The organism is Streptomyces sp. NPDC018031 (assembly GCF_044327625.1).
Classification (GTDB): Bacteria; Actinomycetota; Actinomycetes; order Streptomycetales; family Streptomycetaceae; genus Streptomyces.
Map to the genome: position 1 here is coordinate 169443 of NZ_JBIRFT010000008.1, position 54763 is coordinate 224205.

The 54763-nt window shown below is 72.1% G+C and carries 61 protein-coding genes and 2 pseudogenes (2 of these 63 only partly in view); 49 read left to right on the forward strand and 14 right to left on the reverse strand.

What is annotated here, in order from left to right; genetic code table 11:
* The 8 genes from ACH4B3_RS20265 to ACH4B3_RS20300 form a co-directional block, all read left to right on the forward strand.
* Positions 1-180, forward strand: the 3' portion of a protein-coding gene (locus ACH4B3_RS20265; RefSeq protein WP_398464449.1) for a hypothetical protein. It extends 327 nt beyond the left edge of the window; the window shows 180 of its 507 coding nt (coding positions 328-507); its start codon lies off the left edge, out of view; its stop codon occupies positions 178-180.
* Positions 180-893 (forward strand): hypothetical protein, encoded by a 714-nt coding sequence (locus ACH4B3_RS20270; protein ID WP_398464451.1) that lies wholly within the window; start codon positions 180-182, stop codon positions 891-893. The genes ACH4B3_RS20265 and ACH4B3_RS20270 overlap by 1 nt, the downstream gene beginning before the upstream one ends.
* Positions 890-1057, forward strand: a complete 168-nt coding sequence (locus tag ACH4B3_RS20275) for a hypothetical protein (RefSeq protein ID WP_398464453.1) — start codon at positions 890-892, stop codon at positions 1055-1057. Before ACH4B3_RS20270 ends, ACH4B3_RS20275 begins: the two co-directional genes overlap by 4 nt.
* Positions 1058-1143: 86 nt before the next feature.
* Positions 1144-1275, forward strand: a complete 132-nt coding sequence (locus tag ACH4B3_RS20280) for a hypothetical protein (protein ID WP_398464455.1) — start codon at positions 1144-1146, stop codon at positions 1273-1275.
* An 81-nt stretch (positions 1276-1356) separates the two neighbouring features.
* Complete coding sequence (locus tag ACH4B3_RS20285) at positions 1357-1551, forward strand: hypothetical protein (protein WP_398464457.1); 195 nt, start codon at positions 1357-1359, stop codon at positions 1549-1551.
* A gap of 241 nt (positions 1552-1792) precedes the next feature.
* Positions 1793-2233, forward strand: coding sequence for a hypothetical protein (locus tag ACH4B3_RS20290; RefSeq protein WP_398464459.1), 441 nt, complete (start codon positions 1793-1795; stop codon positions 2231-2233).
* Between the two features lie 60 nt (positions 2234-2293).
* Positions 2294-2563, forward strand: coding sequence for a hypothetical protein (locus tag ACH4B3_RS20295; protein ID WP_398464461.1), 270 nt, complete (start codon positions 2294-2296; stop codon positions 2561-2563).
* On the forward strand, positions 2548-2934 hold the full coding sequence (locus ACH4B3_RS20300; RefSeq protein ID WP_398464463.1) for an HNH endonuclease signature motif containing protein: 387 nt from the start codon (positions 2548-2550) through the stop codon (positions 2932-2934). Before ACH4B3_RS20295 ends, ACH4B3_RS20300 begins: the two co-directional genes overlap by 16 nt.
* Here the strand turns inward: ACH4B3_RS20300 and ACH4B3_RS20305 are convergent, their stop codons facing one another.
* Positions 2935-3156: a hypothetical protein gene (locus ACH4B3_RS20305; protein ID WP_398464465.1), complete on the reverse strand. Its 222-nt coding sequence runs from the start codon at positions 3154-3156 to the stop codon at positions 2935-2937.
* Positions 3157-3403: 247 nt separating this feature from the next.
* On the opposite strand from ACH4B3_RS20305, the gene ACH4B3_RS20310 reads away from it, so the two are divergent.
* The 28 genes and pseudogenes from ACH4B3_RS20310 to ACH4B3_RS20445 all read left to right on the forward strand — a co-directional run bounded on the left by ACH4B3_RS20310 (position 3404) and on the right by ACH4B3_RS20445 (position 23890).
* Entirely contained in the window at positions 3404-3877 is a 474-nt protein-coding gene (locus ACH4B3_RS20310) for a hypothetical protein (protein ID WP_398464467.1), read from the forward strand.
* Complete coding sequence (locus tag ACH4B3_RS20315; RefSeq protein ID WP_398464469.1) at positions 3861-5486, forward strand: hypothetical protein; 1626 nt, start codon at positions 3861-3863, stop codon at positions 5484-5486. The genes ACH4B3_RS20310 and ACH4B3_RS20315 overlap by 17 nt, the downstream gene beginning before the upstream one ends.
* 18 nt (positions 5487-5504) lie before the next feature.
* Entirely contained in the window at positions 5505-6944 is a 1440-nt protein-coding gene (locus tag ACH4B3_RS20320; RefSeq protein WP_398464654.1) for a phage portal protein, read from the forward strand.
* The gene (locus tag ACH4B3_RS20325) at positions 6941-7900 is read left to right on the forward strand and encodes a hypothetical protein (protein WP_398464471.1); all 960 of its coding nucleotides are present in this window, start codon (positions 6941-6943) and stop codon (positions 7898-7900) included. The genes ACH4B3_RS20320 and ACH4B3_RS20325 overlap by 4 nt, the downstream gene beginning before the upstream one ends.
* Before the next feature lie 46 nt (positions 7901-7946).
* Positions 7947-8615 (forward strand): hypothetical protein, encoded by a 669-nt coding sequence (locus ACH4B3_RS20330; protein WP_398464473.1) that lies wholly within the window; start codon positions 7947-7949, stop codon positions 8613-8615.
* A gap of 18 nt (positions 8616-8633) precedes the next feature.
* Positions 8634-9485 (forward strand): N4-gp56 family major capsid protein, encoded by an 852-nt coding sequence (locus ACH4B3_RS20335; protein WP_398464475.1) that lies wholly within the window; start codon positions 8634-8636, stop codon positions 9483-9485.
* Positions 9485-9796, forward strand: a complete 312-nt coding sequence (locus ACH4B3_RS20340) for a hypothetical protein (RefSeq protein ID WP_398464477.1) — start codon at positions 9485-9487, stop codon at positions 9794-9796. Before ACH4B3_RS20335 ends, ACH4B3_RS20340 begins: the two co-directional genes overlap by 1 nt.
* 12 nt (positions 9797-9808) lie before the next feature.
* Positions 9809-10402: a hypothetical protein gene (locus ACH4B3_RS20345; RefSeq protein ID WP_398464479.1), complete on the forward strand. Its 594-nt coding sequence runs from the start codon at positions 9809-9811 to the stop codon at positions 10400-10402.
* A complete protein-coding gene (locus ACH4B3_RS20350; RefSeq protein ID WP_398464480.1) occupies positions 10399-10737 on the forward strand; it encodes a head-tail adaptor protein in 339 nt (112 codons plus the stop codon). Before ACH4B3_RS20345 ends, ACH4B3_RS20350 begins: the two co-directional genes overlap by 4 nt.
* 15 nt (positions 10738-10752) lie before the next feature.
* The gene (locus ACH4B3_RS20355; protein WP_398464482.1) at positions 10753-11079 is read left to right on the forward strand and encodes a hypothetical protein; all 327 of its coding nucleotides are present in this window, start codon (positions 10753-10755) and stop codon (positions 11077-11079) included.
* 12 nt (positions 11080-11091) lie between these two features.
* Complete coding sequence (locus ACH4B3_RS20360) at positions 11092-11463, forward strand: HK97-gp10 family putative phage morphogenesis protein (protein WP_398464484.1); 372 nt, start codon at positions 11092-11094, stop codon at positions 11461-11463.
* On the forward strand, positions 11460-11861 hold the full coding sequence (locus tag ACH4B3_RS20365; RefSeq protein WP_398464485.1) for a DUF3168 domain-containing protein: 402 nt from the start codon (positions 11460-11462) through the stop codon (positions 11859-11861). The genes ACH4B3_RS20360 and ACH4B3_RS20365 overlap by 4 nt, the downstream gene beginning before the upstream one ends.
* A gap of 10 nt (positions 11862-11871) precedes the next feature.
* Entirely contained in the window at positions 11872-12291 is a 420-nt protein-coding gene (locus ACH4B3_RS20370) for a phage tail tube protein (RefSeq protein ID WP_398464487.1), read from the forward strand.
* Positions 12291-12500: a hypothetical protein gene (locus ACH4B3_RS20375; RefSeq protein WP_398464489.1), complete on the forward strand. Its 210-nt coding sequence runs from the start codon at positions 12291-12293 to the stop codon at positions 12498-12500. The genes ACH4B3_RS20370 and ACH4B3_RS20375 overlap by 1 nt, the downstream gene beginning before the upstream one ends.
* Positions 12497-12868 carry a hypothetical protein gene (locus tag ACH4B3_RS20380; RefSeq protein ID WP_398464491.1) on the forward strand — a complete coding sequence of 124 codons (372 nt, stop codon included), beginning with the start codon at positions 12497-12499 and terminating at the stop codon, positions 12866-12868. The genes ACH4B3_RS20375 and ACH4B3_RS20380 overlap by 4 nt, the downstream gene beginning before the upstream one ends.
* Positions 12869-12918: 50 nt before the next feature.
* Positions 12919-13206 (forward strand): hypothetical protein, encoded by a 288-nt coding sequence (locus tag ACH4B3_RS20385; protein ID WP_398464493.1) that lies wholly within the window; start codon positions 12919-12921, stop codon positions 13204-13206.
* A gap of 49 nt (positions 13207-13255) precedes the next feature.
* On the forward strand, positions 13256-15184 hold the full coding sequence (locus ACH4B3_RS20390) for a hypothetical protein (RefSeq protein WP_398464494.1): 1929 nt from the start codon (positions 13256-13258) through the stop codon (positions 15182-15184).
* A gap of 11 nt (positions 15185-15195) precedes the next feature.
* Entirely contained in the window at positions 15196-18345 is a 3150-nt protein-coding gene (locus ACH4B3_RS20395; protein ID WP_398464496.1) for a hypothetical protein, read from the forward strand.
* 12 nt (positions 18346-18357) lie between these two features.
* Positions 18358-18897 carry a hypothetical protein gene (locus ACH4B3_RS20400; protein WP_398464498.1) on the forward strand — a complete coding sequence of 180 codons (540 nt, stop codon included), beginning with the start codon at positions 18358-18360 and terminating at the stop codon, positions 18895-18897.
* Between the two features lie 16 nt (positions 18898-18913).
* Entirely contained in the window at positions 18914-19132 is a 219-nt protein-coding gene (locus ACH4B3_RS20405) for a hypothetical protein (RefSeq protein WP_398464499.1), read from the forward strand.
* Positions 19133-19206: 74 nt separating this feature from the next.
* Positions 19207-19869, forward strand: a pseudogene (locus ACH4B3_RS20410) (N-acetylmuramoyl-L-alanine amidase); the annotation flags it as partial.
* Between the two features lie 65 nt (positions 19870-19934).
* Positions 19935-20168: a holin gene (locus ACH4B3_RS20415; RefSeq protein WP_398464501.1), complete on the forward strand. Its 234-nt coding sequence runs from the start codon at positions 19935-19937 to the stop codon at positions 20166-20168.
* A 14-nt stretch (positions 20169-20182) separates the two neighbouring features.
* On the forward strand, positions 20183-20431 hold the full coding sequence (locus tag ACH4B3_RS20420; protein WP_398464503.1) for a hypothetical protein: 249 nt from the start codon (positions 20183-20185) through the stop codon (positions 20429-20431).
* The gene (locus ACH4B3_RS20425) at positions 20428-21111 is read left to right on the forward strand and encodes a collagen-like protein (RefSeq protein ID WP_398464505.1); all 684 of its coding nucleotides are present in this window, start codon (positions 20428-20430) and stop codon (positions 21109-21111) included. The genes ACH4B3_RS20420 and ACH4B3_RS20425 overlap by 4 nt, the downstream gene beginning before the upstream one ends.
* A gap of 154 nt (positions 21112-21265) precedes the next feature.
* Complete coding sequence (locus ACH4B3_RS20430) at positions 21266-22501, forward strand: helix-turn-helix domain-containing protein (RefSeq protein WP_398464507.1); 1236 nt, start codon at positions 21266-21268, stop codon at positions 22499-22501.
* A gap of 116 nt (positions 22502-22617) precedes the next feature.
* Positions 22618-23040: a hypothetical protein gene (locus ACH4B3_RS20435; protein WP_398464509.1), complete on the forward strand. Its 423-nt coding sequence runs from the start codon at positions 22618-22620 to the stop codon at positions 23038-23040.
* Positions 23037-23234 (forward strand): hypothetical protein, encoded by a 198-nt coding sequence (locus tag ACH4B3_RS20440; RefSeq protein ID WP_398464511.1) that lies wholly within the window; start codon positions 23037-23039, stop codon positions 23232-23234. Before ACH4B3_RS20435 ends, ACH4B3_RS20440 begins: the two co-directional genes overlap by 4 nt.
* A gap of 161 nt (positions 23235-23395) precedes the next feature.
* Positions 23396-23890: a hypothetical protein gene (locus tag ACH4B3_RS20445; protein ID WP_398464513.1), complete on the forward strand. Its 495-nt coding sequence runs from the start codon at positions 23396-23398 to the stop codon at positions 23888-23890.
* Between the two features lie 440 nt (positions 23891-24330).
* Here the strand turns inward: ACH4B3_RS20445 and ACH4B3_RS20450 are convergent.
* Positions 24331-24936, reverse strand: a pseudogene (locus ACH4B3_RS20450) (ATPase, T2SS/T4P/T4SS family); the annotation flags it as partial.
* Positions 24933-26009: a septum site-determining protein Ssd gene (gene ssd / locus ACH4B3_RS20455; protein WP_398464656.1), complete on the reverse strand. Its 1077-nt coding sequence runs from the start codon at positions 26007-26009 to the stop codon at positions 24933-24935. The pseudogene ACH4B3_RS20450 and the gene ssd, both read right to left, overlap by 4 nt.
* Positions 26010-26489: 480 nt before the next feature.
* On the opposite strand from ssd, the gene ACH4B3_RS20460 reads away from it, so the two are divergent.
* A complete protein-coding gene (locus ACH4B3_RS20460; protein ID WP_398464514.1) occupies positions 26490-27326 on the forward strand; it encodes an HAD family hydrolase in 837 nt (278 codons plus the stop codon).
* A gap of 901 nt (positions 27327-28227) precedes the next feature.
* On the opposite strand, the gene ACH4B3_RS20465 is transcribed toward ACH4B3_RS20460, so the two are convergent.
* A complete protein-coding gene (locus ACH4B3_RS20465) occupies positions 28228-29052 on the reverse strand; it encodes an oxidoreductase (RefSeq protein WP_398464516.1) in 825 nt (274 codons plus the stop codon).
* 97 nt (positions 29053-29149) lie between these two features.
* Here ACH4B3_RS20465 and ACH4B3_RS20470 point away from each other — a divergent pair, with 97 nt between their 5' ends.
* Entirely contained in the window at positions 29150-30139 is a 990-nt protein-coding gene (locus ACH4B3_RS20470; RefSeq protein ID WP_398464518.1) for an ATP-binding protein, read from the forward strand.
* On the opposite strand, the gene ACH4B3_RS20475 is transcribed toward ACH4B3_RS20470, so the two are convergent.
* The gene (locus tag ACH4B3_RS20475; RefSeq protein WP_398464520.1) at positions 30120-31433 is read right to left on the reverse strand and encodes a hypothetical protein; all 1314 of its coding nucleotides are present in this window, start codon (positions 31431-31433) and stop codon (positions 30120-30122) included. The two genes, ACH4B3_RS20470 and ACH4B3_RS20475, sit on opposite strands and share 20 nt — an antisense overlap.
* A 298-nt stretch (positions 31434-31731) precedes the next feature.
* Here ACH4B3_RS20475 and ACH4B3_RS20480 point away from each other — a divergent pair, with 298 nt between their 5' ends.
* The 6 genes from ACH4B3_RS20480 (at position 31732) to ACH4B3_RS20505 (ending at position 39875) form a co-directional block, all read left to right on the forward strand.
* A complete protein-coding gene (locus ACH4B3_RS20480; protein WP_398464522.1) occupies positions 31732-33981 on the forward strand; it encodes a SulP family inorganic anion transporter in 2250 nt (749 codons plus the stop codon).
* Between the two features lie 432 nt (positions 33982-34413).
* Complete coding sequence (gene acs, locus ACH4B3_RS20485) at positions 34414-36390, forward strand: acetate--CoA ligase (RefSeq protein ID WP_398464524.1); 1977 nt, start codon at positions 34414-34416, stop codon at positions 36388-36390.
* A gap of 192 nt (positions 36391-36582) precedes the next feature.
* On the forward strand, positions 36583-37974 hold the full coding sequence (gene nhaA, locus ACH4B3_RS20490; RefSeq protein ID WP_398464526.1) for a Na+/H+ antiporter NhaA: 1392 nt from the start codon (positions 36583-36585) through the stop codon (positions 37972-37974).
* Between the two features lie 42 nt (positions 37975-38016).
* A complete protein-coding gene (locus ACH4B3_RS20495; protein ID WP_398464528.1) occupies positions 38017-38481 on the forward strand; it encodes a phage holin family protein in 465 nt (154 codons plus the stop codon).
* Positions 38478-39404, forward strand: coding sequence for an alpha/beta fold hydrolase (locus tag ACH4B3_RS20500; protein ID WP_398464530.1), 927 nt, complete (start codon positions 38478-38480; stop codon positions 39402-39404). Before ACH4B3_RS20495 ends, ACH4B3_RS20500 begins: the two co-directional genes overlap by 4 nt.
* Positions 39405-39623: 219 nt before the next feature.
* Complete coding sequence (locus ACH4B3_RS20505; RefSeq protein WP_398464532.1) at positions 39624-39875, forward strand: hypothetical protein; 252 nt, start codon at positions 39624-39626, stop codon at positions 39873-39875.
* A 359-nt stretch (positions 39876-40234) separates the two neighbouring features.
* Here ACH4B3_RS20505 and ACH4B3_RS20510 read toward each other — a convergent pair whose 3' ends face one another.
* Genes ACH4B3_RS20510 through nth form a run of 3 tightly spaced genes read right to left on the reverse strand, consistent with a single transcriptional unit; the run spans position 40235 to position 43128 of the window.
* Positions 40235-41434 (reverse strand): MarP family serine protease, encoded by a 1200-nt coding sequence (locus tag ACH4B3_RS20510; protein WP_398464534.1) that lies wholly within the window; start codon positions 41432-41434, stop codon positions 40235-40237.
* Positions 41435-41488: 54 nt separating this feature from the next.
* Positions 41489-42172 (reverse strand): NUDIX hydrolase, encoded by a 684-nt coding sequence (locus ACH4B3_RS20515; RefSeq protein WP_398464536.1) that lies wholly within the window; start codon positions 42170-42172, stop codon positions 41489-41491.
* The gene (gene nth, locus ACH4B3_RS20520) at positions 42169-43128 is read right to left on the reverse strand and encodes an endonuclease III (protein WP_398464538.1); all 960 of its coding nucleotides are present in this window, start codon (positions 43126-43128) and stop codon (positions 42169-42171) included. Before nth ends, ACH4B3_RS20515 begins: the two co-directional genes overlap by 4 nt.
* Before the next feature lie 247 nt (positions 43129-43375).
* On the opposite strand from nth, the gene ACH4B3_RS20525 reads away from it, so the two are divergent.
* Positions 43376-44050: a Crp/Fnr family transcriptional regulator gene (locus ACH4B3_RS20525; RefSeq protein WP_003981529.1), complete on the forward strand. Its 675-nt coding sequence runs from the start codon at positions 43376-43378 to the stop codon at positions 44048-44050.
* Between the two features lie 244 nt (positions 44051-44294).
* Here the strand turns inward: ACH4B3_RS20525 and ACH4B3_RS20530 are convergent, their stop codons facing one another.
* The 4 genes from ACH4B3_RS20530 to ACH4B3_RS20545 all read right to left on the reverse strand — a co-directional run bounded on the left by ACH4B3_RS20530 (position 44295) and on the right by ACH4B3_RS20545 (position 46900).
* Complete coding sequence (locus ACH4B3_RS20530; protein ID WP_398464540.1) at positions 44295-45125, reverse strand: MBL fold metallo-hydrolase; 831 nt, start codon at positions 45123-45125, stop codon at positions 44295-44297.
* A complete protein-coding gene (locus ACH4B3_RS20535; protein ID WP_398464541.1) occupies positions 45122-46105 on the reverse strand; it encodes an NUDIX hydrolase in 984 nt (327 codons plus the stop codon). Before ACH4B3_RS20535 ends, ACH4B3_RS20530 begins: the two co-directional genes overlap by 4 nt.
* Before the next feature lie 172 nt (positions 46106-46277).
* On the reverse strand, positions 46278-46742 hold the full coding sequence (locus tag ACH4B3_RS20540; protein WP_398464543.1) for a RidA family protein: 465 nt from the start codon (positions 46740-46742) through the stop codon (positions 46278-46280).
* Entirely contained in the window at positions 46739-46900 is a 162-nt protein-coding gene (locus ACH4B3_RS20545; protein WP_075033571.1) for a DUF4177 domain-containing protein, read from the reverse strand. Before ACH4B3_RS20545 ends, ACH4B3_RS20540 begins: the two co-directional genes overlap by 4 nt.
* Positions 46901-46973: 73 nt before the next feature.
* Between ACH4B3_RS20545 and ACH4B3_RS20550 the strand changes: the two genes are divergently transcribed.
* A complete protein-coding gene (locus ACH4B3_RS20550) occupies positions 46974-47951 on the forward strand; it encodes an ArsA family ATPase (RefSeq protein WP_398464545.1) in 978 nt (325 codons plus the stop codon).
* A gap of 139 nt (positions 47952-48090) precedes the next feature.
* Complete coding sequence (locus ACH4B3_RS20555) at positions 48091-49482, forward strand: ArsA family ATPase (protein WP_398464547.1); 1392 nt, start codon at positions 48091-48093, stop codon at positions 49480-49482.
* 347 nt (positions 49483-49829) lie between these two features.
* Here ACH4B3_RS20555 and ACH4B3_RS20560 read toward each other — a convergent pair whose 3' ends face one another.
* Positions 49830-50168: a WhiB family transcriptional regulator gene (locus tag ACH4B3_RS20560; RefSeq protein WP_398464549.1), complete on the reverse strand. Its 339-nt coding sequence runs from the start codon at positions 50166-50168 to the stop codon at positions 49830-49832.
* A 384-nt stretch (positions 50169-50552) separates the two neighbouring features.
* On the opposite strand from ACH4B3_RS20560, the gene ACH4B3_RS20565 reads away from it, so the two are divergent.
* Positions 50553-52826 (forward strand): transglycosylase domain-containing protein, encoded by a 2274-nt coding sequence (locus tag ACH4B3_RS20565; RefSeq protein WP_398464551.1) that lies wholly within the window; start codon positions 50553-50555, stop codon positions 52824-52826.
* A gap of 694 nt (positions 52827-53520) precedes the next feature.
* Here ACH4B3_RS20565 and ACH4B3_RS20570 read toward each other — a convergent pair.
* The gene (locus tag ACH4B3_RS20570) at positions 53521-53985 is read right to left on the reverse strand and encodes a GatB/YqeY domain-containing protein (protein ID WP_398464553.1); all 465 of its coding nucleotides are present in this window, start codon (positions 53983-53985) and stop codon (positions 53521-53523) included.
* A gap of 77 nt (positions 53986-54062) precedes the next feature.
* On the opposite strand from ACH4B3_RS20570, the gene ACH4B3_RS20575 reads away from it, so the two are divergent.
* A protein-coding gene (locus ACH4B3_RS20575; RefSeq protein WP_398464555.1) for a metallophosphoesterase crosses the window boundary here: on the forward strand, positions 54063-54763 show its 5' portion. Its footprint extends 226 nt past the window's final position; 701 of the gene's 927 nt are visible here — the first part of the coding sequence; it begins with the start codon at positions 54063-54065; its stop codon lies off the right edge, out of view.

Sequence of the window (54763 nt, forward strand, 5' to 3'; positions counted from 1 at the left end):
GTCTTCGTGGCCGCCATCGCCCTGTGGAAGCGATGGGACAAGGCCGAGCAGAAGATGATCGGCGCAGGGGCCGTCTCCGGCGCCACCCTCGGCACCTCGGCCGGCGTCGCCGGGTCCGGTGCCCTCGCCCTGGTGCCGCTCATCAACTCCATCGGCGACTCGCTGGTCACCAGCATCTGATGAACGCCCGGGACAGCGTCCGGCGGCTCGCCACCGGGTCCGCGATGCTCACGCGCCGCATCGGCCAGGCCCTCACACCCGAGGGCCGGCCGGTGCTGGCCGCCGGACTCATCACCGCCACCGTCTGCGGCACCATCACCGCCTTGAACGCCGCCCACCAAGCCCCCATCCTCGCCCCGGTCGCCGCCACGGTCTGGTGCCGCCGAGCCTGGGCCGCCGCCGGCCCCCCGCCGGACACCGGCAACGCCGCCACCGAGACGCCCGAGACCACCACCCCCACCCCGGACCCGGGCCCCGCCCGGCCGGACGACCCGCGGCGGGACCTCGCCCAGGCCGTCCTCGACATCATCGGCGACCGCCCCGGCATCCACCTCGCCGAGCTGTACCCCGCACTCCTCGCCCGGCCCGCCGCCGCCCGCCTGGACGAGACCCGACTCCGCGCCGCCCTCACCGAGGCCGGCATCACCATCACCCGATCCATGCGCGTCGGCGACGTCGAGGGCCGGTCCGGCATCAAGCGCGCCGACGTCCAGGCCCTGCTCGACCCCCCTCCCCCCGGCCAGCCCCTCTCCACCCCTCTCCACGACGGAGACGCAGGTCAGACCCCTGGAGAGCGCGGCGGAGAGCTGGCTGGAGAGCGGCCGGAGAGCACCCAGGCCACCCCTCCCGAGAGGGGTTACATGCACCACCCAACCGAAGGAGAGAGCCCGTGAACCGCTTCGACCACATGAGCAACGAGGACATCCAGGCCGAGATCACCCGCCTCACAGCGGAGATCAGCCGCAGCGGCGCCGAGACCTCCGACCCCGTCCGCCAGGCCGCCCGCGAAGCCATCAACAAGGCCCTGGACGAGCTCAACCGGCGCGCCGGCAACTAACCCGCGCCCCCGGGGCGGCCGACAGCTGCCAGGCGACCCGGCCGCCCCGGACCCCGCCCCGATCAGCGAGACGAGGGATCACCACCATGCCACTCCGCCCCATGCCCATGGGCCCCGGCACCCGGCCCGACCCGCGGCACGAGACGACGTACAGCGGCAGCCGCGGCGGCTGGGTGAGGCCCGAGCCGAAGCCTGTCCCCGGCAAGCCCAAGGGCTGACACTGGAAACGCTGGGTGTGCCCGGCCCGAGGCCCCGCCGCGTCCCCACGACGCGGCGGGGCCCTGCTGCATCATGGACGCATGCACCCCGCCCCCGTCCTGGTGGACCTGCTCGCCGCCCAGGCCGCCACCGGCATCCGCCCCGGGACCCTCCGGGTATGGCTCCACCGCGGTCACCTCACTCACCACGGACACGACCCGGCCGGCCGGACACTGGTCGACCTCGGCGAGCTGCAGCAGCACCTCGCCACCAAGGCCGCTTGCGCAGCGGCCTGACCTGCTGTAACACTGGAGCCGTGCTCAGCGTGCCCACACGCCGCTGAACACCTGCCGGGAGAAGGTCGGAACCAGGCAACTGGATCCTCCACCACCAAGGTGGCAGTGGCCCCCGGAGATACACCAACGACAGCCCCGACCACCACGGTCGGGGCTTCGTCGTTCCCACACACATGCCCCTCACCTCTCGGTACGCTGCACGCCCCCACACCACCGTGCACACCGCTCCGAGGGGAACTCCATGCGCGCCCGCTCCGCCGCGGCCATCGCCGCCCTGATCTGCCTGCCGCTCACCGCCTGCGGTGACGACTCCGATGACAAGCCGGAAGCCGGCACCCCCGCTCCGTCCGCTCCGGCCGGGAAGAACACCGACGGCAAGGGCGAGACCGCCGCGCTTGAGCAGTCCGTCCGGGAGTACACGAAGAAGCTGTTCGGCGGCGACGCTTCCGGGCACGACCTGCTGTCCAAGCGCTGCCAGGAAGAGATGCCCCGGGTCCAGTTCGCGGAGGTGGCCAAGCAAGGCCACCACGAATTCGGCGCCCAGACCATCAAGAACATCAAGGTCGAGCAGATCAGCGGACACATGGCCCGCGTCTCCTACGGGGTCGGAATCCCTCAGTTCGAGCGGAAGAACCAGCCCTGGACCCGCGAGGACGGCACCTGGCGCTGGGACGCCTGCTGATCCACTTGGTACCGCCGAAGACCCGCCCCTGAGCGGGCCTTCGGCATTTTGGAGGCATCCATGCGCCACAGTCCGAAGCTCGTCTACGAGGTGCGCGAGCTGCAGCCGACCAACGACGGGTGGGCCCGCTGCGAGAAGACCGGACGGGCCAACGTCGCCTGCTCCTGCGGCCTGATCACCGGCTGGGCCAGCACCGCCGACGCGACCCGCGTCTACGGCGAGCACTGCGGCTCCGCGCCTCAGACCAACACCGTCAGACTCAATGTGGGGGCGTCCCAGGGAGGCTCCGAGCAGGTTCTCGACATCGTCAAGCGGTGGCTCAAGAGGTAGCCGTGCGAGCGCTCCAGACCTGCCCCACCCCCAGATGCCCCGAACTCACCGCCGGCGGCCGGTGCGACACCTGCCAGGCCGCCGCCAGCAGGCGCCGCGGCAGCGCCCGGGCCCGCGGCTACGACGCCCGCTGGCAACGCACCCGCGCCGCCTACCTCCGAGCCACCCCGTACTGCGAGTGCGACGAGTGCGCCCAGCTCCCCGAGCTGCTGCGGCCCCGCGCCACCGAGGTCAACCACATCGACGGACTCGGCCCACACGGGCCCCGCGGCCACGACTGGACCAACCTGCAGGCCATGACCAAGGCCCACCACAGCAGGCACACCGCCCGGGAACAGCCCGGAGGGTGGAACGACCGCGAACAAGGTTGATCACTGGACTCCGTTCACAGCCTGCGCGATACCCCCGATGGCCTGAATGGCTCGCACACCGGAGCAGTACACCGTGATCTTGCGGTCGTTGCCGTTCGACTCGACGTAGACGGGGAACCCGTAGCGCCAAGCGATCGCAAGGATGGCCACGACGTCGCTCTGGTCCGGATCCTTCAGGTCCACCTCGACGTATCCGTTAGCAGAGATGGCAGCCTCCGCCATGACAGCCTCCCTGTGTCTTCAGGTGAAGCAAGTGTCAAACGCCTCAAGCTCACTCGCAACGCCACTTGGTCGGCTACGGAAGGTGACCTACGAGTAGGGGGTGGACCCCCTCTGAAGTGGGGTTCCGGAACGCCGGGGAGGGCTCCGCGAGGTGCGCCGGGTCAAAGGGTTCTTGATCAACTCAGGGTCGTCACGCAACGTGGCGGCCCTCGATGCTGCGCAAGGCAGCTCGGGAGGGTGATCCGCTATGCCCCGAGGGGGACACGCCGCGTCCGGCCCGCCGCCGGACCCCAACTCGCTGAAGTCCGCGAAGGCTGTTCAGGCGGGCGGGTGGATGACGCTGCCGGCCGAGGGCCGCACCGGGCCGGCGCCGCAGTGGCCGCTGACCGAGCAGACCGACCGCGAGGCGGACCTGTGGGAGGACCTGTGGACCAAGCCGCAGGCGGTCGCCTGGGAGGCGATGGAGCAGGTGCTTGAAGTGGCCCTGTTCTGCCGGACCCTGGCGGAGGCTGAGCGGCCCGACTGCCGGGTCGACGTCAAGAAGATGATCCGCGGCTACCTCGACAGTCTCGGGCTGAGCGTGGCGGGCATGCTGCGCAACCGGTGGAAGGTCGGCCCGCCCGCCGGGGTGGTGGAGCAGGCCGCGCCCGCGGCCGCGCCTGCACGGCGTGCGAGTGCGCGCGACCGGCTGAGGGTCGTGCCCCGTGGCGAAGGCACCTGACGCCGAGTTCCTGGTCGACTTCCCGACCCTGTGGGTCGTGCCGGACTGGATCGAGGAGCACTGCCCGATACCAGATAGCTTCCGCGCGGGCGAGCGCATGGAGCTGTACCCGTGGCAGCTGTGGTGCACGGCCAACCACTACCGCGTCCGCCCCGAGGCGACCGTGGGCCAGCTGGCGCCAGCGTTCCACTACCGCCGTTCGCAGGTGGTCGCGCCGCAGAAGACGGGCAAGGGCCCGTGGTCGGCGACGATCGTGCTGGCCGAGGCGGTCGGCCCGGTCGTGTTCGCCGGCTGGGCCCGTGGCGGCGAGCGGTACCGGTGCGCGGATCACGGCTGCCCGTGCGGCTGGTGGTACGAGTACGAGCCCGGCGACCCCATGGGTACACCGTGGCCCACCCCGCTGATCCAGTTGACCGCGTCCAGCGAGGACCAGGTCGCGAACGTGTACCGGCCGCTGAAGTCCATGGTGAAGCTGGGTCCGCTCGCCGAGCAGCTGCGCGTCGGCGAGGAGTTCGTCCGGGTCGGCGACGCTGGCCGCATCGACGTCGTCACATCGAGCGCGCTGTCCCGGCTGGGTAACCCGATCAACTTCGCGCTGCAGGACGAGACCGGAACGTGGACTAAGGAGAACAAACTCCGCCGGGTCGCTGAGACGCAGCGCCGCGGTCTGGCCGGTATGGGCGGCCGGTCGATGGAGACGACGAACACGTGGGATCCGTCGGAGAACTCGGTGGCGCAGACGACCGCGGCGTCGAAGCGCCGGGACATCTTCCGGTACCACCCGCAGGCGCCGAAGTCGCTGTCGTACAAGGACAAGCGGCAGCGGCGCCGGATCCACGCCATCGTCTACGCCGGGTCCTCGCATGTGGACCTGGACGCGATCGAGGCCGAGGCCGCCGAGCTGATGGAGCACGACCCGGCCCAGGCGGAGCGGTTCTACGGCAATCGGGTCGTGTCCGGCACGGAGGCGTGGCTGGACGGCGCGCTGTGGGAGGCCCGCGCGGCGGCGAAGCCGCGGGTGGTCAAGCCGCGCACGCGGGTGGTGGCCGGCTTCGACGGGTCGGACATCGATGACCACACCTCGATCCGGCTGGAGACGCTGGACGGCTACCAGTTCACCCCGACCTACGGGCCGGACAAGCTGCCGACCATCTGGGACCCGGCGGACTTCGGCGGCCAGGTGCCGCGGCTTGAGGTCCAGGCGGCCATGGACGAGGTGATGCGCACCTTCGACGTGGTGCGGCTGTACGCCGACCCCCCTTACTGGGAGACCGAGGTGGACGGGTGGGCCGAGAAGTACGGCGAGAAGGTCGTCATCCGCTGGTACACGCGCCGGGTGGTGCAGATGCACGCGGCGTGCGAGCGGCTGAAGACCGACGTGACCAAGAAGGACTCGACGTTCACGCACGACGGGTGTCCGATCACCGCCGATCACGTGGCCAACGCGCGCTCGGCGGCCCGGCCCGGGGACCGGTACGTGCTCCGCAAGGCCAGCGAGGCGCAGAAGATCGACGCCTGCGTGACCTCGGTCTTGGCCCACGAAGCCGCGGGCGATGTCATTGCCGCCGGCCTGGCGGTCCGGAAGAAGTCATACGCCTACACCGCATAGGGGGTGCCCGTGGCGAGCATGGCGGAGGCCCTGCGGCTGGTGGATCTGCTGGAGCAGGAGCTGATCCGGCGGCGGCCGGAGATGGACCGGAACACCAACTACTACCGGGGCCGACAGCCGTTGAGGTTCGCGTCCGAGCAGTTCCGGAAGTACCACGGCGAGCGCTACCGGGACTTCGCCGACAACTGGGTGCAGCCGGTGGCGGACTCCCCGGTGGAGCGGCTGACCGTGGTGGGTGTCCAGCCCACCGGGGCGATCGAGGCCGATGCGGAGTCCTGGCGGGTGTGGCAGACCAATGCGCTGGACGCCGACTCGCAGCTGGGGTTCCTCGGCGCGGTGAACTCCGCCCGCGCGTTCGTGCTGGTGTGGGGCGACCCGGACGACGAGGACACCCCGATCGTCACCTTCGAGGACGCGCGGCAGTGCATCATCGCCTACGAGCCGGGGTCCCGGCGCCGGCGGCGGGCCGCGCTGAAGCGCTGGGAGGACGGGAACGCCGAGTTCGCCACCCTGTACCTGCCCGATCAGGTGTGGAAGTTCGCCCGGCCGGTGCTGTCCCAGCAGACCCTGTCTCCGCAGATGCAGGCGGTGGACGAGGAGCTGCGCCGCTGGCGGCCGCGGGAGCTGGAGGATGAGCCGAATCCGCAGCCCAACCCGATGGGCGTGGTGCCGATGGTGGAGCTGCCCAACAGGCCGTTGCTGTCCGACGATCCGATCAGCGACATCTCCGGCGTGGTGGCGATGCAGGACGCGATCAACCTCCTGTGGGCCCAATGCTTCACCGCGAGCGACTACGCGTCCTTCCCTCAGCGGATCGTGCTCGGCGCCGAGCGGCCGATGATGCCGATCCTGGACGAGACCGGGCAGGTGGTCGGCGAGCGGCCCCTGGACATGGAGAAGTTCGCGGTGGACCGCATCGTGTGGATCACCGGGGATGACGCGAAGATCGCCGAGTGGACCGCCGCCAACTTGGAGGCGTACACGGCCGTGATCGAGGTCGCGGTGGGGCACATCGCCGCCCAGACCCGCACCCCGCAGCACTACCTGATCGGGCGCATGGCCAACCTGTCCGGTGACGCGCTGATCGCCGCCGAGACGGGCCTGGTCAAGCGCGTCCAGGAGAAACAGCTGTGGTACGGGCAGGCGATCCGGGAGATGTTCGCGCTGATCGCCCTGGCCCAGGGCGACACCGACAAGGCCCGGGCGGTCCGGTCCGGCACGGTGCTGTGGGCGGACGCCGAGTCCCGGTCCCAGTCCCAGCTCGCCGACGCGCTGCTCAAGCTGCATCAGCTGGGATTCCCGTTCGAGTACCTGGCCGCCCGGTGGGGGCTGACGCCCAGCGAGATTGCCGACGTGGTGGCGATGATCGAGCGGCAGGGGGTTGATCCGGTGGCCGAGCTGACCCGGGTGATGGCCCAGGGCCCGGGGCCGGCCGAGCCGGTACCGGGCACGCTGTGAGCCCGTCGCCGGGGGCGGTGGAGTACCAGGAGCGGCAGGCCGCGCTGGCGGCGGCCACCGCGCGGGCGGTCCGGCCCTTGTGGGAGCAGGTGGACGCCGAGGACATGCGCGGGTCCTGGGCGGCGGCCATGCCGCGGGTGGTCGCGCTGGTGACCGCCGGGCAGCTCGGCGCCGCCCGCGAGGCGGACCCCTACCTACGGCAGCTGCTGCCGGACGCCGGGGCCGAGGGCCGGGTGGTGCCGGGTGCCCTGGCCGGGGTGGCTGGGGACGGCCGGGACCTGCCGGGGCTGCTGGCGTACCCGCTGTGGCACGCGCTCGCCCGGATCGCCCGCGGCCTGTCCCTGGCCGTCACGATCGCCTCGGGTGCCGCGCTGCTGGAGCTGCTGGCCCGCACGCTGGTCGCCGACGCCGGCCGCGCGGCGACCCTGGTGGGGATGATCGCCCGCCCGGCCGTCACGAGCTACGTGCGGGTGGTGGAACTGCCCGCGTGCGCCCGGTGCATCATCCTCGCCGGACGCGAGTACGGCATCAGCGAAGGGTTCGCCCGGCACCCGCGGTGCGACTGCACCATGGAGCCGGTCACCGCCGCCCACCGGCCGACCCCGGTGGACGCGATGGACGTCTACCGCAGCATGTCCGCCGCCCAGCAGCGCGAGGCGTTCGGCGCCGCGGCGGTCCGGGCGATCGGGGACGGCGCGGACATCGCCCAGGTGGTCAACGCCCGCCGCGGCATGACCACCGCCACCCGGTACGGGCGCCGCGTGCAGGCCACCACCGAGGGCACCACCCGCCGCGGTATCGCCGGCCGCCGCCTGGGCCGCCTGGAACGGGCGGACGGGCAGCGGTACCGCGCCTCGCGTACCGCCCGGCTGATGCCGGAGGAGATCTACCGCCTGGCCGACGGCGACCGCGCGCACGCGCTGCGGCTGCTGCGGCGCCACGGCTACGTCGTCTGACCGCGCGCAACGCTCGGTCCCCTACCACCCGCAACGGGAGGCCCCCATGACCATGCCCACCCCCGAGACCGCGGCAGAGCCGGACGACCAGGCCGAGGATCTGCAGCCCGGCGCCGAGGAGACCGACCCGGCCGAGGTGCAGCCGGACGACGCGGACCCGGACGGCGCCGACCAGCTCGGCGACGCCGGCACCCGCGCGTTGCGGTCCATGAAGGACAAGTGGCGGACCGAGCGCGACCGCCGCAAGGACCTGGAGCGGCAACTGGCCGAGCGGGCCGACCCTGCCGACGGTGACGAGCCGGACGCCGATGCCATCCGCCGCCAGGCCGTGCAGGAAGCCACCGCCGCGGCGAACGCCCGGATCGTCCGCGCCGAGATCAAGGCGGCGGCCGCCGGGAAGCTCGCCGACCCGGCCGACGCGCTGCGCTACCTCGACCCGGGCCAGTTCGACGTCGGCGACGACGGCGAGGTGGACGCCGAGGAGGTGGCCGAGGCGATCGCGGACCTGCTCAAGTCCAAGCCCTACTTGGCCGCGCAAGGCGGCCGCCCGCGGTTCCACGGGACCGCGGACTCCGGCGCCCGCAAGGGGACTGGCCGGCCCTCCCAGCTCACCGAGGACGACCTGAAGCGTCTGTCCGCGGCGGGCCGCCACGCCGAGATCGTCCAGGCCCGCAACGAGGGGCGCCTGGACGACGTGCTCGGCCTCAACCGGTAACCCTGAACGGAGAACCCCATGGCCATCAGCGCCTTCAAGCCGGAGATCTGGAACGCCGACCTTCTGGTCACCCTGGAGAAGTCCCTGGTCTACGCCGCCCCTGGCGTGGTCAACCGCGACTACGAGGGCGACATCAGCCAGTACGGCGACACCGTGCACATCACCAGCCTCGCCGACCCGACGGTGGGCACCTACACCCCGCACACCGACATCACCATCGAGGACGTCGACGACTCCGACACCGCGCTGCTGATCGACCAGGCGAAGTACTTCGCGTTCGAGGTCGACGACGTGGAGAAGCGGCAGGCCCGCAACGGCGGGGCGGTGCTCACCGAACAGGCCCGTAAGGCCGCGTACAAGCTGCGGGACGTCGCCGACCAGTACGTGGCCGGCCTGATGGCCGCCGGGGTCGACGCGGGCAACCTGGTGGCCGAGCAGACCCTGGCATCGCCGTCCGATGCCTACGATCTGCTGGTCGACCTCGGCGTCATCCTCGACAACGACAACGTCCCCTTCGAGAACCGGTGGGCGGTCGTGACCCCCGCCTTCCACGGCCTGCTGCTGAAGGACTCCCGGTTCGTGGCCGCCGGAGACGCGGCCGGCGCCGCGACCCGCGCCAACGGCATGGTCGGCGAGGCGGCCGGGTTCACCATCCGCAAGTCCAACAACTCCCCCAACGGCCCGGGCGCCGGGGCGGGCAAGCTCGTCATCGCCGGGTACTCCGGCGCGGTGACCTACGCCGAGCAGATCAACAAGACCGAGGCGACCCGCAAGGAGAAGGGGTTCGCCGACATCGTCAAGGGCCTGCACCTGTACGGCGCCAAGGTCATCCGCCCCACCGGCCTCGCGGCCGCCGACGTCATCATCTGATGCGGGCCGGTGACACGCTCCGCTTCCGCGGCCCCGCGGGGGCGGAGTTCGTCGTGACGGTCGGGGCCGCGTTCGATGAGCGGACCATCAAGGCCCGCGTCGACTCCGGCGAGTGGACGCCCCTGGACGCCGACCCGGCGCCCGCCGGCGGCACCAGCGAGGACGGCCCGGTGTCCCGGCCGCCGCAGAACGCGCAGAAGGCGGAGTGGGTGGAGTGGGCCGTAACCGGCCTGGGCCTGGACCGCGGCGAGGCCGAGGCGATGACCAAGGCACAGCTGATCGAGGCGTCCCCGGCGGACGGCGACCAGTAAGGGGGTGCGGGCATGGCGCTGGACCCCCTGGCCACCGTGGCCGACCTCACCGAGCGCGGCCTGACGATCGAGCCGTCCGAGACCGCGATCGTCGGCGTCTTCCTCGAGGTGGCCTCCGCCGCGGTGCGGGACGCGGCCGGCTGCCCGATCAGCCAGACCACCTCCACCATCACTCTGCCGGGCGAGGCGGAACAGCGTCTACGGCTGCCCGGGCAGCCGGTCACCGCCGTCACCGCGGCGGCCATCGACGGCGAAGCGGTGACCGACTACCGGCTCGTGGGCGGCGTGCTGTGGCGGGCGGCCGGCTGGTCCCCCGGGTGCGGGCCGGCCGAGGTCACCGTCACCCAGACCCATGGCCTGCCGGTCGTCCCGGCGGACATCGTGGATCTGGTGTGCCGGATCACCGCGGCCGCGCTGGTCGCCTACCGGTCCGAGGACGGCGGCACCGGCCTGGCCGCGGCCGACGTCCGCGCCGAGCGGATCGGGGACTACTCGGTCACCTACGGGGACGACGGGCGGATCACGGAGATGGAGCTGCCCGACTACCTGCGGGCCCGTCTCCGTGCCCGGTTCGGCGGCGGGACTGCGGTGGTGAGGTCCCGGTGACCCGGATCGGGCGCCTGCTCAACGCCTCGGTGGAGGTGTGGCGGGCGGAGCTCACCGACGACGGCGGCGGCGGGCAGGCCGAGACGTGGTCCCTGGTCTCCGCCCAGCGGGCCCGTCTGTCCCAGCCCTCCGCGCGGGAGCGGACCGCCGCCGACCAGGCCGGGGCACGGCTGACGCACGTGGTGTACCTGCCCGCGGCCGCGGACGTGCGCCGTGAGGACGAGCTGCGCCTGGGCGACGGCCGGGTGCTCGACGTCCTGGCCGTGTTCGAGCCGTCGGAGCCCGGCACCTACCTGCGGGCGGACTGCCATGCCCGCCAACCCACCCACCAGTGAGAAAGGGGGCGCCGTATGGGCGCGCTCAGTGCTCAGTCCGTTGCCGTCTCCGGCACCCAACCCACCTATGCCGCCGCCGGCGCGAGCGGGGACACCGCCCCGGTCGGCGACCGCCTGGTGCTCCACGTCGTCAACGGCTCGGCCTCCACGGTCACCGTCACCGTGGCCACCCCGGGCACCGTCGGCGGCCTGGCCATCGCCGACGCCGCCCAGGCCGTCCCCGCCGGCGGCGGCGCGTTCATCCCGCTGTCCACGGTCTACCGGGACCCGGTGACCGGGCGGGCCGCCGTCACCTACAGCGCGGCCACCGACGTGGACGTGGCGGTGCTGCACCTGCCCTGAGAGGAGGGCCCGATGGCCAGAGCACGCCTGGAAGGGCTGGGCCGCGCGCTGCGCGCCGTCGAGCGCGTGCCGGAGGCGATGCGCGAGGCCCGCGCCGAGACCCTGCACGAGTGGGCCGAGGACACCCGCACCACGGCCGAGGACCTGGTGCCCGAGCGCACCGGGGCCCTGAACAACGCCCTCGACCACGAGGTGGACGAGGAGTACGGGCGGGCCGAGGTCGGGGTGTGGCGCCAGGAGCAGCTGGAGTACGCGCTGTACGTCGAGAAGGGCACGTCCAGCATGCGTGACCAGCCGTATCTGGTGCCCGCGTTCGAGGCCAACCGGCGGCAGGTGCCGCGGACCTACCGGGCCGCGTTCTGGCGGCATGTGAGGACCGAGTGAGTACCGCCCTGTGGCCGCTGCAGCGCGCGGTGCACCAGCGGCTGACCGCCGACCCGGCGCTGATGTCGATGGTGTCCGGCGTCTACGACGAAGTGCCGGAGACCGCCGCCCACCCCTACGTCACCTTCGGCTCCACCACAGAGGTGGTGGACGACGCGCACAACCAGCGGGGGCTGACCACGACGCTGGTCCTGCACATCTGGTCCCGCTACCGGGGCTGGCGTGAGGCGGCCGACATCCTCGCCGCCTTGGACGCGCTGCTGGACCGGCAGCCGCTGGCCGTCACCGGGTGGACGGATGTGTCGCTCGCCCACCAGCAGCACCAGCAGCTTCGCGACCCGGACCCCGAGATCAGGCACATCAACGTCAGCTACCGCGTGTGGCTGACCAAGGAGTAAGGAGACGATCATGGCTGGTCTCGACGCGTTCGGCACCCAGCTGCAGCGATCCGACATGGCCGGCAGCCCGACGTTCACCGCCATCGCGAACGTCACGAGCATCACGCCGCCCGCGCTGGCGCGGGAAACGCTGGACATGACCACGCACGGGTCCCCCGACCAGTACCGCGAGTACATCGGCGGGATCAAGGACGGCGGCGAAGTCAGCATCGACATCAACTACGACCCCAGGTTGCACGATCCGCTGGTCGCCGACCTGGACGACGACGAGCCGCGCGACTACCGGGTCGTGTGGCCCGGGACGCTCGGATCGTGGGAGTTCTCGGCGGTCATGACCGGCTTCGAGCCGGACGCCCCGCACGACGACAAGCTGTCCGCGTCCGTGACCTTCCAGGTGTCCGGGAAGCCCGTCCTCACCCCGGGGTCCTGATGCACCGCCCGCGGCACATCGAGGTCATCCGAGAGGGCACGGCGGTCCGCGTCCTGGTCGACGGCCAGGAACTGCCGGCCATCGTGGACCACGACGCCGTCACCGTCCCCGTCGCCCCCGACGACTGGCCCACCGTGCAGCTGACGCTGTACGCCGACCGGATCACCGTCACCAACACCCCGTTCACCGCCACGGAGGCCGCGCGATGACCACCTACCTGTCCGCCGAGCAGATCCTGGATGCCCAGGACCTCGGTATCGAGGACGTCGACGTGCCCGAGTGGGGCGGCACCGTCCGGGTGCGCGGCATGTCCGGCACCGAGCGGGACCGCTTCGAGGCCGGTTTCCTCGGCAACGACATGAAGCGGCTGCCGAAGGACAAGGCGATGGAGCACTACCGGGCGCGTCTGGCCGCGGCCTGCCTGGTGGACGAGAAGGGCGGCCGGCTGTTCCGGTCCGCTGGTGAGGTGAAGCGGCTGTCTGAGAAGTCGGCGGACGCGCTGCAGCGGGTGGTGGATGTGGCCATGCGCCTGTCCGGGATGAGCGAGGCGGACCAGGAGGAGCTGACGGGAAACTGATCGCCCGGCCGGCGCGCGAGTTCTACTTCCGCCTGGCCGGGCATCTGGGCATGACCGTGGCTGAGCTGCTGTCCCGGATCTCTTCCCGCGAGCTGACCGAGTGGGCCGCCTACGAGCAGCTGACCGGCCCCCTCGGCGGGCGCCGCGGCGACATCCAGGCCGCGATCATCGCGGCCACCGTGGCCAACTCTCAGCGGTCCCGCGGCCGGCGGGCCGAGCCCGCGGACTTCCTGCCCCGCTGGGGCCGCCCCCGGGTGATGACGCCCGAGGCCATGTGGGCCGCCGCCGTCCAGGCCACCACCGCCCTGGGCGGCACCATCACCGCCACACCTGAATAGCGCACGCGTCCCGAGAGAGGGGGTGAGCCCGGTGGCCACCCTCGCCTCGATGACCGTCCGCCTGGGCATCGACACCGACCGGCTGCAGGCCGGCGCCGAGCGGGCCCGCCGCATCCTCACCGCCGTCGGGAAGTCCGTGGCCGGGCTCGGCGTCGGGGTCCCGGCCGTCGCTGCGGTCACGGCCGGCGTCGGAGCGCTGGCGGCCGGGTTCGCCACCGCCGCGGCGGGCGCGTCCGCGTTCAAACTGGCCGCTCAGCCACAGCTGCAGCAGGTGGCCGAGGTCGCCGAGCTGGCCGCCGACGCGGAGAAAGCTGCGGCCGAGGGTGCCGAGGACGCGGCGGAAAAACAGCAGGAGTACAACGAAGCGCTCAAGAGGTTGCCGCCGGCCACGCAGGCCACGGCGCGCGAGTTCATCGGGCTCAAGAGCGACTTCAAGGCGTGGAGCGATTCCCTCTCGGGCACCACGATGCCCGTCTTCACCAAGGGCCTGCAGATCCTCCGGGACCTGCTGCCCTCCCTGTCGCCCCTGGTGAAGGCCGCCGCCCGCGCCATCTCCGGCTTCCTGGACGAGATCCAGGAGCGGGTGGACCGCGGCTCGGTCACCGATTGGGCCGAGCGGATGGCGGAGAAGACCGAGAAGAACCTGGGCAGCTTCATCAGGATCGTCCGGAACATCGTCGTCGGGTTCGGGGGCTTGGTCGAAGCGTTCGCCGGTCACTCCACCGACATGACCGGCGGCCTGGAGGAGATGACGGAACGCTTCGCCAACTGGGGCCAGGGCCTGGAAGGCAGCGACGGGTTCGCGGACTTCCTCGAGATGTCGGGCGAGGGTGCCGACACGATGAAGTCCCTCGCACTCGCCGCGGGCCAGCTGTTCCTCGCCGTCTCCCCGCTGCTGGGCGCCACGGCCGCGCTGGCGGTTTTCCTGGCCGACATCATCAACGCCGTGCCCCCGGATGTGCTGGCCGCCCTCGCGATCACCTGGGCCTCGGTCGCCCTGGCCGTCAAGGCATACGGGTTGTACACGATCATCGCCGCGGCTGCGACCCGCGGGTGGGCCCTCGCCCAGCTGCTGCTCAACGGCGCGTTGGCCATCTCCCCCGTGGGGCTGATCATCGCCCTGATCGTGGGCCTGGCCGCCGTCATCGTCATCGCCTGGCAGAAAAGCGAGACGTTCCGGGAGATCGTCCGGCAGGTGTGGGAGGCGGTCACCGGCTTCATCCAGACCGCGGTCGACGCCATCAAGACCGCCGTCAACTGGTTCCGGGAGCTGCCGGGGAAGGTCGGCGGCTGGTTCGGCCGAGCGAAGGACGCCGCGATCCGGGCGTTCCAGCAGTTGGTCAGCTGGATGTCCGGTCTGCCCGGTCGCGCGGTCGGGGCCCTGGCCAGCTGGGGCGGGAAGATGTGGACTTCCGCCACCACCGCCGGCGGCCGCCTCGTTGCCGGGATCAAGGAGAAGCTGAAGGCCGCCGTTGACTGGGTCCGGGGCCTGCCGCAGCGCGCGAAGACGGCCCTGGGCGACCTGAGCAAGAAGCTGTGGAACTCCGGCGTCGCGCTGATCCAGGGCTTCATCGACGGGATCGTCTCCAAAGCACAGGATCTGTACAACAAGGTCGCCGGGGTGGTCGGCAAGGTCCGCGACCTGTGGCCGTTCAGCCCGGCCAAGGACGGCCCGTTCTCCGGGAAGGGCTGGGTGCTCTACTCCGGCCGGTCCATCGGCGAGGCCATGGCGGCCGGCCTGGAGCAGCGGCAGCACCTGGTCCAGCGGGCCGCCCAGGACATGATGTCCACCGCTCACGACGCACTCGCCATGCCGGGGATGCCCGGTACCCCGAGGGGGGTGTGGCGCGCCCGGGCCGAGCCGCAGCGCATCCAGCTCGACGTCACCGGCGGCTCGGATGACCTGGTGCGGGTGATCCGCCGGTGGCTGCAGACCAACGGCTACGGCTCCAACGTTCAGGCCGGGTTCGGCGGATAGGAGACGACGTCATGGTGTTCCCCGACTCCCGGTATGAGCTGTACATCGGCGGCGCGTGGGTGGACGTCACCGCCGACGTGCGGATTTCGGCCCCGACCGCGATCCGGCGGGGCCGGTCCGACGGCGGGGCCCGGGTGGACCCTGCCAGCTGCACCCTGACCCTGAACAACCGGCACGGTCGCTACTCCCCGCGCAACCCGATGTCGCCCTACTACGGGGCCATCGGCCGGAACACCCCGCTGCGGGTGTCGGTGCGCGCCGGGTCCACCCACCTGGACATCCCCGCGGCCGGGGCCCGGGCCACCACCCCGGACGTCCCCGCCCTGGACATCACCGGGGACATCGACGTGCGGGTGGACCTGCAGCTGACCAACTGGGAGGACTTCGCCCTGGTCGAGCTGGCCGCGAAGCAGGACCTGGCCACCAACCAGCGCAGCTGGCGGCTCATGAAGTTGGCGGACGACAAGATCGAATTCACGTGGACCGTGGACGGCACGAACGCCACCCTCGTCAACGTCGCCTCCACGGTCGCGCCCGCCCTGCCCGCGTCCGGTCGGATCGCGGTCCGCGCCACCCTGGACGTCGACAACGGCGCCGCCGGCAAGACCGTGCGCTTCTACACCGCCCCGACCATTGCCGGGCCCTGGACCCAGCTGGGCGCCGCCGTCACCACGGCCGGGACCACGTCCATTTTCAGCGGCGCCGCGCCGCTGGACGTCGGCGACGTCGCCGGTCTCGGCCTGACGCCGCCGGTGGGCCGCTACTACGCGCTGCAGGTCCGCAACGGCATCGACGGCACGCTGGTGGCCGATGCCGACTTCACCACCCAGACCGATGGCGCGACCGGGTTCACGGACGGTGCCGGCCGGGTGTGGTCGGTGGTGGCCCCTGCGGAGATCACCAACCGGCGGATTCGGTTCGTCGGCGAGGTGAGCAGCTGGCCGGCGCGGTGGGACCTGTCCGGCGCGGATGCCTGGGTGCCCATCCAGGCCGCGGGCATCCTGCGGCGCCTCGGCCAGGGAGCCAAGCCACTCCAGTCGACGCTGCGGCGCAGGATCCCCGCTTTCTCGCCGCTGGCCTACTGGCCGATGGAGGAGCAGGACGGGGCGACCCGGGCCTACTCCCCGATACCGGGGGTTCCGCCGCTCACCGCGTCCGGCCTGACCTGGGCCCAGGCCGACACCCTGCCCGCGTCCGAGGCCCTGCCCACGCTCGCCGCCGGCGTCGCCGGGCAACTGCCGCAGATCTACGGGCGGATCCCCGCCCCCACCGGGGCGATCACCGGGTGGATGGTGGAGTGGGTCTACCGCCAGGACACCCCGCACGCCACCCTCCGCACCTACCTGCGGATCACCAGCACCGGCACCGTCCGCCAGTGGTACATCCAGACCTGCTCGACTTTCTCCCAGATCATCGGCCTGGACGACGACGGCGTGGTCATCGTCAACCAGCCCATCGGCACCGGGCCGGACCTGTACGGGCAGTGGATCCGCGCCGAGTTCAAGGTGTCCCAGGTCGGGGCGAACACGGAGTGGACTGTGGTGTGGACCGACGTCGGCGGCGGCGGCGGAGCTTTCATCGGCTCGGTCGCGGGCAGCGTCGGCCGGCCCACCGCAGTCGCCTCGCCCCCGGACGGCTACTCCACCGACCTCAACGGCATGGCCTTGGGCCACGTCGCCGCGTTCTCGGGGACGTTCACCCAGGCGTATGACGGGGCGATCGACGCCTGGGCCGGGGAGACCGCCGGGGAGCGCATGACCCGCCTGTCCGGCGAGGAATCGGTGCCGCTGACCGTGCGCGGCACCGTCGCCGAGCAGGAGCAGGTCGGGCCGCAGCGGCCCGCGATCCTGCTGGACCTGCTGACCGACGCGGCCGAGGCCGACGGCGGGGTGCTGTACGAGCCGCGGGAGGCCGCCGAGCTGGCGTACCGGGACCGCGCGTCCATGTACACCCAGGCCCCCGCCCTGGCCCTGGACTACACCGCCCCCGGGATCACCGACCTGGAACCGACCGACGACGACCAGGCGGTGCGCAACGACATCACCGTGGTCCGCGTCTCCGGGTCCGGCGCCCGCGCGGTCCTCGAGGACGGGCCGCTGTCCGTCCAGGCCCCGCCGGACGGCGTCGGCGTCTACGACGAGCAGGTCACCCTCAACCTGCACACCGACGAGCAGGCCCCCGATCAGGCCGGGTGGCGCCTCCACCTGGGCACCTGGGACGAGGCCCGGTACCCGACCGTCGGAGTGGAGCTGACCGCCGCCCAGGACCTGGTGGACGACGCCGCGGCGGTCGACATCGGCGACCGGATCACCGTGGACCACCTGCCCGCGTTCCTGCCTCCCGGGGGCGCGGACCTGCTGGTGCACGGCTACGCCGAGACGATCACCGCCAACCGCTGGCACATCGCCTACACCTGCACCCCCGCCGGCCCCTGGACCCACCTCGGTGAGGTTGCGACCGTGGAGGACTTCGAGGACACCACCTACGAGGTCACGATCACCGACGGCGGCACCCTGCCCTGGACCCGCACCAGCGCCGTAGCGCACACCGGGGCCTGGTCCCTGCGGTCCGGGGCCATCACCAACAACGAGACGTCCGACGCGGTACTGACGCTCCCGGACGGCGCCCAGGTCCTGATGTTCTGGTATCGGGTGTCATCCGAGGCGTCCGGCGCCGGGTTCGAGGGCGACCGGCTGCTGGTCCTGGTCGACGGGGTGCAGGTCCTGCGGGCGCAGGGCACCGGCGGCGGCTGGACCCTGGCCCGGCTTGAGGTGGACGGCGCCAGCACGGTCACCTTCCGGTACGTCAAGGACAACAGCGCTTCCGCGGGCGAGGACGCGGCGTACATCGACAACCTGACCATCGACCGCGGCGTCCCCCACCGGGTGGACACCGATGGCAGCGAGCTGGCGGCCGGGGTGGACGCCGACGACACCACCCTGACCGTGGCCACCACCGCCGGGGCGGCGCCGTGGACCACCGACCCGGCCGAGATGCCCATCGACGTCCAGGTGGGCGGCGAGGTCATGCGCGTGACCGCCATCTCCGGCACCACCAGCCCGCAGACGTTCACCGTGGCCCGGGCCATCAACGGCATCAGCAAGGCGCACGCTTCCGGGACTGATCTGCGGCTGGCCACCCCCGCCTACTCGGCACTGTGAGAGGACATCACGATGGCACTGCCGTTCCCGCAGTGGCTGGCCGGCCAGCGCATCACCGCCGCCGGCCTCAACTCCCGCAACTGGGTGAGGGTCACCCAGGGCACGGACATCACCCGCATCAGCTCCACGACCATGACCAACACCAACCTCGTCATCACCGGCGCGGCCGGGGCCGAGTACTACTTCAAGGCCCTGATCGCCTACGGCGCGTCCATCGACTCCGACATGCAGTGGGCCTGGTCCATCCCCGGAGACGCCTCCATGACCCGCTTCACCGAGGCCCTGTCCATCGCGGACGTCACCCTCGGATCCGCGTCCGCGCACACCGTCGTCATGCGGCGGCCCGCGGCCAGCACCGGCGTGTCCGCGGGCGGCACCGACGCGGCCGCCATCGGCTCGGCGACCACCACGTTCAACTCCGCCTACGACCAGGGCATCGTCACCTTCGGCGTAGCCGGGACCGCCACCCTGCAGTTCGCGCAGAACACTTCCGACGCCGACGGCACCACCTTCCGCTCGACGTCCTACCTGCTCTACACCCGCATCGCCTGACCGTCAGGAGAGACCCATGGCCGTCACCCAGTACGAGATCCTGGGCGAAGACCCCAACGGCAACCAGGACATGTTCCGGATCACCCCGGTACTCCGGAACGCCCAGCGCGTCGACACCGACGCCGCCGCCGAAGCGATCCGGGCCCTGTTCGCCGCCACCGACGGCATGACGAACATCTCCGTCAGCCGGACCACCCAGACCACGGAAATGCTGCCCGCCCCACCCGCCGAGTAGCCCCTTTCCGATCCCGCCACCGACGCCCCGCGGCCGACCGGCCCGGGGCGTTCCTCATGCCCGCAGGAGGGCACATGGCAACACCCCTGACCGCCGCCAAGCTGCTGGCCGCGCTGAAGGCCGAGGGCCTGCGCGTGGTCGAAGTCGGCTCCTGGGAGTCCCACAACCGCAACCGCGTCGGCTCCTGGGGCCCGGTGAACGGCGTGATGATCCACCACACCGTCACCTCTGGCACGGCCCGCACAGTGGACATCTGCCGCCGCGGCTACGAGTCCCTGCCCGGCCCGCTGTGCCACGGAGTCATCGACAAGGCCGGCGTGGTGCACCTGGTCGGCTACGGCCGGACGAACCACGCCGGCGGCGGGGACGAGCGCGTGCTGCAGCACGTCATCGCCGAGGACTACGGCGACCGGCCGCCCCGCCCCACCAAGGGCAACCGCGACGGCGTGGACGGCAACAGCAGGTTCTACGGGTTCGAGTGCGAGAACCGGGGCGACGGGAGGGACCCGTGGCCGGCCGCCCAGCTCGAGGCCATCGAGCGGGCCGCGGCCGCGATCTGTCGCGCGCACGGCTGGACCGCCCGTTCGGTGATCGGCCACCTGGAGTGGTCGAAGGACAAGATCGACCCGGCCGGGGCTGGGGTCGGGATGCCGGACCTGCGGGCCCGGGTCGCGCGGCGCCTCGCCGGGAAGCCGGACGCCCCGAAGCCGCCGAGCAAGCCCAAGCCCAAGCCGACGACCGAGGAGCGGCTGACGGCGCTGGAGAAGCGCGTCACCGCCCTGGAGAAGAAGGGATGATGCCCATGCGCCGGACCACTGCCCCTGTCGAGGCCAAGGTCAAGGCCGCGACCACCGGGACGCTGCTGGTGTCGCTGCTCCTGGCCGTGCTCAACACGGCCCAGGAGGACGGCGGCGCGCTGCTCGACCCGCTGCCCGAGTGGCTGCAGGCGATCGTCATCGCGCTGATACCGCCGGTGGTCACGTTCCTGTCCGGGTGGCAGGCCAGGCACACCCCGCGTGATCAGGTCCGCCTGTAGTAGGAGGTCTCCCCTTGGACGCCACCACCCTCGGCGCGCTGCTGGTCGGCGTCGGCGGCCTCGCATCGGCGGTGGTGGCGGCCATCGGCAAGCGGGGCGAGAACGCCATCACCGGCTACTCCAGCCTGACGAACGATCTGCAGGAGGAGCGCGACGCACTGCGGGTGCAGCTCGCCGAGGCGCACGCCCAGCACGCCGCCGCACAGGCCGAGATCGCGCGTCTGCGCGCCGTCGTCACCGCCCTGGGAGGGGACCAGCCATGACTCGTGCACAGCGAGCGCTCGCCCGCCGGTGGCGGCCCCTGGTCACCCTCTGCTGGCTGGTCGCCCTCTCCGGGGCCACCATCCTCATCTGGGCCCGCATCAGCGGCGAGGCCGAGCGGGCCGACCAGCTCGCCGCCGAGGCCGACCGGCGCGGCGCCGCCGTGTCCACCCTCGCCGGGGACGTGCGACTCCTGCGCGCCCAGCTGGCGGCCGACGGGCAGACCCCGGCCGCCCCCGACCCGGCGGACGCGGTGGAGGACTTGCCGGCCCGGGCCGAGGTGCCCGTGCCGGTCCCCGGGCCCCGCGGCCCCGCCGGCACCCCGGGCCAGGACGGGGCGGACGGACGCGACGGCGAGACCGGCGCCCCGGGCGAGACCGGGGCCGACGGGGCGGACGGGATGGATGGCGAGCAGGGAGTGCAGGGCCCGGCCGGTCCGCCGGGCGACACCGGCCCGCAAGGCCCCGCCGGACCGCCCGGGCCCGCCGGGGCCGACGGCCAGGACGGACGGGACGGGACCGACGGACGCGACGGGCAGGTCTGCCCGGACGGCTACTCGCTCCAGCCCCCGGCCGACGACCCGGACGCGCTGGTGTGCCGCCGAGACGGGGCGCCGGCACCCGACCCCACACCCAGCACACCCACCGGGCAGCCCGCCTTGCTCGACCGACGCCGCTCATGACAACCACCCCCTTCCGCCCTGGTGGCGGGAGGGGGCGTTCGTCGTTCCTGGGCAAACAACGACGGCCCCCGCGGGTGAGCGGGGGCCGTTCGCTGTCGTCCCGGCGCTAGCCGGGAGTAGCGTTCTGAGTGTCTACGTCAGAACGGAGTTCAGTATGCCCGAGTGCACTGACAACCTTGACCTGAACCAGACATTCGGCGCCCGCGTGCGGCGTGTCCGCGAGCGCAACGGCCAGACGAGGCCCGTAGTTGGCGGCCTGGTCGGCCGCAGCGCGGAATGGGTGAAGGGCATCGAGACCGGACGCCTCGGCGTCCCCCGACTGCCTCTGCTGCTGCGGCTCGCCGAAGTGCTCGGAGTCGACGACCTCGCCGAGCTGACCGGCGACGAGCGGCTGACCAAGTCGTCGTACTCCAAGGCCGCACACCCAGCGCTGCCCGCAGTGAAGGACGCCCTCACGAGCTACCGGTTCACCACAGCCGATGCCGACCCCGAGGACGTTGACGATCTGCGCGCCCGCGTACAGGAAGCGTGGCAGCTCTGGCACGGCCTCGGGAAGCACCGCACCCGCATCGCCTCTCTGCTGCCCTCTCTCCTCGTGGACTTGCAGCACGCCGCCCGGCACCTCGAGGGGGTGGACCGCCGCCGAGCGCTGGTATCGCTCGCTGAGACCTACCATCTCGCCCAGCTATACCTGGCGTTCCAGCCCGCGCCAGAGCTCGTCATGCTCACCGGGGACCGGGCCATGACGGCCGCCCAGGACGCCGACAGCCCCCGCGCGATCGCCAGCGCGGCCTGGTACATGAACCACGTCTTCCGGGACGCAGGCGAGCGGCACGAGGCCCGCGTGGACCTGGCCATGAAGGCGGCAGACCTGCTCCGCCCAGACGAGACCGGCGAAGACCTGGCGCGCTGGGGCCTGCTCCAGCTGGCAGCCGCCCTGTCGTTCGCCAAGGTCGGCAAGAAGGGGGACTCGCAGCGGTTCTGGGACCGCGCGGACGACGCCGCCCGCCGCCTGGGCGACTCCTACGCCCACCCGTATCTCATCTTCGGCCGGGGCATGGTCGACGCCTACGCCATCACGATGGCCGCCGACCTGGTCCAAGGCCGAGCCGCGGTGAGCGCGGCCGAGGCGGTCGACGTGGACGGCATGCCGTCGGCGACCCGCCGCAGCTTCCACATGATCGAGTCCGCCCGGGCATACAGCATGCAGGGCGAGAAGGTGGCCGTGGTGCACCTGCTGAAGAAGGCTCACGAGGTCAGCCCGGAGACGGCCCGGTACAACCTGTTCACCAGGTCAGCGGTTGCCGACCTCGCGGAGACCGGGCCGGCCACCATCCGGTCCGACGCACGGGTCCTGCGGCAGGAGCTGGGCTTGTCCGCCGCTGCGTGAAGGGGTACAACCTGTACCCCTCCGCTGGGGGGTAGGGACTGTACCTCTACCCCCCCGAGCAGACCCCTTACGGTCGGTCATCATCCGATCACGGAAGACCGTCAGGGGTGGATGTGATGATCGCCGCACGCTGGAGGCCGCCGACCGACGAGGCCACCGCCCAGGCCGCCGGTGAGTGGTGGGACGCAGTCCGCGTCCCCGCCGACATCGGCGCCCGCGCCCTCGACCGCCTCGGGGACGACTCCGGGGCCGTCATCTCCGACGGCTGGGGCCGCCTGCTGTACTGGCTCATCCCGCCCGGCACCGCCGAGGACTGGCGCCTGCCCCGGGTGCAGGTGCTCGGCCGGACCGCGCGGGAAATGGCCTACGTCGGCGTGCCCCCCGCGCATCGGCAGTCCGGCCCGGCCCTGCACTGGCGCATCCCGCCGACGACCGACGGCAGGTGGCTCACGGAGCCCGAGGCGCTGCACACCGCGCTGACCGGGGCCACGGCCGAGCTGTCCACCGCCGACCCGGACGGCGCGGAGTGCTCCCGGTGACCCAGCGCGTCTTGTCCTACTGCCGCCTCGCCACCGCCCGCCCCGGCGAGTGGGGGCACATCCACGAATGGTGCTCCCCGTCGCAGGGCGCCTGCGCCTGTCCCTGCCACGCCGCGCCCGCGCCCGAGGAGCCGCCGCCGGCCGGCGGCCGCCGCTGGATCAGCCTCGGCGACGTGCTCGATGGCCGCACATAGACCGGGCGGGCGGCCGGGCTCACCGGACCGGCCGACCCGCCCCGGGCCGGCGGCGCCTCGTCACGCCGCCGCCGGCCCACCCAGTCCCCGCAGGACGCCGCCCGGCTGCCCGGCCGGGCAGCCCTAGACTGTCCGGGCCACCAAAACGGAGGAAATTGATCATGCGCCCCGCACGGTTCGAGCAAATCCTGAAGTCCCTGCTGGAGCAGGGGGGAGCCGCGAAGGGGGTGGAAACCGTCAAGGAGGCCGGGCACGATCGGCACCCTTACGGCCTGGTCGTCACCTTCCCCACCGGGGCCCGAGCGCTGTTGCAGATCGTCGTGACCAGCGCGGATGGTGACAAGTTCGACCAGCCGGAGCAGATCATCGAGGGCGACGCCCCGAACCCGGTCGAGCCGGTCGAGCCGTTCGACGGCGGGCGGGTGAAGCTGGACCTGGTGGACCGGCACATCGCCGCACTCGTCCTCAACAGCGGCTCCAAGGAAGTCGCCTCCGCCGAGGCGTTCAGCACCCGCGAGAAGCCCGGCGCCGTCCGCTACGGCGTCAAGATCGCCTACCACGACACGAGCCGCATCTACGTGTACGTGGTCCAGGCCCTGCCCGCCGGACGCGACTGGACCCGCGGGGCCGACTTCGACGTCCCGGCCGCCGTGTAGCACTCGGCCGGGGTGGCCCCGTCCTTCGCGGGGCGAACCCTTCCACCAAGGAGGTCGACATGAACAGGTTCGATCCCGCCTTATGCGCGGGCAGCTGCCCGGTTTGCGGCGTGAGCACGTCAGCCAATCCGGGTGACCCGACCCCGATGCACCAGTACGGGGGCCAGCAGGACCAGGCCACGTGCTCGGGCAGCGGCATGACGTCCAACTAGGCTCCCCCGCTCTCCGCCCCGTTCTCGCGCAGTCCGCGCGGGAACGGGGCTTCTTCTGTCCGAAGGACGCGCCCGTGGCCCTCTCCTTCGATTCGAAGGTGACGCTGGCCCATCCGTAAGGCGTCCCGTGTTAGGCATAAAACCGCAGGTCAGCGGCCCGCATCATCACTTTGGCGGCGCCGCCAAAGCGATCGACCACTAGAGGCGTTATAGCTCATACCTGGGGTTGCCCGATCCGGTACCGCCGCTGACGAGGAACGACAGGCGGGCGTCGAGCACCGAGCGGAGCAGGGCTTCGCCGCCGGGCGGCACCGTCCCCGCGGTGACCAGCTCGGCCAGCGAGAACGCCCGCGGTCTGACCACCCGCAGCGACAGGCAGGCCGATCCGACCGCCACCGGGGGCAGGACCGCGTGCAACCGTGTGCCGTCGGGCAGCCGCGCGTCCACCCACGGCCGCGCGTCGTCCAGCCGCCGTCCGGCCACGGCGGCGAGCCGTTGGGCGAGCCGGCGGATGGCGGCGGGGTCGGGGAATCGGACCGCTGTGCGCTCCAGCCCCGTCCCGCGATCCACCCACACCTCGTCGGGCGCGGTGACCAGCACGTCGGTGACGTCAGGGGCGGCCAGCAGCGGTTCCAGCGGACCGGTGCCGACCAGCTCGGAGCGGAGCGAGCTGGCCACACCGAGCACTTCCGTGTCACCGAGCAGCCGGCCCTCCTCCCGCAGCGCGGCCGCGACCCGGGCGGGGGTCGGCTCGGCCCCACTGGCCGCGAGCCGCATGCGGACCGCGTCGAGCAGCCGGGGGGAAGCGGAGTTCGCCTGCTGTGCGCTGGTCATGTGGTGACACCCCCTCCGCCGGGCATCGCCTGAGCCCAGAACTCGGTGCAGAACTTCGCCAGCGGGCCGCGCCCGGTGCCGCCCGGCGGACCGCCCTCGGCGTCCGCCGGCTGCGGTTCCCTGGGCAGTTCCCCGGCCAGTGGCAGCCCGAGCAGCCTGGCGATCTCCTCGTCGTCCAGACCCGGGGTGAAAGGGCCGCGGACGACGGCTCTGAGGTCCCTCAACACCATCCCGACGCTGGACGCGACCCGGTGCGCGGCGGCCACCGCGCGCAGTTCGGCGGGCACGACCAACAAGCCGAGGTCCAACTGCGCCAGCGCCTCGGCGGCCGTCTCGTCGACCCGGCGGGGCAGGTCCACCACGACGACTCCCCCGCGCCGTCGCGCCGCGGCCAGCACCGAGCGCATGGCGGGCGGCGGGATGACCACCGAATCGCCGCGGTCCCAGCTGAGCACCCGCAGCGAGTGCAGTTCGGGCAGCGACTCCTCCAGCGCGCTGCCGGCGACCCGGCCGCGCGACTGTGCGAACGCCGGCCAGCGGAGGCCCTGAACGTTCTCTCCACCGAGCAGGACGTCCAGTCCGCCGCCGAGTGGGTCCCCGTCGATCAGCATGGTGCGCCGGCCGCTCCGGGCTGCGGTGACCGCCAGCGCGCAGGCCAGGGTGCTCGCGCCGGCGCCACCGCTACCGCCGATCACTCCGACCGTCAGAGCCTGACGGCCGATGCCCTCCGCCACGTCCGCGATGCGGTCGACCAGCCAGGTCTCCGCGTCGGGCAGGAAGAGCACGTGGTCGGCGCCCACCCCCACGGCCCGGCGCCAGATTCCGTGGTCGTCGAGGTCCCGCCCGATGAGCAGCACCCCGGATCGGCGGGCCCGGCCGGTGAGCCGGCCGGCGGAGTCGTCACCCACCAGGACCAGCGGCGCTCCTTCCCAGCTGCCGTGGCGGGTGGGAAGGCCATGGGCGACCTCCGGCTCGGCGCCGGCCGCGGCGCACAGCCGCAGCAGGTCGTCGAGCAGGTCCTCGTCCTCGGTGACGATCAGCGGTCTGGCCTGGCGTCCGTCGGCCACTGCCATCCGCTCGGCTGTGCTGGATCCCGCCACGGTCCCTCCCCGTCTCGTGACGCGCTTTCACGTCTGCGAACGTCGCGCGCCGACATTGATGAGAATCAACGTGCATCGATCCGGAAAATCTTGTGGATCTTGGTGGAAAACCGTGGACAACTCATCAGTTGTGAATATCCCAATCACCTATACCGGTGACTTCCGGAGAGCACTCTGGCGATTACCCTCAGTTACAGTCCAGGATCATGGGGAGACGGCGCCAGAGCGGCGCGGAAGAGGGGGAGGGAGCCCGTGAGAGCGAGGAAAACGCGTCCGGACATGCGACGACCCCCGCCGGGGGGGAGAGCGGGGGTCGTCCCCACGGCCGACTCGGGGGGGGAGGAGTCGGACCGGGTTAGCACGGTCGCGAACGATCCGTGACTTCCATGGTGTACCCGAAGCCCTTCTCAGGCAAACCCACGCGCCCGACCTTACGCCGAATGGTTGGCCCCTATGCTCGGCCTCGTGGAAAACCACTCCTTGCCTCGCACAGCCGCGTTCTTTGACCTGGACAAGACGGTCATTGCGAAGTCGAGCACGCTCACCTTCAGCAAGTCCTTCTACCACGGTGGGCTCATCAACCGCCGCGACGCACTCCGGACCGCGTACACCCAGTTCGTCTTCCTCGCCGGGGGAGCCGACCACGACCAGATGGAGCGGATGCGGGAGTACCTCTCCTCCCTCTGTCGGGGGTGGAACGTCCAGCAGGTCCGCGAGATCGTCGCCGAGACGCTGCACGATCTCATCGACCCGATCATCTACGACGAAGCCGCCTCGCTCATCGAGGAGCATCACGCCGCCGGCCGCGACGTGGTGATCGTCAGCACCTCGGGAGCCGAGGTCGTGGAACCGATCGGCGAGTTGCTCGGCGCCGACCGCGTGGTCGCCACCCGCATGGTCGTGGAGGACGGAGCCTTCACCGGCGAGGTGGAGTACTACGCCTACGGCCCGACCAAAGCGGAGGCCATCGCGGAACTCGCCGAGTCCGAGGGGTACGACCTGTCGCGCTGCTACGCCTACAGCGACTCGGCCACCGATCTCCCCATGCTGCAGGCGGTCGGCCACCCGCACGCGGTGAACCCCGACCGGGCACTGCGCCGGGAGGCCGTGGCCCGGGACTGGCCGATCCTCACCTTCAACCGTCCGGTCCGGCTGAAGCAACGATTCCCGTCGCTGTCGATGCCGCCGCGCCCCGTACTGGTCGCCGCGGCCGCCATAGCCGCGGCCGCGACAGCCGCCGGGATGGTCTGGTACGCGGCTCGCCGCCGCAGCACATATGCACACATTTGATGGTTGAAGCAAAGAAATGCGGCGAGGGCTTCCACTTCCTATCGGACAGGAGTAGAAAGGAGTCAACGGCCCGCGAGACCAGGGGCATCCGAAAGGATCGCCTGCACGCATGAAGGCCCCACGGACCGCGCATGAATGTCGGGCACCCACGCGACGTCGACCCGTCGATTACGGGCCAGCCGCACCAGGTGACGGGCAAAGACCCCGACCTGATGGGCAACCATCGAGGACGCTTGGTAACCCGGCGGACGTGCCAGCGGCGGTACCGGTTCCGATCGGTACCGCCGCAACTCGTAGGCGGCGGTGACCGTGTCGTCCGCCACCCGGTCGGCCCGAAAGCGGCCTGCTCACAGCGAACGAGGGCGCGGCGTACCGCTCCCGGCACCACCGGGTCCCTCGCAGGCGGCGTCCCGAGGTCTTGGAGCCGCGACTATGACCGGCATCTCCGCCGATACCGGAGCTGCGTTTCCATACGGCTGTCCGGGTCCGCCCCGGTTCCAGTCCGGCCGGCCGGTCCGGGCATCCGGGGGTCCGGCACCTCCGCTCGGGCCGTCGCCCGCCCGACCGGCCACCCCGGTATGCCCCCGGGGCGGCCGACACCCCGCCTCCCGTCAGGGCCGTCCCTGCACGGCGCCCTGCTGCGGACAGGCCCCGGTCTTCGCGGCCCTCGTCCGGCCTGCCTGACTCACCGTGCTTCCGGGCATGGTTCCGGGCATGGTTCCGGGCCTGGGCCAGAGTCAGCCGGTGCGGCGCTCCCGGGCCGGAGTCGGGGACGACCGTGCAGCGATCAGGCGGCGCCGCCACACGCGGCGAGGGCTGGTCCGATCGGGCGCGGCAGGCCAAGCTCAGCCGGTGCGGCGGTCAGGCGGGCGCGGCAGGCCGAGCTCAGTCGGTGCGGCGGTCAGGCGGCTCCGCGTTGCAGGGCCTCGCAGACCGCGGTGCTTTCCCGGACGCCCAGTTCGACCGCCTTCCCGCAGTGTGCGATCCAGGCGGCCACCCCTTCCGGGGCGCCGGAGACATAGCCGTCCAGCGCGGTCAGGTAGGCCTCGCGCCCGAGCTCGGCGTGGCCCACCTCGGCCGGGCAGATGGACTTGGGGTCGAGGCCGCTGTCGATCAGCACGATGCGCTCGGCGGCTCGTGCCACCAGTTGGTTGAAGGATCCGAAGGGACGCAGGGCGAGCAGTTCACCGTGCACCACCGCGGCGGTGACCAGCGCCGGCGCCGAGGTACCGGCCAGCAGCAAGCGCGCCAGCCCGTCCAGCCGTCCGGCGACCTCGTCGGCGTCCGGGAGCGGCAGGCGGATCAGCGGCTCGTCGACGGCCTCCCCGGCCAGGCGCGGCCGGCCGACCGTGTCGTCGGGCTGCGCTCCCCCGGCCGCCACCAGGTGGAGGCGGGCCAGCACCCGCAGCGGCGACTGCCGCCAGACGCTCAGCAGCTGCCCGGCCTCGGCGGTCAGCCGCAGCGCTGCGCCGACCGTCCGCGATTCGCCCTCGGCGCCGAAGTCGGAGCGGCGGCGCACCTCCTCCAGAGCCCAGTCGGCCCCGGCCAGGGCGGCCGAGCCACGGGCGCCGCGCAGCGCCGCCTCGGAGGTGATCTCGTTGCTGCGGCGCCGCATCACCCGGTGGCCGTAGACGCGGTCCACCGCCGTGCGCATGGCTTCCACGGAATCGGCGACACCCGGCAGGGCCCCGAGGGCGGCGAGCGGATCAGCTGTCGTACTACTCATGGATACGACCCTACGCACCCGAACCGCCTGACCCCCGTTGGAGTGGTCTTCTTCACGCGGCCGTCTCGCGCCGCGCGACGCCACTATCTTGTTGAACATGAAGATCGCTTTCGTAGGCAAGGGTGGCAGCGGCAAGACGACGCTGTCATCGCTGTTCATCCGTCATCTCGCCGCCACCCGCGCCCCGGTCGTCGCCGTCGACGCGGACATCAATCAGCATCTGGGCGCGGCGTTAGGACTCGACGACGCGGAAGCCGCCGCGCTGCCCGCGATGGGCGCGCACCTGCCGCTGATCAAGGACTACCTGCGGGGCACGAACCCCCGCATCGCCTCGGCCGACACCATGATCAAGACGACCCCGCCGGGCGAAGGGTCCCGGCTGCTGACCATCGGCGGCAGCAACCCGGTGTACGAGGCGTGCGCGCGGACCGTGCGGCTCGACGACGGGGCCGTCCGGTTGATGGCCACCGGCCCGTTCACCGAGTCGGACCTCGGCGTCGCCTGCTACCACTCCAAGGTGGGCGCGGTCGAACTCTGCCTGAACCACCTCGTGGACGGCCGAGACGAGTTCCTGGTCGTCGACATGACCGCGGGCAGCGACTCGTTCGCCTCGGGGATGTTCACCCGCTTCGACATGACGTTCCTGGTCGCGGAGCCGACCCGGAAGGGCGTCGCCGTCTACCGCCAGTACAAGGAGTACGCCCGCGACTTCGGGGTGGCCCTCCGGGTGGTGGGGAACAAGGTCCAGGGCCCTGACGACCTCGCTTTCCTCAGCGCCGAAGTGGGCGACGACCTGCTGGTCACGGTCGGCCACTCGGACTGGGTGCGCGCGATGGAGAAGGGCCGGGCGCGTCCCTTCGCCGAGCTGGAGGAGTCGAACCGGCAGGCGCTGCGCACGCTCCGGGAGGAGGTGGACGCCGCCTACGAGCGCCGCGACTGGCAGCGTTACACCCGCCAGATGGTGCACTTCCACCTGAGGAACGCGGCCAGTTGGGGCAACGAGCGGACGGGGGTCGACCTGGCGGCCCAGGTCGACCCCGCCTTCGTGCTCGACGAACGGAGCGTGGCTACTCCTCAGCCTGCCTGACCCGGTCGGCCTGCGTCATCGGCCGGGCGGAGGTCCGCTCCGACGGCCGGGACGCCGCCGGCCCCTGATCGGACAGGAAGGCCGTCCAGCCGGGCTTCGGCCGCTCTCCGACGTCCAGTTGCCGGAGTTTGGCGAGGACCTTGGGGTCCTGTGCGTCCAGCCAGTCGGTGAGCTGCTTGAACGAGACGCAGCGCACCTCCTTGCGGGGGCAGACGGTCGCAATGGTGTCCTCGACGGCGCGCATGTAGGTACCGCCGTTCCAGGACTCGAAGTGGTTGCCGATGAAGAGCGGCGCGCGGTTCCCCTGGTAGGCGCGGTCGAAGGCGGCCAGCATCCCGTCACGCATCTGCTTGCCCCATGCGGCGTGCTTCGCCGGGTCGCCCCGGGTGGTGCCGGACTGGTTGGCGAGGAAGTTGTAGTCCATCGACAGGGTCTCGAAGGCGCGCCCCGGCATGGGGATCTGCTGGAGCGGGAAGTCCCAGATGCCGCCGATCTTGTCCGGCCACACCTGCCTTCCGCCGGTGGAGCTGGAGTCGTAGCGGAAGCCCATGGCCTTCGCGGCGGGGATCAGGTTGCGCTGCCCCTCCAGACAGGGCGCGCGGCCACCGACGAGTTCGGTGCCGTAGTCGAACGGCAGCGGCTTCTCGTTCCGGAGGCCGGCATGGGTCTTCCATGCCTTGACGAACGACTCGGCCTGCCGGATCTCGCTCTTCCACTCCTCGGTCGTCCAGGTGCCGACACCACCGTCGGCGCCGCAGAAGTGGCCGTTGAAGTGGGTGCCTATCTCATTGCCCTCGAGCCAGGCACCGCGGAGCTGGCGCACGGTGTCGCGGACGCCCTTGACGTCGTTGAAGCCGATGTCTGACGCGCCGCGCACGTGCCGCGGCGGGTCGTAGACCCCCCGCTTGGAGTCGGGCAGCAGGTACACGCCGCTGAGGAAGTAGGTCATGGTCGCGTCGTGCTTCCGCGCGACCCGCCGGAAGTGCGAGAAGAGCTTCTGGCTGTCCTCTCCGGCGCCGTCCCAGGAGAAGACGACGAACTGTGGTGGTCGCTGTCCGGCTCTCAACCGCTTGGCGACCGGCTGCCGCGGCTGCAGCCCGGTGTACGCGGTCGAGCCGTCGCCGATGAGTCGCATCGACCTGTCGGGCACCTTGGGCGCGGCCAGTCCGGCCTGCCCGTGGCCCGAGCCCGATCCGCGGTCGTGGTCATCCTTCTGCGGCCCCGCCGAGCAGCCGGAACCGGCTGCCAGGGCCACCGCGCCGGCTATCAGGGCTATGAACTTCTTTCCGACCATTGCGGCCACCTCGTCCCTGCTGTGCGTACTGAGTGAACGTCACTCAACCTCACACAACGGGGCAAAAGCCGCATCTGACGATAAGCCAATTCATGTGATCATTCACTCGTTAGACGGAAGATGCGGGGATGTAGATCGAAAAGGCTTCCCGACCGTCTTTACCTGAGATTACGATCCATTTACCAATGCTTGAGAGTTACCAGGCCATCACCCACCGTGACCCACGGACGGGACCCTGATCGCGCCGTACCCGAGTCCACGGCGTGCCCCCGACCGCGCAGCCCCGGAGGAGACGGGTATGTTGCAGCTCTTGAACCGGACCGGAAGGTCCGCCTGGCGCCGGGACCTCCCCGCCTCGATCGTTCTCTTTCTGATCTCACTCCCGCTGTCCCTCGGCCTCGCCCTGGCGACCGGCGCCCCGCCGCAGGCAGGACTGGTCGCCTCGGCCGTCGGCGGAATCGTCGCCGGCCTCCTCGGCGGGGCTCCGCTACAGGTCAGCGGAGCGGCCACAGGGCTGGTGGTGGTCACCACCGACCTGGTGCAGCGCTACGGATGGCGTGCCACCTGCGCCATCACCGTGCTCGCCGGCCTGACCCAGCTGGCGCTCGGCGCCCTGCGGGTGGCCCGCACGGCGCTCGCGGTGAGCCCCGCCATCGTCCACGGCATGCTCGCGGGGATCGGCGTCGTCATCGCGATCGGCCAGGTGCATGTGCTGCTCGGCGAGCGGCCGCACACCTCGGCGCTCGTCAACGTGACCTCCCTCCCCGGGGAGCTCAGACACCTCCCGCCGAGTGCCCTGCTGATCGCGGCCGTGACCGTGGCGGTGCTCCTGCTGTGGCCGCGGCTGCCCGGGAGGACCGGCCACACCCTGCGGACGGTCCCCGCGCCGCTGGCCGCCGTCGCCGTCGCCACCGTGGCGAGCACCGGCATGGCGCTGCCGCGTGTCGACCTGCCCTCCTGGCATCTGCACGCCCTCCCCGACCTGCCCGACGGACCGGTACTGGGCCTGATCGCGGCGGTGCTGACGGTCACCCTGGTCGCCAGCATGGAGTCGCTGCTGTCCGCTGTGGCCGTGGACCGGCTGCGGGCGGCGCGCCCCGACGCGGGCGCGCTCCCGGCCCCCGGGCTGGACCGGGAGCTGATGGGGCAGGGTGCCGCCAATGTCGTCTCCGGCCTGCTGGGCGGCATGGCACTGGCCGGTGGGGCCATCCGTGGCTCGGCGAACGTCGCGGCCGGGGCCGTGAGCCGGCGCTCCACCGTGCTGCACGGGTTCTGGGTACTGCTCGGCGCCCTGCTGCTGGTCGGCCCGCTGGAGCTGATCCCGCTCGCCACACTCGCCGCCCTGGTCATGGTCGTGGGCGTGAAGATGGTGAGCTTCGCCCACATCAAGCATGTGCAGCGGCACCAGGAGTTCCCGGTGTACGTGGCCACCCTGAGCGGCGTCGTGCTGGTCGGGGTACTGCAGGGCGTCGCGGTGGGGATCGCCGTCGCCGGGATCACCGCGCTGCACCGGCTCACCCGCACCCGGATCACCGTGACGGCCGAAGCGGGCCGTCAGGTGGTCCGGGTGCAGGGACAGTTGACCTTCCTCGCGGTGCCCCGGCTGAGTCGGACCCTCGCCCTGGTCCCGGCCGGCTGCGATGCCGTGGTCGAGCTGGGCGGGTCCTTCATGGACCACGCCGCCTACGACGCCCTGCAATCCTGGGCCACCACGCACCGGGCACACGGCGGATCGGTCACGCTCAGCGGCCGGTCGGGCCACCCGATCGCCGAACCGGCGAGCACGCACGCCTGCCGCCCGTGGACACCTTGGCGCAACCACCACTGCACCCGGCCGGCCGGCACCGCCCCGCACAGCGGTGACCAGCTGCTCGGCGGGGTGAGCGCCTTCCAGCGCAACACCGCGCCACTGGTCCGGGACGAGCTGGCACGGCTGGCCCGCGAGGGGCAGCGCCCCACCCAGCTCTTCCTCACCTGCGCCGACTCCCGTCTGGTCACCAGCATGATCACCTCCAGCGGGCCGGGCGACCTGTTCACCGTGCGCAATGTCGGCAACCTGATGCCGCCGCCGGGCAGCGACGGGTCCTGCGATTCGGTGGGCGCGGCCGTCGAATACGCGGTGGAGATGCTGGAGGTCGGCACCATCACGGTGTGCGGGCACTCCGGGTGCGGGGCGATGCAGGCGCTGCTCGGCGCGCCCCGCGGGCCCGGCGCGCAGACGCCGCTCGCCCGCTGGCTGCGGCACGGGAGACCGAGCCTGGCCCGTATGGAGAGTGCCCGCAGAACGGGCCGGGACCAGGTCACGCTGGCCGACCGCCCGGTCGCCGACGATGCGGAGCGGCTGGCGCTGGTCAATGTGATGCAGCAACTGGACCACCTCATGGCTCACCCGTGTGTGGCGCGCCGGGTGGCGGACGGGTCGCTGGCGCTGCGCGGGATGTACTTCCATGTGGCGGAGGCGCAGGCGTATGTACTGGACCGGGAGTCGAGCACCTTCCGGGCGGTACGGCCGGAGGTGGCCGAGGCAGTGGACGCCGCCCATCCCTGACTCACCCGTCGCGCGCGCCGGGCGCGCACCTCCAGCCGCCCGGGGCCCGGCAGGCCAGGGCCGGGCGGGTCAGGGCCGAGCAGGACCGGACCGGCGGGCCAGAGGAAAGGCAGGCCAGGGGCACGGCGGGGCAGGACCTGACGGGCCAGGGGCTGGTCAGGTCAAGGGCCGGGCAGGACCGGACGGGCCAGGGGAAGGGCAGGCCAGAGGTCGGGCGGGTCGCGGCCGGACGGGCCGTGGGAAGGGCATGCCCGCCGGGCGGGTCGGGACCGGGCGGGGCAGGGGAAGGGCCGGTGAGGGCCGTCCGGGGGGATTGTGACCATCCTCCGACAGGTCTAAACCAATTTTTGCCGAGAACCCTTGTCACGGCCTGCCATGGGCTGATGAGCTATGACCCGGGACACAACGGGCACCCTGGGAAAGGGAGATGTCGTGAGCAACGAGAGCCTGGCCAACCTCCTGAAGGAGGAGCGCCGCTTCGCACCGCCTGCCGATCTGGCCGCGCACGCCAACGTCACCGCGGAGGCGTACGAGCAGGCGAAGGCTGACCGGCTGGGCTTCTGGGCCGCCCAGGCCCGCCGCCTGACCTGGGCCGTGGAGCCCAACGAGACGCTGGACTGGTCCAACCCCCCGTTCGCCAGGTGGTTCGCCGACGGCAAGCTCAACGTCGCGTACAACTGCGTCGACCGCCACGTGGAGAACGGGCTGGGCGACCGGGTCGCCATCCACTTCGAGGGCGAGCCCGGCGACACCCGGTCCCTCACCTACGCCGAGCTGCAGCGGGAGGTCTCCCGGGCCGCCAACGCCCTGATCGAACTCGGCGTCCAGGCCGGCGACCGGGTCGCCATCTACATGCCGATGATCCCGGAGACGGTCGTGGCGATGCTGGCCTGCGCCCGGCTCGGTGCCCCGCACTCCCTGGTCTTCGGCGGCTTCTCCGCCGACGCCCTGGCCACCCGGATCCAGGACGCGGACGCCCGGGTCGTCATCACCGCGGACGGGGGCTACCGCCGCGGCAAGCCCTCCGCGCTCAAGCCCGCCGTCGACGAGGCGCTGACCCGCCCGGGCACCGAGAACGTGCGCAGCGTGGTGGTGGTCCGCCGCACCGGCCAGTCGCTGGAGGAGGCGGGCAGCATTTGGACCGAGGGCCGGGACGTGTGGTGGCACGAACTGGTGGACCGCCAGTCGGACCAGCACACCGCCGAGCCGTTCGACGCCGAGCACCCGTTGTTCATCCTCTACACCTCGGGCACCACCGGGAAGCCGAAGGGCATCCTGCACACCACGGGCGGCTACCTCACCCAGGTGTCGTACACGCACCACGCGGTCTTCGACCTCAAGCCGGAGTCGGACGTCTACTGGTGCACCGCCGACGTCGGCTGGGTCACCGGGCACTCGTACATCGTCTACGGACCGCTGAGCAACGGCGCGACCGAGGTCCTCTACGAGGGCACTCCGGACACCCCCCACCAGGGCCGCTGGTGGGAGATCGTCCAGAAGTACGGCGTCACCATCCTGTACACCGCGCCCACCGCGATCCGCGCCTGTATGAAGTGGGGCGACGACATCCCGGCCAAGTTCGACCTGAGCAGCCTGCGGGTGCTGGGCTCGGTGGGCGAGCCGATCAACCCGGAGGCGTGGGTCTGGTACCGCAAGCACATCGGCGGTGACACCGCCCCCGTGGTGGACACCTGGTGGCAGACGGAGACCGGCGGGATCATGATCAGTCCGCTGCCGGGCGTGACCGAGACCAAGCCCGGTTCCGCGCAGGTGCCGCTGCCCGGCATCGCCGCCACCGTCGTGGACGACGACGCGAACGAGGTGCCCGACGGCTCCGGCGGCTACCTCGTGCTGACCGAGCCGTGGCCGTCGATGCTCCGCACGATCTGGGGTGACGACCAGCGTTACCTGGACACCTACTGGTCCCGCTTCAGCGACCGCTACTTCGCCGGCGACGGGGCCAAGAAGGACGAGGACGGGGACATCTGGCTGCTGGGCCGGGTGGACGACGTCATGCTGGTGTCCGGGCACAACATCTCCACCACCGAGGTCGAGTCGGCGCTGGTGTCGCACCCCAAGGTCGCCGAGGCCGCGGTGGTGGGCGCGACCGACCCGCAGACCACCCAGGCCATCTGCGCGTTCGTCATCCTGCGCAGCGGAGCGGCGGAGGACGAGGGCCTGGTGGAGGAGTTGCGGGCGCATGTCGCCAAGCACCTCGGCCCCATCGCCAAGCCCAAGCGGATCCTGCCGGTGGCGGAGCTGCCCAAGACCCGCTCGGGGAAGATCATGCGGCGGCTGCTGCGGGACGTGGCGGAGAACCGCGCCCTGGGTGATGTCACCACCCTGACCGATTCTTCGGTGATGGACCTGATCCAGAGCAAGCTGCCGGGCGCGGCCACCGAAGACTGACCCCAGGAGAATCAGCAGGTCAGCGCGGTAGTGACGAGGAGGGCGCCCGATATGACCCGGGCGCCCTTCGCCCGTTCCGGCTAAGGTGATTCCCTGACGCGGAAGGACCGCGACAAGAATCAGAGGCGCGCCGGGAAGTCTGGTCGGCACACAGCACACGTGTATCCGTCCGACCTCAGGAGGTCCTCTCTCGTGGCCGCGCCCCTCCGAGTCAAGTTCCTCGGCCGTCTGTCGCTCCCGGAGCGCCGTTTCGTCACCGACGCGCTCCGCACCGAGACCGTCGGCGGCGTTCTGCTGCTGGTCGCCGCCATCGCCGCGCTGATCTTCGCCAACACCCCGCTGAGCGGCGTCTACGAGGACATCCGGGACTTCTCCTTCGGTCCCGAGGCGCTCCACCTCCATCTGTCCGTCGCCTCCTGGGCCACGGACGGGCTGCTGACCCTCTTCTTCTTCGTCGCGGGCATCGAACTCAAGCGGGAGCTGGTCGCGGGCGAGTTGCGCGACCCGAAGGCGGCCGTGCTGCCGGTGGTCGCGGCGGTGTGCGGCATGGCCGTCCCGGCGCTGGTGTATGTCGTCGTCAACGCCACTGGCGGCGGCTCCATGGACGGCTGGGCGGTCCCGACCGCGACCGACATCGCCTTCGCGCTCGCGGTGCTCGCCGTCATCGGCACCTCGCTGCCCTCCGCGCTCCGCGCCTTCCTGCTCACCCTGGCCGTCGTCGACGACCTGCTCGCGATCCTCATCATCGCGATCTTCTTCACCCAGGACATGGACTACCTGGCCCTCGGGCTGTCCTTCGCGGGCCTGGCGCTGTTCTGGTTCCTGCACCACCGGGGTGTGCGCGGCTGGTACCTGTATGTGCCGCTCGCCGCGGTGAACTGGGCCCTGATGCACGCCAGCGGGGTGCACGCCACCGTCGCGGGCGTGGCCATGGGGCTGATGCTGCGCTGCACCGTGCGGGACGGCGAGGAGCATTCACCCGCCGAGCACATCGAGCATCTGGTGCGTCCGCTGTCGGCCGGGCTGGCCGTGCCGCTGTTCGCCTTCTTCTCCGCCGGGGTCTCCGCCTCGGGTGACGCGGTGTCCGATGTGTTCACCCGCCCGGAGACCCTGGGGGTGGTGCTCGGCCTGGTGGTGGGCAAGACCGTCGGCGTGTTCGGGGGCTCCTGGCTGGCCGCCCGGTTCACCAAGGCGGAGTTGAACGAGGATCTGGAGTGGGCGGACGTCTTCGCCGTCGCCTCGCTCGCCGGAATCGGTTTCACCGTCTCGCTGCTCATCGACGAACTGGCCTTCGCCGAGGACCCGGCGCTCACCGAGGAGGTGAAGGCCGCGGTGCTGATCGGCTCCCTGCTGGCCGCGGTGTCCTCCGGGGTGCTGCTGAAACTGCGCAACGACCGCTATCGCAAGTTGTGTGCCGACGAGGACCTGGACGAGGACCTCGACGGCATCCCCGACATCTACGAGCGGGGCAACCCGGAGTACCACCTGAGGATGGCCGCCATCCTGGAGGCGCGGGCCGCCGAGCACCGCCGCCTCGCCGAAGTGGCCGCCGCCAAGGACACCGGTGACCATGGTCCGGCATGATCTGAGAGGCTTTAGGTCCACGCATAAGCAGAGGAGATGGCGATGAGCGCAGCCGAAGACAGCGGGAACCGCAGCCTCGGCCAGCTGGTGGCCTCGGCCACCACTGAGCTGTCCGCGCTGGTGCACGACGAGATCGCGCTGGCCAAGGCGGAGATCCGGCAGGACGCGAAGCGGGCGGCGTTCGGCAGCGGGGCCATCATCGGTGCCGCCGTCCTGTTCCTGTTCTCCCTGCCGGTGCTCAGCTTCGCCCTGGCGTACGGCTTCCGCGCCTGGACCGACCTCGGCCTCGTGTGGTGCTTCCTCATCGTCGGCGGCATCTACTGGCTGCTGGGGCTGATCCTGGCCTCCTTCGCCATCGCCAAGTTCAAGAAGGTCAAGCCGCCGCAGAAGTCCATTGATTCGGCCAAGCGGACGGCGGCGGTGCTCTCGAACGTCAAACCGCACCCGCGCGCCGCCGTCGACGGCCACCCGGTGGTCGTCGCCGATGTGACACGCTCGTCCGTATGACGGTTCCCGATACCGCCGGTGCGCTGGTGCGGCTCGACGGCCCCTGGACGCACCGGGACGTCGCGGCCAACGGCGCCCGTTTCCACATCGCCGAACTCGGTGAGGGGCCGCTGGTCCTGCTGCTCCACGGCTTCCCGCAGTTCTGGTGGACCTGGCGGCACCAGCTGCCGGTGCTGGCCGACGCCGGGTTCCGGGCGGTGGCGATGGACCTGCGCGGTGTGGGCGGCAGCGACCGTACGCCGCGCGGCTACGACCCCGCCAACCTCGCCCTCGACATCACCGGGGTGATCCGCTCGCTCGGCGAGCCGGACGCCGCCCTGGTCGGGCACGACCTCGGCGGCTACCTGGCGTGGACCGCGGCCGTGATGCGACCGAAGCTGGTCCGCCGGCTTGCGGTCGCCTCGTCCCCGCATCCCCGGCGCTGGCGGGCGGCGATGCTGGCCGACGTCCGGCAGTCGGCCGCGAGCAGTCACATCTGGGGCTTCCAGCGGCCGTGGATTCCCGAACGGCAGCTGATGGCGGATGACGCCGCCCTGGTGGGCCGGCTCATCCGGGACTGGTCCGGCCCGGTACCGCCGGAGGACGAGGTGCTCGACGTCTACCGTCGGGCGATGTCCATCCCGTCCACGGCGCACTGCTCCATCGAGCCGTACCGCTGGATGGTGCGGTCGCTCGCCCGGCCGGACGGTTTCCAGTTCAACCGGCGGATGAAGCTGCCGGTCCGGGTGCCGACGCTGCACCTCCACGGCTCACTCGACCCGGTGATGCGGACCCGCAGCGCGGCGGGTTCCGGGGAGTACGTGGAAGCGCCGTACCGCTGGCGGCTCTTCGACGGCCTCGGGCACTTCCCCCACGAGGAGGACCCGGTCGGCTTCTCGACCGAGCTGGTCGAATGGCTGCGGGATCCGGAACCGGACCGCTGACCAGCACTGATCCGGCACCGGCCGGTTTCTCCGGTCCGCCGGTCCTCGAACGTCCGTACCTTTCGGCGATTCTCCCCGGTCCCCGGCCGGCGACCGGGTACACGGCCGTCCGCCGATCAGCGGTCGTTCGTCCTACCAACGGGTAAATGCCCGGCGCATAGGCCGATTGCCGCAGCGGGAAGCGATTACGGACCTCGGGGCGCGGGCAGAGACGGAGGTATGGGCTGGACGCACGACTACCGTGACGCACCTCGCGACCGCAGCTCCGACACCAAGGCCGACACCGCGCGGAGGCCCCTGCTGGGGGCACCGTCCGGACGTATGAGTGAGATGGCCGGGGGAGTCTCCGAGCGGCGCGGTCCCGCGCTTCCACCGCACGCCGATCACGACCCACAGATCGGCATTCCGCGGATTCTCCGCCGCCGCGCCCGCTGGGTGTCGGCGCGGCTCCGCCACCCCCGCAGTCGCTGACGCCGGGCATGTCGTCCACATTCCGGACGGCTCTGGGCCGCGACGGCCGCGCACCGACGTCCCGCGCCGCGCGCCGGCAGCACCGACGGCGCCGCCTGAGACGGGCCGGACACCACACCTCAGGGCGGACGGGACACGGACACCGTCCGTGATCCAACCCGGTCCGCTGCCCGGTGCCGGGTGCGCCTCGGCGGCCGTCCGGCACCCGGGCGGCCCTGTGGCGCGCCCCGGGGCGGCTCGGGACGTGCCATGCGGGGTGCCTGCGCCATGAGCGGTACCGGCCGGGCTCCGGCACGCCTCGCGGCAGCCGACCGGGCCGGGACGGCGCTACCGGCGCCGTAGGTGCGGTGGCCGGCGGTTCACAGGGCGCAGCCCTCGCTGTCCACCGGGCGGGTGGCGGTGCGGCCGCGGGTGACGTCCTGCGCCACCTCGTCGGCGGTCAGGGCGTACCCGGTGTTCCGGTCGTCGAGCGACTTCGCGAACACCACGCCGTAGACCCGGCCCTCCGGGGTGAGGAGCGGCCCGCCGGAGTTGCCCTGGCGGACCGTCGCGTACAGCGAGTACACGTCGCGGTCGACCTTGCCGCGGTGGTAGATGTCCCACCCGTTGGCGTCGATCCGGTCGCGGACCCGGGCCGCGCGCACGTCGAACGCGCCGTTCTCCGGGAACCCGGCGACGATGGCGTCGTTGCCGCTGCGGGCGTCACCCTCGGTGAACCTGAGGATCGGGGCGTGCAGCGAGGGCACCTTCAGTACGGCGATGTCGCGCTTCCAGTCGTAGAGCACGACCTCGGCGTCGTAGCGCTTGCCCTCGCCGCCGATCTGCACGGTGGGCTCGTCCACCCCGCCGACCACGTGGGCGTTGGTCATCACGCGCTGCGGGGCGAACACGAAGCCGGTGCCTTCGAGCACCTTGCCGCAGCCCGGGGCGGTGCCCACGACCTTGACGATGCTCCGCTTGGCGGCGGTCGCCACCGGGCTGGAGGCCAGTTCCGGGTCGGGGGCCGGTACCGAGGTGATGGGTTCGTCCGCGAACGGCGAGAAGACTTGTGGGAAGCCGTTCTGCGCGAGTGTGCTGGAGAAGTCGTTCGCCCAGGTGCCGGCCTCCTCCGGCAGCGCCCAGGTGACGCCCTGCAGCACCTTGGAGCCGCGGACCTCCTTGCTGAGCGTGGGCAGTGTCGTCTCGGCGAGGGCGGATCCGATCAGTCCGGCGACCAGCAGCATCGCCAGGACGTTGACCAGCGCGCCGCCGGTCGCGTCCAGGGCCTGCGCCGGTGACCAGGTGATGTGCCGGCGGAGTTTGTTGCCCAGATGGGTGGTCGCCGCCTGGCCCACGGAGGCGCAGACGATCACCAGGACGACCGCGGTGACCGCGGCGAGCGTGCCCGGTCTGCCGCCGTCGGTGGTGGCCTCCCATATGACGGGCAGCACGTACACCGCGACGACGCCGCCGCCGATGAAGCCGATCACGGACAGCACCCCGACGACGAAACCCTGCTGGTATCCGACGAAGGCGAACCATGCGGCGGCGAGCAGCAGCAGAATGTCCAGCACGTTCACCGAAGGTTGCCTCGCAATGGTCGCCGGGCAGAACACAGCACGGAGTTCAACCTCTCATGCGTGCCAGTCGAGCGGCACACGTTTCTCCCGGTCCCAGGGCTGCTCCCAGTCCGCGTAGTGCAGGATCCGGTCGATCACACCGGCGGTGAAACCCCAGACCAGAGCCCCCTGGACGAGGAAGGCGGGGCCGCTGTGGCCGCGGGGGTGGACGGCGGTGACCCGGTTGGCCGGATCCGTGAGGTCGGCCACCGGGACGGTGAAGACCCGGGCGGTCTCCGCCGAGTCGACCGGCGCCACCGGGCTGGGCTCGCGCCACCAGCCGAGCACCGGGGTCACCACGAAGTCGCTGACCGGGATGTACAGCCGGGGCAGCACCCCGAAGATCTGCACCCCGGTGGGATCGAGTCCGGTCTCCTCCTCGGCCTCGCGGAGCGCCGCGCGCAGCGGCCCGTCACCTTCCGGGTCGCCGTCCTCCGGGTCGAGCGCACCACCGGGGAAGGACGGCTGGCCCGCGTGCGAGCGCAGCGCTCCGGAGCGCTCCATGAGCAGCAGTTCCGGACCGCGGGGCCCCGCTCCGAAGAGCACCAGCACGGCGGACGGCCGGCCGCCGCGAGCCGGTGGCAGGAAGCTGCTCAGCTGACGCGGCTCGATCGTCTCCGCCGCCCGCGCCACCGGGTCCAGCCAGTCGGGCAGCCCCTGCCCGCTCACCCGCACTCCGCCGCCGAAGGTGCTCGTCACCCGGACACCCCCAGGGGCGCGGCGGGCTTGCCCGGGTAGTCGGCCGGTGGCCGGAGCCGCTGTCCGGGCTGCCCGCCCATCTCGTACTTCAGCAGCTTCCTGGCCTTCTCCGGGTCGGTCTCGCCCTCCCCGTACGCGGGGCAGAGCAGTGCGATCGGGCAGGCGCCGCAGGCGGGCTTGCGGGCGTGGCAGATGCGGCGGCCGTGGAAGATGATGCGGTGCGAGAGCATCGTCCACTCGCTCTTGGGGAAGAGCGCGCAGACCTCCGCCTCGACCTTCTCCGGGTCCTCCTGGGCGGTCCACTTCCAGCGCCGCACCAGCCGCCCGAAGTGGGTGTCCACGGTCACCCCGGGCACTCCGAAGGCGTTGCCGAGCACCACGTTGGCCGTCTTGCGGCCCACCCCGGGCAGCGTCACCAGGTCGTCGAGCCGGCCCGGGACCTCGCCGCCGAACCGGTCGCGGATCGCCGCGGAGAGCCCCAGCAGCGACTTCGCCTTGGCCCGGAAGAAACCGGTCGGCCGGATCAGCTGCTCCAGCTCCTCGGGGTCGGCGGACGCCATGTCCTCCGGGGTCGGATAGGCGGCGAACAGGGCGGGCGTGGTCTGGTTGACCCGCAGATCGGTGGTCTGCGCGGAGAGGACGGTGGCCACCAGCAGCTCGAAGGGGTTGCGGAAGTCCAGCTCGGGGTGGGCGTACGGGTAGACGTCGGCGAGCTCGCGGTTGATCCGGCGGGCGCGGCGGACCAGGGCGAGCCGGGATTCCGGCGCGGCCGGCTTGGCGCTCCGGCCCGCCTTCGCGGTCTTGGCCGCCCCGGCGCTCCCGTCCTGCCCGGCCCCGGCGGAGCGGGCGGCACCGGCGGACCCGGAGGCGGCGGACCCGGCCGCGGATCTCGCACCCTTACCCGGCTTGTCCGACTTCGCCGCTTTACCGGCAGCGCCACGCGGCTGTTCGCCCACAGCGGAATTACGAGGTGCGGTCACCCGTCCGGCCCCCTTGCCCTGTGCTCTCACCGGCGTATTGGACACCCGGCCAGCCTAAGGCCAGGCACCGACATCCGCCCCGGACGCACGAAATCGCCCGCCCAATCGGACCCCTGCCGTACGGTCCCTGGGACCGGTGCGTCAAACTTGTGATTGATCGCACTGTTTTACCGTCCGGCATCATGGACCCCGGTCCCCTGTGCATGTCGACAAGGAGAGTCTCGTGGACGACGTTCTGCGGCGCGCCCCGCTTTTCGCGGCGCTCGATGACGAGCAGGCCGCTGAGCTGCGCGCCTCCATGGGAGAGGTCACCCTCGCGCGCGGGGACGCACTCTTCCACGAAGGGGACCCCGGCGACCGCCTCTACGTGGTCACCGAGGGCAAGGTCAAGCTGCACCGCACCTCGCCCGACGGCCGCGAGAACATGCTCGCCGTGCTCGGCCCGGGCGAACTCATCGGTGAGCTGTCCCTCTTCGACCCCGGCCCGCGGACCGCCACCGCGACCGCGCTCACCGAGGTGAAGCTGCTCGGCCTGGGCCACGGCGACCTCCAGCCCTGGCTCAACGCGCGGCCCGAGGTCGCCACCGCGCTGCTGCGCGCCGTGGCCCGGCGGCTGCGCAAGACCAACGACCAGATGTCCGACCTGGTCTTCTCGGACGTGCCCGGGCGCGTCGCCCGCGCTCTGCTGGACCTGTCGCGCCGCTTCGGCGTGCAGTCGGAAGAGGGCATCCACGTGGTGCACGACCTCACCCAGGAGGAGCTGGCCCAGCTGGTCGGCGCGTCCCGGGAGACGGTCAACAAGGCGCTCGCCGACTTCGCCGGTCGCGGCTGGCTGCGGCTGGAGGCGCGTGCGGTGATCCTGCTGGACGTCGAGCGGCTGGCCAAGCGCTCCCGCTGAGCCCGCACCCGGGGGTCCGCAACCCGGCAGCCCGCACCCGGCGGCCCGGCGTCGCCCGCGGGCCCTCCCTCGGCTCCGGCCGGGCCATGGGGCCGGCCGCGGCGGGGTCCGGGCGCCCGGGCCCCGCGGCCGCCGTGCGCCGGGCACCACGGAGGGACGTCCGCCCCGGGAAGACGAAGGGGCCGGCCCCCGGACGGGCCGGCGGTCCGGACGGGCGGGGCCGCCCCCGCCCGGCGGACCCCGGTCAGATCAGACCGTGCTCCCGCAGGTACTCCAGCTGCGCCCGCACCGACAGCTCCGCGGCCGGCCAGAGCGAGCGGTCCACGTCCGCGTAGACGTGCGCCACCACCTCCGACGCCTCCCGGTGGCCGCTCTCCACCGCGGTCTCCACCTGGGCCAGCCGGTGCGCCCGGTGGGCCAGGTAGAACTCGATCGCGCCCCGGGCGTCGTTCAGCACCGGCCCGTGGCCCGGCAGCACCGTGTCCACCCCGTCGTCGACGGTGAGCGACTGCAGCCGCCGCAGCGAGTCGAGGTAGTCGCCGAGCCGCCCGTCGGGGTGGGCGACGACGGTGGTACCCCGGCCGAGCACGGTGTCACCGGTGAGCACCGCGGCGTCGGCGGGCAGGTGGAAGGAGAGCGAGTCGGCGGTGTGCCCGGGCGTGGGGACCACCCGCAGCTCCAGGCCACCGGTGGTGACCACGTCGCCGGCCGCGAGCCCTTCGTCGCCGAGCCGCAGCGCCGGATCCAGGGCGCGCACCCGGGTGCGGGTGAGTTCGGCGAAGCGCGCCGCGCCCTCCGCGTGGTCGGGGTGGCCGTGGGTCAGCAGGGTCAGCGCGACGCGTTTGCCGGCCCGCTCCGCGGTCTCCACCACCGCCCGCAGGTGGCCCTCGTCCAGCGGCCCGGGATCGATCACCACGGCCAGTTCGGAGTCCGGTTCGGCGACGATCCAGGTGTTGGTGCCGTCCAGTGTCATCGCCGAGGGGTTGGGGGCCAGGACGCACACCGCCCGGTCGGTGGCGGGCCCCGCGATGGGGCCGCCCCGGGGCTGTCCCGGCAGTGCGGCTGCGTACGTCATGCGTTCCCTCCGCCCCCGGCGGCGCGCGTCCGGTCTCCGGCGCCGCTCTCCCGATCGTGGACGGCGCGTCCGGTGCCCCCGGTGGCGTGCTCGTCTCCGCTGGGGATGTGCTTGGTGAATTCGTCGTGCCCGGGCCAGCTCAGCACCAGCTCGCCGTCGACCAGCCGGGCCTCGGCCAGCACCGGCGCCAGGTCCCGCGCATCGGCCGCGGCCAGCGCCTCGGCCACCGTGCCGTAGGCGCACAGCCCGCGCAGCGTGGAGATGGTCGGGGGCATCATCAGCAGCTCGCCACGGTCGTAGCCGCCGGCCGCGTCCTGCGGCCGGATCCACACCGTCCGGTCCGCCTCGGTGGAGGCGTTGCGGGTGCGCTGCCCCGCCGGCAGCGCGGCCACGAAGAACCAGGTGTCGTAGCGGCGCGGCTCGAACTCGGGGGTGATCCAGCGCGCCCAGCCACCCAGCAGGTCGGACCGGAGCACCAGCCCGCGGCGGAGCAGGAAGTCGGCGAACGGCAGTTCCCGCGCGACCAGTGCGGCCCGGTCGGCCTCCCAGTCGGCGCCGGTGGTGTCGGCGACGACGGTGTCCGGGGTGGGCCCGGCGAGCAGCACGCCCGCCTCCTCGAAGGTCTCCCGGACCGCGGCGCACACCACCGCCTGGGCCGCCGTGGTGTCGCCACCCAGCCCCAGCCGGCGCGCCCACACCTCCCGGGACGGCCCGGCCCAGGCCACCTCGCCCTCGTCCCGCGGATCGACGGACCCGCCGGGATACGCGTACGCGCCTCCGGCGAATGCCATGGAGGCGCGTCTGCGCAGCATGTAGACGTCGGGACCGGCGGCCCCGTCCCGCAGCAGCAGCACGGTGGCCGCGGCGCGCGGGGCGGCCGGGGTCAGCTCACCGTCGGCGAGTGCCCGGATACGGTCCGGCCACTCGGGCGGATACCACTGGCCATTGGTCCCAGGGGTCGTGGACGACGTGGACGACATGGCCGGATGCTATGCGTTTGCGCGCGGATGTTCGAGGGGGTCCCGCCCCGCATGGCGCGGGGCGGCTGCCGAGGCGGGCGCCCCGCGGCACTCCCGTGCCCGGTTCCGGCGGGCCTCCGCCGCCGGCCGGGGCGGCCGCGCTCCGCGCCGGACCGCCCCGCGGACGGTCCGGCTAGTCCGCGACCTCGACCTGGATCTCCACCTCGACCGGGGCGTCCAGCGGCAGGACCGTGACCCCGACCGCGCTGCGCGCGTGGATGCCCTTGTCCCCGAGCACCTCGCCGAGCAGCTCGCTCGTGCCGTTGACGACACCGGGCTGGCCGGTGAAGTCGGGCGCCGAGGCGACGAAGCCGACGACCTTCACCACCCGCACGATCCGGTCCAGGTCGCCGATGACGGACTTCACGGCGGCCAGGGCGTTCAGCCCGCAGATCCGGGCCAGCTCCTTGGCCTCCTCCGCGGTCACCTCGGCGCCGACCTTGCCGGTCACGCCGAGCTTGCCCTGCACCATCGGCAGCTGGCCGGCGGTGTAGACGTACGCGCCGCTGCGGACGGCCGGCACGTAGGACGCCAGCGGAGCGGCCACCTCGGGCAGGCTCAGCCCCAGCTCGGCGAGCTTCCTGTCGACCGCGCTCATGCGGACTTCTCACGCTTGAGGTAGGCCACCAGCTGCTCGGGGTTGTTGGGACCCGGCACGACCTGGACGAGCTCCCAGCCGTCCTCGCCCCAGGTGTCCAGAATCTGCTTGGTCGCGTGCACCAGCAGGGGCACGGTCGCGTATTCCCACTTGGTCATGGTGCTGACTGTAATGCCTCTCATCCCGGGGGCTGGTGCGTACTCCGTCCGGGGACTGGTTAGGCTCCGCCATGTGAGCAGGCTCCATGTCGTCAGTGGCAAGGGCGGAACCGGCAAGACCACGGTCGCCGCCGCACTCGCGCTGGCCCTCGCGGGTGAGGGCAAGCGCACCCTGCTGGTCGAAGTCGAAGGCCGACAGGGCATCGCTCAGCTCTTCGAGACGGAGGCGTTGCCTTACGAGGAGCGGAAGATCGCAGTCGCGCCGGGGGGCGGCGAGGTGTACGCGCTCGCCATCGACCCCGAGTTCGCGCTGCTCGACTACCTCCACATGTTCTACAAGCTGGGCTCCGCCGGACGGGCCCTGAAGAAGATCGGCGCGATCGACTTCGCCACCACCATCGCCCCCGGGCTGCGGGACGTCCTGCTGACCGGCAAGGCGTGCGAGGCGGTGCGCCGCAAGCACCGCCACGGCGGGTTCGTCTACGACTACGTGGTCATGGACGCTCCGCCGACCGGCCGGATCACCCGGTTCCTCAACGTCAACGACGAGATGGCGGGGCTCGCCCGGAGCGGCCCGATACACCATCAGGCGCAGGCCGTGATGCGGGTGCTGAAGTCGCCGGAGACCGCCGTCCACATGGTGACGCTGCTGGAGGAGATGCCGGTCCAGGAGACCGCGGACGGCATCGCCGAGTTGCGCGCCGCGGGGCTGCCGACCGGCGCGGTGGTCATCAACATGGTGCGGCCCGCGATCCTCGGCCCCGAGGCCGTGGACGCGGTGGCGAACGGCCGGCGCGCCGCGGTCGCCAAGGCGCTCTCCGCCGCGGGCCTGGGCGGGGCGCGGCGCGGCGGGCACGCCGAGCGGCTGGTCGAGCCCCTGCTGGAGCAGGCCCGTGAGCACGCCGAACGGGTGGCGCTGGAGCGGTCGCAGCGCGCCGAGTTGGGCCGTCTGGAGCTGCCGACCCACGAGCTGGAGCTCCTCACCGACGGCGTCGACCTGGCCGGGCTGTACCGGCTCGCGGCCGACCTGCGCAAGCAGTGGCCGTCATGAGGGGCGTCCTCGGCGGTGGCGGCCGGAGCGCCGTCCCGGGCGGCCGCGGACCCGGTCCGCGCGGTCCACGCGACGGGTCCGGCCCGGCGCGGGTGGGCCGCGCGGGAGTAGTGGGAGAAGCGGGAGAAGGTGGGGCGGCATGAGCATGGACGCGGCACCCCGGCTGGAGGCCGACGCGCTGCTGGACGATCCGCACACCCGCATCGTGGTGTGCTGCGGCTCGGGCGGGGTCGGCAAGACCACGACGGCCGCGGCGCTGGGGGTACGGGCCGCCGAGCGCGGCCGCAAGGTCGTGGTCCTCACCATCGACCCGGCGCGGCGGCTGGCGCAGTCGATGGGCATCGGGCAGCTCGACAACACCCCGCGCGCGGTGCCCGGGATCGACGCCTCGGCGGGCGGCGAGCTGCACGCCATGATGCTCGACATGAAGCGCACCTTCGACGAGATCGTCGAGGCGCACGCCGAGCCCGAGCGGGCCCGCGCCATCCTGGCCAACCCGTTCTACCAGTCGCTGTCGGCCGGTTTCGCGGGCACCCAGGAGTACATGGCGATGGAGAAGCTGGGGCAGCTCCGGGCCCGTGACGAGTGGGACCTGATCATCGTCGACACCCCGCCCAGCCGCTCCGCGCTGGACTTCCTGGACGCGCCGAAACGTCTCGGCTCCTTCCTGGACGGGAAGCTGATCCGGATCCTGACCGCGCCGGCGAAGGTCGGCGGCCGGGCCGGGCTGAAGATGCTCAACGTCGGCATGTCGATGGTCAACGGGACGCTGAACAAGCTGCTCGGCGGTCAGCTGCTGCGCGACGTACAGACGTTCGCGGCGGCCATGGACACCATGTTCGGGGGCTTCCGCACCCGCGCCGACGCCACCTACCGGCTGCTCCAGGCACCGGGCACGGCGTTCCTGGTGGTGGCCGCGCCGGAGCGGGACGCGCTGCGGGAGGCCGCGTACTTCGTGGAGCGGCTGGCCGCCGACCGGATGCCGCTGGCCGGGCTGGTGCTGAACCGGGTGCACGGCAGCGGGGCCGCCCAGCTGTCCGCCGAACGGGCGCTCGCGGCGGCCGAGATGCTGATGGAGCATCCGGTCGAGGACGCCGAGCGGCCGGACGGGGACCGCCCCGCGGCCGGGGAGTCCGGAGCCGCCACCGGCACCGAAGGCGCCGGAGAGGCCGTGGGGGCCGACGACGCGGAAAATCTTGCCGAAGGACGCATTGTCGATCGCGATTCCGGGAAGGTTGAAGGAGAAAGCTCCTCGGCTCCGGAACGGATCCCCGGTCCGGTCGCCGCTCCCGACGACGACTCCCCCACGTCAGCGGAGCAGCTCGCCGCGGGGCTCCTGCGGTTGCATGCCGAGCGCATGCAGGTGCTCGCGCGCGAACAGCGCACCCGGGACCGCTTCGCCGCGCTCCACCCCGAGGTACCGGTGGCCGAAGTCGCCGCGCTCCCCGGTGACGTGCACGACCTGGCGGGGCTGCGGGCGGTCGGAGAGCGGCTCGCCCTCCCGCCGGCCGTGCAGACGGTGGCCGGCTAGCCGCTAGGCCCGTCGGCAGCGGCTCCGTCCGGCCCGGCCGGAGCCGGCTTTCGGCAGGCGGAGCCGGCCCATGGGCGCGGGAGACCGCGGCCTGTGCCACCTGCGGACGCGGACGCGGACCGGCGGGCACACCGGCGCGTCCCGGACGGTCCACCGGACGCCCGGCGGACGTGCCGTTCCGGCCACCGCGGACCCGACCGCCGTCGCACGGCGCGACCGGGAACCGCTCGTACCACCCGGCCGGCTCCGTGGCGCGGCCCGCTCGGCCGTCTCCCGTGGCGCGGCCCGCTCGGCCGGGCACCCGGGACCGCCTGGGCGATCGCGGCGCCGTCGCGTCCGCCGCGCTCTCAGCCCGCGGCGGCGTAGCTGCCGAATTCCTCGTCGTCCTCGACGGTCAGGATGCCCGCGCCGCGCTCGTACTCGATGCGCGCGGTCTCCAGGAGCCTCCGCCACGAGGTGACCGTGGGACGGCGGCGCAGCAGCGCCCTCCGCTCCCGCTCGGTCATACCGCCCCAGACGCCGAACTCCACCCGGTTGTCCAAGGCGTCGGCGAGGCACTCGGTGCGCACCGGACATCCCGTACAGACCGCTTTCGCCCTGTTCTGCGCCGCGCCCTGGACGAACAGTTCGTCCGGGTCCGTGGTGCGGCAGGCTGCCTGCGTACTCCAGTCGGTAACCCAGCCCATGCTGGTGCCGTCCTCTCCCGAATTGAGGCTCCCCCACGGCGACAAACGGCATATTCACCGTCGCCAGTTGAGGACGTTACGGAAGGTGGACAGGGTGCAACACCCCCTGCGGGCCCAATCTTGAATGGCCCGAACGGACTATGCGTACGCGGCAGATCACCCAACGGAGTGAGCTGACGGCATAGCAGACTTCTCGGGCGTTTCGGGGCAGATCACCCCACCCGCAACGACCATCTCTCGACAAAACCACCAAAGCGGGCATGTCTCATCACTCACTGGAGTGACTACGGAGATGGTGCGGAACCCCGGATCGGGGGCTGGCTCGAAACAGCGTATGCGAACACCTGCCCCCCTGTCCGGCGATTCGCCACGTAGGCTGCCCCCATGGGTAAGAAGCGCTCGGGCGGGGGCCTCTCCACCACACAGCAGGCCGCGAAGTTCCTCGGCGTCAGCGTGCTGAGCGGAGCCGTGCTGGCCGGCCTCGCGCTGCCGGCCGTCGGCGCGCTCGGCCTCGCGGCCAAGGGCACCGTCGAGGAGTTCGACGAGATCCCGGCCAACCTCAAGACACCGCCCCTCAGCGAACGCACCACCATCCTCGACGCCAAGGGCGGCGAGATCGCCAAGGTCTACTCGCGCGACCGCACCGTGGTGCCGCTCAAGGACATCGCCCCCTCCATGCAGCAGGCGATCATCGCGATCGAGGACGCGCGCTTCTACGAGCACGGCGCGATCGACCTCAAGGGCGTACTGCGCGCGATCAACAAGAACGCCCAGGACGGCGGGGTCTCGGAAGGCGCCTCCACCCTGACCCAGCAGTACGTGAAGAACGTCTTCGTGGAGGAGGCGGGCGACGACGCCGAAAAGGTCGCCGAGGCCACCCAGCAGACGGTGGGCCGCAAGATCAGGGAACTGAAGTACGCCATCCAGGTCGAGAAGGAACTCGGCAAGAAGCGGATCCTGCAGAACTACCTGAACATCACCTTCTTCGGCCAGCAGGCGTACGGCGTCGAGGCGGCCTCCCAGCGCTACTTCAGCAAGCACGCCAAGGACCTCGAAGTCCATGAGTCCGCGCTGCTGGCCGGTCTGGTCCAGTCGCCGAGCCGCTACGACCCGGTCAACGACCCGCAGGAGGCCAAGCTGCGCCGCGACACCGTGCTGCAGCGCATGGCCGAGGTCAAGGACATCTCGCAGGCGGAGGCGGACCGGGCCAAGAAGCTGCCGCTCGGCCTCAAGGTGAGCAAGCCCGAGAACGGCTGCATCACCGCCGTCGACGGCGCGGGCTTCTTCTGCGACTACGTCCGCAAGGTGTTCCTCAACGACCCCGTCTTCGGCAAGACCCGGGAGGACCGGGTCAAGCGCTGGAACCGGGGCGGCCTGACCATCCGCACCACGCTCGACCCGCAGGCCCAGAAGTCGGTGCAGAAGGCCATCGCGGACAAGGTGTACGCCGACGACGAGGTGGCCACCGCGGTCACCCTGGTCCAGCCCGGCACGGGCCGGATCGTCGGCATGGGGCAGTCCCGGCCGTACGGCTTCAAGGAGAACCAGACCCAGATCAACCTCTCCGTCGACGAGGACATGGGCGGCGGCAAGGGCTACCAGCCGGGGTCGACGTTCAAGCCGATCGTCGCGGCCGCGGCGCTGGAGCGGGGCACCAAGCCCACCAAGTCGTATCCCGCGCCGTACAAGATGAAGTACCCGAGCCCCGTGGAGACCTGCGAGGGCTCATGGCGCGGCGCCGACACCGCCGAGAACGAGAACCGCTCCGAGGTCGGCCCGTACAGCATGCAGGAGGCGACCGCCAAGTCGGTCAACACCTACTACGTCCAGCTGATCAGCGACATCGGGGTGTGCCCGGTCACCACGCTCGCCCACAAGATGGGCGTGGACCGGGCGGACGGCAGGAAGATGGACCAGGTCCCGTCCATCACCCTGGGCAGCCAGGAGATGTCCCCGCTGACCATGGCGAACGCCTACGCCACCTTCGCCAACGAGGGCGTCCACTGCACCCCGGTCGCCATCGAGGCCATCACCGGCCCCGGCGGCAAGCGGCTCGAGGTCCCCAAGACCTCCTGTGAGCAGGCCATGTCGAAGAAGACCGCCCGCACCATCAACACCCTCCTCAAAGGCGTCGTCGAGGACGGCACCGGCAAGAAGGCCGGCCTCGGCGGCCGGGCCAGCGCGGGCAAGACCGGCACCACCGACTTCCGCTACGCCGCCTGGTTCGTCGGCTACACCCCCAACATGGCGGGCGCGGTCTGGGTCGGCGACCCCGAGCACAAGCGCAAGATGATCGACATCTCCATCGGCGGCACGCCCTACGGCAAGGTCTTCGGCGGCGAGGTGCCCGGACCCATCTGGCGGGAGGCCATGGCCGGGGCGCTGGAGGGCAAGCCGGCACCGGGCCTGCCGACCGTGCCGATAAAGGACCCGGCCAAGCGGCCCGACCCGGACCGCGGGGACGACAAGCCCGGCGGCGGCCCGGGGAACGGCGGGAACTCCAGCAGCCCCTGGCCGGACGTCACCATCCCGCCGGACCTGGTCGGCGGCGGCGACACCGGGGGCTGGGACGCCGGCGGCTGGGACACCGGCGACCTCGGCGGCATCGGGGACACCGGCGGCCGGAACGGCAACGGCTGGGGCGGCCGCCGCCCCTGAGCGGAGGCGTCGCGATCGACACCGCGACCCCGGCAGACCACGAGGGGCCCGGACCGGCGATCAGCCGGCCCGGGCCGCTCGGCTTGTCCCGGGGTCCGGGCCGCTCGGCTTGTCCCGGGGTCCGGGCCCCTCGGCTTGTCCCGGGGTTCGGACCGCTCCGCTTGTGCCGGGTTCGGGGGGCTGGGCTTGCCTCGGGTTCGGGCCGCTCGACTTGCGCCGGTTCCGGGGGGCTGGGCTTGGCTCGGGCCCGGGCCGCTTGCCACAGGCCGGGGGAGCCCGACCGGCCTCGGAGGTGCGGGGCGGCCCCGGCGGGGTCGGGCCGAGCCGGACTGCCGGGAGAGGGCCGATGGCTCTGGCGAGAGGGGGCCGGGCGGTCCGGAAGCGGCCGGCGCCCGCGGTGATCAGCAGCGGTGCCACCCGACCAACCACTCCGCCCTCCGCCCGAGCCAGGCCGGCAGCGGCCGGGCCGGTCGGACCGACACCGGTCGGACGGGCACCGGCACCGGCAGGACCAGCACCGATAGAGCCGGGAACGGGGCCGGCAGGACCAGCAGCGGCCGCACCCGGACCGGACGGACCGGACAGACCGGCTGGACCGGCCGGATCAGCAGCGACCGGACCTGCCTCCGGCCGGACCGGCCCCCGTCGGGACCCGCTTACCGCGGAAATCCGGGACGCCCCGGCAAGGAACCGGTCAGCCCGCCAGGTGACGCTTCACCGCGGCGGCCACCCGGCCGCCCTCGGCGCGGCCCGCGATCTTCGGGTTCACGATCTTCATCACGGCGCCCATGGCCCGCTGGCCCTCCGCCCCGGCCGCCGCGGCCTCCCGGACCGCCTCGGCCACCAGCGCGTCCAGCTCCTCGTCGGTGAGCTGCTTCGGCAGGTAGTCGGCGAGCACCTCGCCCTCCGCCCGCTCCCGCTCGGCCTGCTCCGGCCGGCCGCCCTGGGCGAACGCCTCGGCCGCCTCCCGGCGCTTCTTCGCCTCACGCGCGATGATCTTCTCCACCTCGGCGTCGGAGAGCTCACGAGCCGTGTCGCCCGCGACCTCCTCCTTCTGGACAGCGGTGAGGGTGAGCCGGAGAGTGGAGGAGCGCAGCTCGTCGCGCGCCTTGATCGCAACGGTGAGGTCGTCCTGAAGCCTGGACTTGAGCGTGGTCATGAGGTCGAGTCTGCCAGCCCTGGCCGGTAATGACCCGAAGATTTTGTCCCCGCCGGGTGTCTGCGACGATGGGACGCATGCGCGCGCGATACGGAGTACCTCTGGGAATCACGGCGGTCGCCGCCGCCGGCCTCGCCTATTCCGCCGGATTCGAAGTCCGCTCCTTCCGGCTCCGACGGGTCACCGTTCCCGTCCTCCCGCGCGGCATGCGCCCGCTGCGCGTGCTCCAGGTCTCCGACATCCACATGGTCAGCGGTCAGCGCAAGAAGCAGCGCTGGCTGCAGTCCCTCGCCGGGCTCCGCCCCGATTTCGTGGTCAACACCGGTGACAACCTCTCGGACCCCGAGGGTGTGCCGGAGACGCTGGACGCGCTGGGCCCGCTCCTGGAGTTCCCCGGCACGTACGTCTTCGGTTCCAACGACTACTACGGCCCCAAGCTGCGCAACCCGGCCCGCTACCTGCTGGAGAAGGCCAGCGGCCGCCACGGGCTGAACGGCAACCCGCCCGCGGTGGGGGCCGTCCACAACCCGTGGGAGGAACTGCGGGACGCCTTCGACACCGCGGGCTGGGTCGGGCTCTCCAACCGCCGCGGACGTCTGAAACTGGACGGCCTGGAGATCGCCCTCACCGGCCTGGACGATCCGCACATCAAGCGGGACCGCTACGCCGAGGTCGCCGGCGGCCCGGAGTCGGACGCCGACTTCTCGCTCGCCGTGGTCCACGCCCCGTACCTGCGCTCGCTGGACGCCTTCACCGCCGACCGCTACCCGCTGATCCT

Coding starts and splice junctions, on each gene's coding strand:
- ACH4B3_RS20460 (WP_398464514.1), top strand. CDS start 26,490: ATGCTCGGCCTCGTGGAAAACCACTCCTTGCCTCGCACAGCCGCGTTC.
- ACH4B3_RS20540 (WP_398464543.1), bottom strand. CDS start 46,742: ATGAGCGCGGTCGACAGGAAGCTCGCCGAGCTGGGGCTGAGCCTGCCC.
- ACH4B3_RS20320 (WP_398464654.1), top strand. CDS start 5,505: ATGGCGGAGGCCCTGCGGCTGGTGGATCTGCTGGAGCAGGAGCTGATC.
- ACH4B3_RS20360 (WP_398464484.1), top strand. CDS start 11,092: ATGGCCAGAGCACGCCTGGAAGGGCTGGGCCGCGCGCTGCGCGCCGTC.
- ACH4B3_RS20330 (WP_398464473.1), top strand. CDS start 7,947: ATGACCATGCCCACCCCCGAGACCGCGGCAGAGCCGGACGACCAGGCC.
- ACH4B3_RS20445 (WP_398464513.1), top strand. CDS start 23,396: ATGCGCCCCGCACGGTTCGAGCAAATCCTGAAGTCCCTGCTGGAGCAG.
- ACH4B3_RS20435 (WP_398464509.1), top strand. CDS start 22,618: ATGATCGCCGCACGCTGGAGGCCGCCGACCGACGAGGCCACCGCCCAG.
- ACH4B3_RS20430 (WP_398464507.1), top strand. CDS start 21,266: ATGCCCGAGTGCACTGACAACCTTGACCTGAACCAGACATTCGGCGCC.
- ACH4B3_RS20555 (WP_398464547.1), top strand. CDS start 48,091: ATGAGCATGGACGCGGCACCCCGGCTGGAGGCCGACGCGCTGCTGGAC.
- ACH4B3_RS20380 (WP_398464491.1), top strand. CDS start 12,497: ATGACCACCTACCTGTCCGCCGAGCAGATCCTGGATGCCCAGGACCTC.
- ACH4B3_RS20285 (WP_398464457.1), top strand. CDS start 1,357: ATGCACCCCGCCCCCGTCCTGGTGGACCTGCTCGCCGCCCAGGCCGCC.
- ACH4B3_RS20305 (WP_398464465.1), bottom strand. CDS start 3,156: ATGGCGGAGGCTGCCATCTCTGCTAACGGATACGTCGAGGTGGACCTG.
- ACH4B3_RS20280 (WP_398464455.1), top strand. CDS start 1,144: ATGCCACTCCGCCCCATGCCCATGGGCCCCGGCACCCGGCCCGACCCG.
- ACH4B3_RS20465 (WP_398464516.1), bottom strand. CDS start 29,052: ATGAGTAGTACGACAGCTGATCCGCTCGCCGCCCTCGGGGCCCTGCCG.
- ACH4B3_RS20405 (WP_398464499.1), top strand. CDS start 18,914: ATGGCCGTCACCCAGTACGAGATCCTGGGCGAAGACCCCAACGGCAAC.
- ACH4B3_RS20310 (WP_398464467.1), top strand. CDS start 3,404: ATGCCCCGAGGGGGACACGCCGCGTCCGGCCCGCCGCCGGACCCCAAC.
- ACH4B3_RS20505 (WP_398464532.1), top strand. CDS start 39,624: ATGGGCTGGACGCACGACTACCGTGACGCACCTCGCGACCGCAGCTCC.
- ssd (WP_398464656.1), bottom strand. CDS start 26,009: ATGGCAGTGGCCGACGGACGCCAGGCCAGACCGCTGATCGTCACCGAG.
- ACH4B3_RS20290 (WP_398464459.1), top strand. CDS start 1,793: ATGCGCGCCCGCTCCGCCGCGGCCATCGCCGCCCTGATCTGCCTGCCG.
- ACH4B3_RS20340 (WP_398464477.1), top strand. CDS start 9,485: ATGCGGGCCGGTGACACGCTCCGCTTCCGCGGCCCCGCGGGGGCGGAG.
- ACH4B3_RS20270 (WP_398464451.1), top strand. CDS start 180: ATGAACGCCCGGGACAGCGTCCGGCGGCTCGCCACCGGGTCCGCGATG.
- ACH4B3_RS20415 (WP_398464501.1), top strand. CDS start 19,935: ATGCGCCGGACCACTGCCCCTGTCGAGGCCAAGGTCAAGGCCGCGACC.
- ACH4B3_RS20370 (WP_398464487.1), top strand. CDS start 11,872: ATGGCTGGTCTCGACGCGTTCGGCACCCAGCTGCAGCGATCCGACATG.
- ACH4B3_RS20560 (WP_398464549.1), bottom strand. CDS start 50,168: ATGGGCTGGGTTACCGACTGGAGTACGCAGGCAGCCTGCCGCACCACG.
- ACH4B3_RS20500 (WP_398464530.1), top strand. CDS start 38,478: ATGACGGTTCCCGATACCGCCGGTGCGCTGGTGCGGCTCGACGGCCCC.
- ACH4B3_RS20545 (WP_075033571.1), bottom strand. CDS start 46,900: ATGACCAAGTGGGAATACGCGACCGTGCCCCTGCTGGTGCACGCGACC.
- ACH4B3_RS20530 (WP_398464540.1), bottom strand. CDS start 45,125: ATGACGTACGCAGCCGCACTGCCGGGACAGCCCCGGGGCGGCCCCATC.
- ACH4B3_RS20495 (WP_398464528.1), top strand. CDS start 38,017: ATGAGCGCAGCCGAAGACAGCGGGAACCGCAGCCTCGGCCAGCTGGTG.
- ACH4B3_RS20425 (WP_398464505.1), top strand. CDS start 20,428: ATGACTCGTGCACAGCGAGCGCTCGCCCGCCGGTGGCGGCCCCTGGTC.
- ACH4B3_RS20470 (WP_398464518.1), top strand. CDS start 29,150: ATGAAGATCGCTTTCGTAGGCAAGGGTGGCAGCGGCAAGACGACGCTG.
- ACH4B3_RS20570 (WP_398464553.1), bottom strand. CDS start 53,985: ATGACCACGCTCAAGTCCAGGCTTCAGGACGACCTCACCGTTGCGATC.
- ACH4B3_RS20475 (WP_398464520.1), bottom strand. CDS start 31,433: ATGGTCGGAAAGAAGTTCATAGCCCTGATAGCCGGCGCGGTGGCCCTG.
- ACH4B3_RS20400 (WP_398464498.1), top strand. CDS start 18,358: ATGGCACTGCCGTTCCCGCAGTGGCTGGCCGGCCAGCGCATCACCGCC.
- ACH4B3_RS20385 (WP_398464493.1), top strand. CDS start 12,919: ATGACCGTGGCTGAGCTGCTGTCCCGGATCTCTTCCCGCGAGCTGACC.
- ACH4B3_RS20565 (WP_398464551.1), top strand. CDS start 50,553: ATGGGTAAGAAGCGCTCGGGCGGGGGCCTCTCCACCACACAGCAGGCC.
- ACH4B3_RS20535 (WP_398464541.1), bottom strand. CDS start 46,105: ATGTCGTCCACGTCGTCCACGACCCCTGGGACCAATGGCCAGTGGTAT.
- ACH4B3_RS20480 (WP_398464522.1), top strand. CDS start 31,732: ATGTTGCAGCTCTTGAACCGGACCGGAAGGTCCGCCTGGCGCCGGGAC.
- ACH4B3_RS20375 (WP_398464489.1), top strand. CDS start 12,291: ATGCACCGCCCGCGGCACATCGAGGTCATCCGAGAGGGCACGGCGGTC.
- ACH4B3_RS20355 (WP_398464482.1), top strand. CDS start 10,753: ATGGGCGCGCTCAGTGCTCAGTCCGTTGCCGTCTCCGGCACCCAACCC.
- ACH4B3_RS20335 (WP_398464475.1), top strand. CDS start 8,634: ATGGCCATCAGCGCCTTCAAGCCGGAGATCTGGAACGCCGACCTTCTG.
- ACH4B3_RS20395 (WP_398464496.1), top strand. CDS start 15,196: ATGGTGTTCCCCGACTCCCGGTATGAGCTGTACATCGGCGGCGCGTGG.
- ACH4B3_RS20390 (WP_398464494.1), top strand. CDS start 13,256: ATGACCGTCCGCCTGGGCATCGACACCGACCGGCTGCAGGCCGGCGCC.
- ACH4B3_RS20345 (WP_398464479.1), top strand. CDS start 9,809: ATGGCGCTGGACCCCCTGGCCACCGTGGCCGACCTCACCGAGCGCGGC.
- ACH4B3_RS20295 (WP_398464461.1), top strand. CDS start 2,294: ATGCGCCACAGTCCGAAGCTCGTCTACGAGGTGCGCGAGCTGCAGCCG.